The following is a 57671-nucleotide window of genomic DNA, read 5'->3' on the forward strand; positions in this document are numbered from 1 at the left end:
GGGATCGGATTGACAAGATAAGGGCAATGAACCTACACCAACTACGTTTCGTGCGCGAAGCGGTCCGCCAGAATTTCAATTTGACCGACGCCGCCAAGGCGTTGTTCACGTCGCAACCCGGGGTATCGAAAGCCATCATCGAGCTGGAGGAAGAGCTTGGCGTCGACATCTTCACCCGCCATGGCAAGCGCATCCGCGGCCTGACGGAGCCCGGCCGCCTCGTCCTGCAGTCGGTCGAGCTGGTCATGCAGGAGATCGACAGCCTCAAGCGCATCGGCAAGGAATACGCAGCCCAGGACAGCGGCAGCTTCACCATCGCCACCACGCACACGCAGGCACGCTACATGCTGCCGAAGGTGGTGCAGGCGTTCATGCAGCGCTATCCGAAGGTCAGGTTGTCTTTGTTGCAAGGCAATCCGCGCCAGATCGCCGAGATGGTCAAGAACGACCAGGCCGACCTCGCCATCGCGACGGAATCCATCGCGGCCGTCGACGGCCTGATCACGTTGCCGTGCTACCAGTGGGAACACGTCCTCGTCGTGCCGCCCGACCATCCGCTGACGAAATCGAAGGCGATTTCGCTGGAAGAGATCGCCGGCTACCCGCTGATCACGTACGATGCCGCGTTCGCCGGCCGCAGCAAGATCGACCACGCGTTCGAACTGCGCAACCTCAAGCCGGACGTGCTGCTGGAAGCCATCGACGCCGACGTCATCAAGACCTATGTGGAACTGGGCATGGGCATCGGCATCATCGCCGGCATGGCCTTCGACCAGGAGCGCGACCGCAACCTGCGCGCGATTCCCGTCGGCCATTTGTTTGGCATGAACATCTCGCGCGTGGCCGTCAAGCAAGGCGCCTACCTGCGCAGCTACATCTACACTTTCATCGAACTGCTGGCGCCCACGCTCAACCGCAAGATGGTCGAATCGGCCATGCGCGGCACCAGCGACAATTACGAGCTTTGATATGAATCGCAAGAATGATCCGGTCGCGCGCTACTACGCGAGCAGCACGCAGGCCGCCGACGCGGCGCTTTCCCGGGCGGAACGCGCCAATGACCTGTCCCAGGTGCGCGAACGCATCGCGCAACTGGTGCGCGGGCAGACCGTGCTGGAACTGGCCTGCGGCACCGGCTACTGGACCGAAGTGATCGCCACGACGGCGGACCGGGTGCTGGCCACCGACATCCTCGATGAGATGCTGGAGCGGGCGCAGCGCCGCCGCTTCCCGGAGGGCAAGGTCGCGTTCCGGCGCGTCGACGGCCTCGACCTGCCGGACGACCTGGGCACGTTTTCCTGCGTCTTCATCGGCTTCTGGTGGTCGCACCTCAAGCGCGACGAGCAGGATGCGCTGCTGGCCCGGCTGCGCGCGCGCCTCGGCCACGATGTCACGCTGGTCCTGCTGGACGATGTTTATGTCGAGGGCAGCAGCACGACCATTGCGCGCACGGATGCGCAGGGCAATACGTATGAAATCGTCGCGGCGCCGGACGGCGAGCGGTTCGAGCTGCCGAAGAGTTATCCGGCCGACAGCGCGCTGCGCAAGCGGCTCGGCGGCGCGGTGCGCGAGATCCGGATCGAGCGGCTGACCTATTACTGGATGCTGACCTGCCGGCTCAAATGACGTTTGCTGTTTGTAAACGCAACGCGTGGGCTCAGGGAGCCCACCCTACGGTTCGATTCTGCGTAGGGTGGGCACCCCGTACCCACGCGGATGGCCGCGCGCTTGGCCGTAGGGGGGGCACGCTGTGCCCACGCGGATGGCGGCGTGCTTAGAACGTGTGGCGCATGCCCACGGTGAACACCGACGGATCGGCACCCAGCGACGTCGCGGCCGGTGCGAGGCTGTTCGAACCCGAGTTCAGGCCGAACGTGGCCAGGCCGTTGTTGTTCAGGCTGGCGTACGACGCGTACAGGTTCGTACGCTTCGACAGCGAGTAGCTGTAGGCCAGTGCCCAGGCATTGCCCTTGGCGCCGTTTTCCAGCTTGTTCTGCTGCACGTTCACATAGACCTTGCTCGGGCCGAACGGATAGCCGGCGCCCAGGTTGTACTGCTTGAACTTGTTGTTCGCGCCGTCCGGATCGGCCGACAGGTAGTTGGCCTTGATCTCCAGGCCGCCGACTTCCGCGAACTTGTACGCGACGCCGGCACCGTATTCCTTGTCGTCGCCCGACGACACGCGCTTGTACGTCTGGTAGGCGGCGCCCAGGTACAGGTCGCCCAGCTTGTATTCGGCGCCGATACCCTTCAGGTCGCCCGACGGGCCGGTGCCCTTTTCGCCGGCCGAGTAGGCGGCCAGCAGGTCGAAGCCGTTGAACGAGGCGCTCTTGTAGTTGACCGAGTTGGCCAGGCGGCGGGTCACGCGGCCCGAACCGAAGCCCGACAGGTTGCTGCCATAGAAGCCCTGGCCGAATTCGTCGGTCGCGCCGGCGACGGCGGCGATCGGCGAGTATTCGCGGCCCAGCGTCACGGTGCCGAACGCGCCTTCCAGGCCGACGACGGCGCGGCGCTGGAACAGGCCGGCCGAGTCTTGCGCGCCGGTGTCGACCGCGACGCCCGCTTCCAGGTTGAAGATGGCCTTGAGGCCGTTGCCCAGGTCTTCCGTGCCGCGGAAGCCGAAACGGCTGCCCGACAGGTCGCCCGACTGGACGCGGGTCTGGCGGCCTTCCGGACCGCCGGAATCGGCGGATTCGACGGCGGCGTCGACGACGCCGTACAGCGTCACGTTGGTCTGGGCTTTTGCGAACAGCGGGGCAGCGGCGATCAGGGTAGCAACCGAGGCGGCGGCCAGGCGTTTGACTTGCATTCAGGTTTCTCCAATAAGATGTCGTTCGACTCAAGCGATGTCGTTATCACTTGCTTGATCGGCACGAATCTTATCGAAGCGATATGTCGATTTGATGACACAGTGAAATGTTGTAGCGTTACCACACTTGCGATGTCATCAATATGTGACGGCGTCGTTACACGAGATGGTCGTGCAGCGGCAGCACGATGTCGATGCGCGTCCCTTGCGGTTCGTCGGCGCCGATCGTGATCTCGCCCTTCATGGCCCAGACCCGCTCGCGCATGCCGATCAGGCCGAGGGATTCCGCCTTCTCCATGTCTTCCGGGCGGATGCCGCGGCCATCGTCGCGGATCGTGATGAGCAGGTCGCTGTTCAGCCGGAACAGGTTCATCATGACGCGCGTCGCTTCCGCATGCCGTGCGATGTTCGTCAGCGCCTCCTGCACGATGCGGAAGATGGCGGTGCTGGCCGCGTCGTCCAGGCGCAGCTCGGACTCGTCCGCCAGCAGGGTGGTGGGAATGGCGTAGCGTTCGACGAAATCGTCGCGCAGGCCCTGCAGGGCGAAATACAGGCCGCCTTCGTCGAGCGCGCGCGGGCGCAGGTTGGTGGCGATGCGGCGCAGCGAGGTGATGGCGGTGAGCAGGTTGTCTTCCATGCCGTGCATCAGGCGCAGGCTGTCGCCCGGCGTGCCGTCGGCCTGTTGCAGCAGGGTGAGGTCCATGCGCAGCGACGCGAGGAGCTGGCCGAGGTCGTCGTGCAGTTCGCGCGCGATGTGGGTGCGTTCTTCTTCGCGGATGGTCTGCAGGGCGGCGGACAGCTGGCGCAGCTGGTCGTTCGAGCGGCTCAGCTTTTCCTGCACGCGGCGGCGTTCGCTGACGTCGCGCATGACCACCGTATAAAACGGCGCGCCGGCGTTGGCGCGCGAGATCGAGCCCTCGATCGGAAACCGCTCGCCGTCGCCGCGCACGCCCGTGACGGTGTAATCGGTGGCGCGGCGGCCGGCGCGGCCGCTGCCGGGACGGAAATAATCGACGGGTTCGGTGGAGGAGCCCGCCGCCTCGGCGGGGCCTTCGATGTAGTGGCCCAGCGAGCTGCCCACCATCTGCTCGACGCTGGTGCCGAACAGCGCGGCCGCGGCCGGGTTGGCCATGACGATGGTGTTCGACTGGTCGGCGGAAATGATGGCTTCGCTGACGTGGTTGACGATCTGACGGCTGGCCGGCACGGTGTCGGGCTCCCCATGAGCGCGCCTTCCCAGCCAGCAGCCGGCCGCGAGCCCGGTCAGGAACCAGGCCGCGGACCTGCCGGAAACGCGGGGGCGGCGCGGTCGTTTCATTCGAGAATGCTGGATAGAAAACGACCCGCTGGGCGGGTCCGGCATCTACCTTACCCGCCATGCAAACGTCCGGCTTGATGCCCGACAATCGGGCCGGCGTGCCTACATCTGCTTGAAGAGGTGCAGGAAGCTGCGGCTGACTTCGAGCTTGTCGGAGCGGCCCTTGATCAGCACGAGGTGGCGGCCGCGGATGTCGCGCGTGACGCCTTCGATGGCGTTGACGTTGACGAGCGTGGCGCGGTGGATCTGCCAGAACAGCGCCGGATCGAGCTCGTCGGCCAGGTCGCGCACGGGCTTGCGGATCAGGGCCTCGAATTTCTCGGTCTGGACGCAGGTATATTTTTCGTCCGAACGGAAGAACAGGATGTCCTCGACGGGAATCATGCGCAGGTCCTGGCCGATGCTGGCCTGGATCCATTGCAGGTATTTCGGTTTCGGCGCCGCGATCTTTTCGGCCAGCTGGGACAGCATCGCCGTGACCGTATCGCTGACGTGGACGGACGCGCTGGCGGCCTGCGCCGGCGTCGCCAGGCGTTCCTTGAGGCGCTCCACGGTGATCTTGAGGCGCTCCGGCTCGGGCGGTTTCAGCACGTAGTCGACGGCGCCGCGCTCGAACGCTTCGACGGCGTACTGGTCGTACGCGGTGACGAACACGACCTGGCTGGCGTCGCCGATGTCGCGCGCCGCTTCCATGCCCGTCTTGCCCGGCATGCGGATGTCGAGGAAGGTCAGGTCGGGATGCAGCTCGTCGACCAGTTGCACGGCCTCGTCGCCATTCTTCGCCTCGCCGACGATCTGCAGGTCGGGCCACACCTGGGACAATCGGGTGCGCAGCAGGTCGCGCATCAGTCTTTCGTCATCGGCAATGATTGCGGTAGGCATGGTCGGGTCGGGACAGTGTCGGAGTGGCGGAGTGTCGATTATTCAACGAATTGTCGGTACAAGCAATACCCGGAATGATTACTTGGGTGCAAGCTGGTACGGCACTTCGATGGTCGCGATCACGCCGCTCGGGCTGTTGGCCGCGATGTGCAGCTGGCCGCCGTCGCCATGCAGCAGTTTCAGGCGTTCGCGGATGTTCGACAGGCCCAGGCCGGTCCCCTTGCTGGGCACGACGCCGAAGCCCACGCCGTCGTCGGCGACCGTCACGCGCAGCCTGCTGTCGACCACTTCCGCCGAGACCGCCAGGTGCCCGCCCTCGGGCTTGCATTCGAGGCCGTGCTTGATCGCGTTCTCGACCATCGATTGCAGCATCATCGGCGGAAACGCGGCGCTGCGCAGGCCCTCCGGCACGTGCAGCTCCACCGTCAGGCGCTCTTCCATGCGCATCTTGAGCAGGTCGAGGTAGGACTTGACCATGTCGACTTCGCGCCCCAGGTTCGTCACGAGGTTGTTGTCGCGCATCTGCGGCAGCACGGCGCGCAGGTACTGGATCAGGGTGCGCTGCATGGCGGACGCGCGCGGCGGATTGGTTTCGATCAAGTGCTCGACGGACGCCAGCGTATTGAACAGGAAGTGCGGCTCGACTTGCGCCTGCATGGCCTGCATCTTGGCCTCGGACAGCTGGCGCTGCATCGACTCGCGCTCGGCGGCGGCCGTCGCGGACTGCATCTCGGCCTCCGCGCGCTTCTTGCCGCCCACGAGCGCCTTGGTGCCGAACAGGGCGAGGATGAGGAGCCAGACGAAGCTCGTGAACCAGGTCGACGCCTGCTTGTGGTAGCTGCGTGCCTTGGCCTCGGCCGCGTCGTCGACGGCCGCCTCGATGGCATTCGACAATTCCTCGCCGATTTGCGGCGGCAGGTCGATGTGGACTTCCTCGCCGTTCGCGCCGCGCACGGTCTTCGCGACCGGGTGGCCGGCCTTGCCGGCGGCCGGCGCGGGCGGGGCGGGGGCGCCGGCGGCGCGGGTACGGCGGGTTCCGCCGGCGCTACGCTGTCGGCCGCCCGGTCTGCCGCATCGGCCGCTTTTTCCGCGGCGGCAGCTGCTTCATCGGCCCTGGCCTGCGCGTCCTCGCTCTTGCCGTCGGCCGCGGCACGGGCGGCGGCCGCCGCCTTCGCCGCCGCTTCCGCCTTGGCGGCCTCGACTTCGGGATTGATCGTGATCGTGCCGCGCCGGCTGTTCTTGCCGGGATTGATGTGGATGCCGCTGTCGTCGATCGTCACGGTCGGCTCGGGCGCGCGCTGCTTGTGGTTCGTGAGCGCGATCTCTTCGTCGCTGCCGGAGAACAATTCATCCTGGAGAATCTTGCCTGAAACCAGCATCAGCGCGGCGAACAGGAAAAATTTCCACCACGAGAGTTGCGTCACCCACGTGGCGACCGCATCGAAGACACGGTACAGCACCGACAGGGTGTTCGAGAAGGCTTGCTGAGTAGAACGCCGTGTTTGCATGAAGCTGATCTTTATCAAAAGGTGCGCCGAGTGTAACCGCTGGCACAGTGGGCGACCACTGTTGGGATGTTGCAACTTTAGTTGTTGGACGCGCGCGATACCACCTGTTTGCGACAGCCTGCACGTTTCGGGTCCTGGAATGCACAGGTTCATGACGCCGTGATGACGTATAGAAAAACTGTTAATTGACAATTTTGCGCGGTATGATGCACGACGTCCTGGCTGCGCCAGCCCATCCGTCATTTGCGACATGAAAGGGGTTTGCCGATGTCTGCCGTTCTTCAGCGTTACCGTCTCGTTACCCGCAGCGATTTCGACGGCCTCGTCTGCGCCGTCCTCCTCAAGCACCTGGACCTGATCAACGAGATCCTGTTCGTCCACCCGAAAGACATGCAGGATGGCAAAATTGCCATCAGCGCGCGCGACATCACGACGAACCTGCCTTACGTTGCCGGGGCACACCTGGCGTTCGACCATCACCTGTCGGAAACGATCCGCAACACGGGCCAGCGCGACAACCACGTGATCGATCCGAAGGCGCCGTCGGCCGCACGCGTCGTCTACGACCACTATGGCGCCACGCGCGCCTTCCCGGCGGCCTGGCGCGACATGATGGACGCCGTCGACAAGGGCGACGCGGCCCGTTTCACGCGCGAGGAAGTGCTCGATCCGACGGGCTGGAACCTGCTGAATTTCCTGATGGACGCGCGCACGGGGCTGGGCCGCTTCCACGACTTCCGCATCTCGAACTACCAGCTGATGATGGACTTGATCGATTACTGCCGCAACCACGGCATCGACCAGATCATGCAGCTGCCCGACGTGCAGGAGCGTACCCGGCTGTATTTCGAGCACAGCGAACAGTGCAAGGCGCAGATCCGCCGCTGCGCCCGCGTCCACGGCAACCTCGTCGTCCTCGACCTGCGCGAAGAGCCCGTGATCTATGCGGGCAACCGGTTCATCATCTATGCGCTGTTCCCGGAAACGAATATCTCGATCCACGTGCTGTGGGGCCTCAAGAACCAGAACACCGTGTTCGCGACGGGCAAGTCGATTCTCAACCGCACGTCGAAGACGAATATCGGCGCCCTGATGCTGGAATACGGCGGCGGCGGGCACGAGAATGCGGGCACGTGCCAGGTGTCGAACGACATGGCGGAGGACGTGCTCGGCGCGTTGATCAAGCGGATCACCAGCGAAGGATAAGGCTGCGGACCCACCTGGTGGGCGAAGGTCGCCCACCCTACGGCCGCCCACGCGGACTGGTCGCAGTCGTCGGGTGGGCATTCGAGGCCGCGGGCCTCAATTGAAATGTGCCCACGCGGACGTCATGCCGGCAGCTGCTCTTCCAGCATCCGCTGCGCCGCTTCCGCCGCCAGCGGGCCGCTGAACCAGACGCCCTGGAACTGGTCGCAGCCATGCGATTCCAGGAATTCCAGCTGGGGCCGTGTTTCCACGGCCTCGGCCACCACGGACATGTTCAGGTTGTGCCCGATGTCGATCAGGCTCTTGGCCACGGCCTGGCCGCCGTCCATCAGCGCGTGGATCGTGGCCGACGCCAGCTTGACCTGGCTGGCCGCCAGCTGCTGCAGGTAGCCGAGGTCGCAGAGGCCGGCACCGAAGCCGTCGACGGACAGGTCCACGCCCAGCGTATGCAATTGGTCGGCCAACTCCCGCCCCAGGGTGGGATTGCGGATCAGCCCGTCGATGCGCAGGTCGAGCTGCAGGCTGTGCGGCGGCAGCCGGTGGCGTGTCAGGCGGTCGGCCAGGCAGGCGAGGAAGCCGGGCTGGCAGTACTCGCGGTGCGAGACGTTGACGGTGACGGGCACGTCCTCGAACCCCGCCGCGCGCAGCTGGGCGGCGAAGGCGCAGGCATGGTCGAGCACGCGCTGGCCGATGGGGACGATCACGCCGCTCTCCTCGGCTTCGGCGAGGAAGCGGGCAGGGGGCAGCACGCCCTGGTCGGGATGGCGCCAGCGCAGCAGCGCCTCGAAGCCCGCGACCCGGTTGCCGTTCACGGTCACGCGCGGCTGGTACAGCAGGAACAGCTCGTCGTTGTCGAGCGCGTCGCGCAGGGCCAGTTCGATGCGGTGCTTGGCCTCCGTGGTCGATTTCATGTCGGCCGAGAAGAAATGGACATCGTTGTGGCCGCTGCCCTTGCCGTGGTACATGGCGAGGTCGGCCGCGCGCACGAGCTCCGCCGCGGTGTTGCCGTCGTGCGGGTACAGCGACACGCCGACGCTGGCGCCCACGGGGATTTCGCGGTTGTTGAACGCGACGGGAATCGCGAAGCTCTGGCGCAGGCGGTCGACCATGCGCAGCGTGAAGCGCAGCGACGGCTGGTTGGCGAGGATCAGCACGAACTCGTCGCCGGACATGCGCGCCACCGTGTCGCTGTCGCGCACGGAGGCCTGCAGGCGGCGCGCCACGACCTTGAGCACGACGTCGCCCGCCTCGTGGCCGAACGTGTCGTTGATGGCCTTGAAGCTGTCGAGGTCGATCAGCACGGTGGCCACCAGTGACTTGTGGCGCTGGGCCAGGTGCAGCGCCTGTTCGAGCCGGTCCCACAGCAGGTTGCGGTTGGCCAGGCCCGTCAGCGCGTCGTGGTTGACCTCGTGTTCCAGGTGCGCCGTGCGCAGCATGGTGGCGGTGACGTCCGTGATGACGCCGATGTAGTGGGTGACGACGCTGTGGTCGTCCTGCACGGGCGTGATGCTCAGGTCGTTCCAGAACACTTCGCCGTTCTTGCGCAGGTTGCGCAGCACGACCTTCGCGCCCACGCGCGCCGCGATCGCCTCGCGCAGCTGGGCGCGTTCGCCGAGGTCCATGCCGGGCGCGGCCATGAAGCGCGGGTCCGTGCCCATGATCTCCGCCGCCGGGTAGCCCGTGATGCGCTCGAAGGCCGGGTTCACGTATTCGATGACGCTCTGGCCGCCGTCCAGCCGGGTGATCACGATGCCGTTGCTGGCCGCGTGCAGGGCGCGTTCGCGCAGGCGCAACTGCTGTTCGCGCGCGCGCCGTTCGGTGATGTCCACGCCCATGCCGAGCAGGTATTCGCCGCCGTCGCAGCGCACCCGCGCGCCGCACAGCACCATGGGAACGTCGCGGCCGCTCCTGGAGACGTAGTCGACCTCCAGCCTGGCTTCTTCACCGGTCGCGAAGATCCTGTCGATGGCCGCGGACACGGTCGGGCGTTCTCCCAGGTCGATCAGGTCCAGCGCGCGCGTGGCGCCCAGCTCGTCGGGGGACAGTTCGGTGACCCGCTCGAGGTTATGGTTCCAGAGCACGAAGCGGCCGTCGCGGTTGATCGCGTAAAACGTGCCGGGGAACATGTCGACGATGGCGGACAGCGGCGTGCGCGCCACCCGGTCCGCTTCCGTCCCGCCCCGTTCGCGGCCGGTGGCCACGGCGACGGCGCAGCCTTGCGGCTTGCCGGTGCCGTCGAACTGGGGCGCGAGGGTCAGCGTGCCTTCCAGCACGCGGCCGTTCGCGCAGTGGAGGTCGACGTGCAGTTCGGCCCCTTCGGCGTGGCCCGCGACGGCGCTCCAGCCCGCGCTCCAGACGTCGCGCCCGGCCGGTGTGAACAAGGTCGTGATGGGGCGGCCGAGGACCTGGTCGGCCGGGACGCCGAACAGCGCGAGACAGGCATCGTTCCAGGCCTGGATGGTGCCGGTCCCGTCGGTGAGGAAGACGCAGCGGCTGGGCGGTTCGGCATCTGACATGCGGCGCTCCCGGTTTCGCGAATGATCTGCATTGGACCATGCGAACGGGACTTCCGTTCCGTGTCAGCCCGTCAGGCCGCCGCTTCCTGGCGCGGCGGCAGTGCCACCTGGTTGTCCACGCTGAACTGGTAATCCTTGAACACGTGTTCGGCGGACAGGATCTGGTAGGTGCCGTCGGACAGCTTGTGCGTCGTGTCCTTCAGGCGGTACGTCGTCGCGCCGCACGTCCAGCAATTGAAGTTGCGCATGTGGGTGCACAGGCAGGTCTTGTCGAACACCTGCACGTTCTTCTGCCCCGGATTGGCCTGCACTTCGCGGTTGTACGAATTGATGTAGGCGCAATTGCCCGTTGCGTCCAGCAGGTAGCCATACGATTCGCAGCCGGGGCGGATGCCCGAGCCGATCGCCGGCGTCTGCTTGAGCATGCGCATCGGATAGCCCGTCGGCGAGACGCCGTTGACGATGATGTCGTCCTCGCTGGCGCGGAAGTATTCCTGCTTGACCGTGTCCGGCAGGCCGCATTCGCGGGTGACCGTGAAGCGCGTCGCGACCTGCACGCCGCCCGCGCCTTTTTCCAGGAACGACACGGCGTCGCTGCCGGTGAAGATGCCGCCGGCCGCGATCAGGGGAATGTCGAGCTGCTCGGCCTTCAGGTAGGCATGGATCTCGTCCATGATCGTGTGCAGGTCGTAGTCCTTCCAGTCTTCCATGCCGAAGCCGAGGTGGCCGCCGGCCAGCGGGCCTTCGACGATGATGTAGTCCGGGTTGCGGTTCAGGCGCGAGACCTTGCGGAGGAACAGTTGCAGCGCGCGGACGGACGAGACGATGATGCCCAGCTTGGCGTCGCGGAAGCGCGGATGGTCCTTGATGAGTTCGAACGAGCCCAGGTGCAGGCCGGCCGACATCGTGATGCCGTCGATGCCTGCGTCGAGCGCCGCCGACAGACGCGTGCGCAGCGTTTCCTTCGGCGCATTCATCGTCAGCTTTTCCATGCAGTTCACGAAGATCAGGCCATCGCCTTTCTTCGCCGCCATCGTCGCGCCCACGTGCAGGCGGGTCGCTTCGGCCAGCCGTTCGAGGTCGAACTGGACGACCGACTTGTCCATATTGTTGATGTTGAACTTGTAGAGCTTGGTCTTTTCCTTGACGAAGCTGGTGTCGAACTTGCGGTCCGACACGTCCGGCACCATCGCATCGGAAATGTGGCCGATACCGCCCAGCCGCGCAGCTTCCAGCGCCAATTCCGACGTGGAAATGTCCACGCCCATTCCGCCGATCATGATGGGCACGTATTCCTTGCTGCCCAAACGCAGGCGGAAATCATCAACACGTTTCATTGCTATCCTTAAACTACCGGGGGCCTCGACCCTGGACGATCTTGTTATCTTTGTTTATATGGCAACGCCGCGGACGGCGTGTTCGCGCACCCCGCATTCTACCCCACGCGGGGTCGCCCGAGAGCACCATTTGCCGCACGGTCGTGCGGCCCCGCGGAGGCGGCGGTCAGTCGCGGAAGTTGTTGAATTCCAGCGGCAGGTCCTTGACGTCCTTGCGCAGCAGGGCGATGGCTTCCTGCAGCGTGTCGCGGTCCTTGCCCGTCACGCGCACGGTCTCGCCCTGGATCGACGCCTGCACCTTCATCTTGCTTTCCTTGATGAGCTTGGTGATCTTCTTCGCGTCTTCCGTCTCGATGCCGTTGCGCACCTTGAGCACCTGCTTGACCTTGTCGCCGCCGATCTTCTCGATCTTGCCTTCGTCGAGGAAGCGCACGTCGACCTTACGCTTCGTCATCTTATTCAACAGCACGTCGCGCACCTGGCCGAGCTGGAAGTCGGAATCGCCGAACACGGTGATCTCGCGCTCCTTCTGCTCGACCTTGGCCGAGCTGCCCTTGAAGTCGAAGCGGGTGCCGATTTCCTTGTTGGATTGCTCGATGGCGTTCTTGACTTCGACCATGTCTGCTTCGCAGACCACATCAAACGATGGCATTGTGTTTTTTCCTTTGTCTTGCACAGTGATGAATGGCGTTATTGTAACCAACAACGCGCGCGCCACTATAATGCGCCAAACACTTCCTGCCTCAGCCATGCCAGCCGACCTGCCTTTATCGTTCGACGTCCCCCTCGACGCCTTCAACACCTTCCGCATTCCCGCGCGGGCCAGGCGCTACCTGCGCGTGACGGATCCGGCCCAGCTGGCGCTCGTCGCGGCCGACCCCGCGCTGGCCGCCCTGCCGCGCCTCGTGCTCGGCGGCGGCAGCAACCTGCTGATCGCGCACGACGAGGTCGACGCCCTCGTGCTGCACATGGCGCTGGCCGGCAAGGAGATCGTCGGGGAGACGGCGGACGCCGTCCTCGTGCGCGCCAGCGCCGGCGAAAACTGGCATGGCTTCGTGGAATGGACGCTGGAGCAGGGTCTCGGCGGCCTGGAGAACATGGCGCTGATCCCGGGGACGGTCGGCGCCTCGCCGATCCAGAACATCGGCGCGTACGGGGCCGAAGTCAAGGACAGTTTCCACGCCGTCACCGTGTTCGATTTCGCCGCCGGCACGACGCGGACGATGGACGCGGCCGCCTGCCGCTTCGGCTACCGCGACAGCGTGTTCAAGCATGCGGAAGGCAGCGCGCTCGTCGTGCTGGACGTGACCTTCGCGCTCCCGCGCGCGTGGACGCCCAACGTGCGCTACGCGGAACTGGCGCAGGCGGTGCAGGGCGTCGACGCGCCGACGCCGCGCCAGGTGGCCGACGCCGTCATCGCGATCCGCCGGCGCAAGCTGCCCGATCCGGCCGAGATCGGCAACGCCGGCAGTTTCTTCAAGAACCCGGTCGTCGCGCGCGACCATTGCGCGCGCCTGCTGGCCACGTGGCCGGACCTCGTGCACCACGCCCAGCCGGACGGCAGCGAAAAACTGGCGGCCGGCTGGCTGATCGACCGCTGCGGCTGGAAGGGCAGGAACCTCGGCCGCGCGGGCGTCTATCCGAAACAGGCGCTCGTGCTCGTCAACAACGGCGGCGCGACCGGGGCCGAGCTCATGGCGCTCGCACGCGCCATCCAGGACGACGTCGAGGCCCGCTTCGGCGTGCGGCTGGAGCCGGAGCCCGTGCTGGTCTGAAGCGCCCGGGGCCCGCCTCCGGCGCCTATCTGGCCCCGATCGCCCGGTTGATGGCGGCAACGATCTGCTTCAGGCTCGATTCGTCGTAACCACGAAACACCTCGACGATCTTGCCGTCCCGGCCGATGATCGCCATGTGCGGGATGCCGTTCACGCCGAACGCCTGCCGCGCCTTGCCTTCGGGGTCGTAGGACATGCCGATCTCCAGCGTGCGCATGGCGCGCGCGAGCTCGCGGAAGGTATCCTCGTTCTCCGTGTTGACGGCCACGACCTGGAGCCGGCCCTTGGCTGCCTTCTGGATGTTGTACAGGATCGGCAATTCCTTGAGGCAGTAAGGGCACCAGCTGGCCCAGAACGAAACGACGACGGCCTTGCCCTCGTAATCCTTCAGGTGCACCGGCGCACCCTTGAGCGTTATGCCGAGGTCGTCGGGCGCCACGTCGCCGGCGGCGGGCATCGCGGCCGTCGCGAGTGCCGATACGGAGAACAGCAGGGCGGCGCAGGCGCGCGCAAGAAGGGAGAGAGGGCGCATTTGTTTTTCTTTGTGATCAGGAAACTTGAGTGTAATGCGCGGATGGGCCGGCGGTCCACGGCGTTGTCGAGGTCCGCAACGAAAAAAAGCCGCCGGCCCTCGCGGGCCGGCGGCTTTGTCGGGCCAATGCCGTGTTACTGGCCGCGCTTCTTGCGCGCGTTCGCCGCGATGCGCATGCGCAGCGCGTTCAGCTTGATGAAGCCGCCCGCATCCGCCTGGTTGTAGGCGCCGCCGTCTTCGTCGAAGGTGGCGATGGTCTGGTCGAACAGCGAATCGGTCTTCGAATCGCGCGCGACGACGATCACGTTGCCCTTGTACAGCTTGACGCGCACCCAGCCGTTCACGCTCTTCTGCGTGTGGTCGATCAGCGTCTGCAGCGCGACGCGTTCCGGTGCCCACCAGTAGCCGTTATAGATCAGCGATGCGTAGCGTGGCATCAGGTCGTCCTTCAGGTGCGCCACTTCGCGGTCCAGCGTGATCGATTCGATGGCGCGGTGCGCGCGCAGCATGATCGTGCCGCCCGGGGTTTCGTAGCAGCCGCGCGACTTCATGCCGACGTAGCGGTTTTCCACCAGGTCCAGGCGGCCGATGCCGTGCTTGCCGCCGAGGCGGTTCAGCTCGGTCAGCACGGCGGCCGGGGTCATCGGCTTGCCGTTCAGGGCGACGATGTCGCCGTGCTCGAACTCGATGTCCAGGTACTCGGCCTGGTCCGGCGCCGCTTCCGGCGACACGGTCCAGCGCCACATCGATTCCTCGGCTTCCGCACTCGGATTTTCCAGGTGGCGGCCTTCGAACGAGATGTGCAGCAGGTTGGCGTCCATCGAGTACGGCGCACCGCCGTTCTTGTGCTTCATGTCGATGTCGATGCCGGCGTCTTCCGCGTACTTCAGCAGTTTTTCGCGCGACAGCAGGTCCCACTCGCGCCACGGGGCGATGATCTTGACGTCCGGTTTCAGCGCATAGGCGCCCAGCTCGAAGCGGACCTGGTCGTTGCCCTTGCCGGTCGCGCCGTGCGACACGGCGTCGGCGCCGGTTTCGTTCGCGATTTCAATGAGGCGCTTGGCGATCAGCGGACGCGCGATCGACGTGCCCAGCAGGTATTCGCCTTCGTACACGGTGTTGGCGCGGAACATCGGGAACACGAAGTCGCGCACGAATTCTTCGCGCACGTCGTCGATGTAGATGTTTTCCGGCTTGATGCCGAACTTCAGCGCCTTGGCGCGCGCCGGTTCCAGCTCTTCACCCTGGCCCAGGTCGGCGGTGAAGGTGACGATTTCGCATTGGTAGTTATCCTGCAGCCATTTGAGGATGACGGAGGTATCGAGGCCGCCCGAGTAGGCGAGGACTACTTTTTTAATGTCGCTCATGGAAGTTCCAGTGGTGTCAGATGTGGAGGGGGATGATGGTCAGCCGGCCCTCAGCGGGCCGACGATCAGGCTCAAGGGTGGTGTCAGTGTTTGTCTTCGATGCGGCCCAGCAGCAGGTATTCGATCAGCGCCTTCTGCACGTGCAAGCGGTTCTCGGCCTCGTCCCAGACGACGGACTGCGGACCGTCGATGACGCCGGCCGCCACTTCCTCGCCGCGGTGCGCGGGCAGGCAGTGCATGAACAGGGCGTCGCCGCTGGCGCGCGCCATCTTCGCTTCGTCGACGATGAAGCCGTCGAACGCTTTCAGGCGCTCGGCGTTTTCCTTTTCGTAGCCCATGCTCGTCCACACGTCCGTGTTCACGAGGTGCGCGCCGGCGCAGGCGTCGGATGGGTTCTCGAAGAAGGTGTAGTTGTTCGTGGCGACCAGTGCCGGATCGATGTCGTAGCCCTTCGGCGTCGACACGTTCAGGTGGAAGCCGAATACCTCGGCCGCCTGCAGCCAGGAATACAGCATGTTGTTGGCGTCGCCGATCCAGGCCACGGTCTTGCCGACGATGGAGCCGCGGTGTTCGTAGTACGTGAAGATGTCGGCCAGCACCTGGCAAGGATGGTGTTCGTTGGTCAGGCCGTTGATCACCGGCACGCGCGAGTGCGCAGCGAAGCGCTCGATGATGTCCTGGCCGAACGTGCGCACCATGATGATGTCGCACATGCGCGACATGACCTGGCCGGCGTCCTCGACGGGCTCGCCGCGTCCCAGCTGGCTGTCGCGCGTGTTCAAGTAGATGGCGGCGCCGCCCAGCTGGTGCATGCCGGCCTCGAACGACAGGCGCGTGCGCGTGGAATTCTTTTCGAACACCATGACCAGCGTGCGGTCGACGAGCGGGTGGTAGATCTCGTAGTTCTTGAACTTGCGCTTGATGACGGTCGCGCGCTCGATCAGGTACTCGAATTCGTCGCGGGTGAAGTCGGAGAACTGCAGGAAGTGCTTGATGTTGGTGGGAGTCGTGCCAGCCATTTTTGTGCCTGAGATACGATAATCTCTTGGATTATAAGCGTTTTTGCTTGCTTTCCGGGAAATTGCATTCGGCGCCAAGCGGAAAAGTTGTCAGTACAACGTCTGCGCCGACTCGTGCAACAGCTGCGCGTACAGCTCGTGGCGCAGCTTCGCGATCTTGCCGTCCGCGACGGCTTGCAGCACCGCGCACTGCGGTTCGGCCAGGTGGCGGCAGTTGTAGTATTTGCAGCCGCCGAGGTAGGGCTTGAACTCGACGAACGCGCGTTCCAGCATGCCTTCCGTCAGGTGGTACAGGCCGAACTCCTGGAAGCCTGGCGAGTCGATCAGCGTGCCGCCGGCCGGCAACTTGTACAGGCGCGTGAAGGTCGTCGTGTGCTTGCCGGTGTCCAGCGCTTCCGAGATTTCGCGTACGGCGATGTCGGCGTCCGGCACCAGCAGGTTCACGATCGACGACTTGCCCATGCCCGACTGCCCGATCAGGATCGACGACTGGCCCTGCAGCAGCGGTGTGAGCGTCGCGACGGTGTCTTCGGGATGCGTCTTGGCCGACACCTCGTGCAGCGGATAGCCGAGGTTCGTGTACAGGCTCGCGCGTTCGCGCGCGCGGGCGAGGTTCGGCTCGAGGTCGACCTTGTTCAGGATGAGGTGGGCGTCCACGCCCGCCGCCTCGCAGGCGACGAGGGCGCGCGAGATGAGGTCGTCGGCAAAGCCGGGCTCCGTCGCGATGACGATGAACAGCCGGGTGATGTTCGCCGCCAGCAGCTTGGATTTGTACTGGTCGGAGCGGTACAGCAAGGTGGTGCGCTCGGCGATCTTTTCGATGACGGCCTGGTCGGCCGACGTGCGCTTCAGGTGCACGATGTCGCCCACCGCGATGTTGGTCTTCTTGCCGCGCGTGACGCACTGGAGGAATTCGCCGTCGACGTCCGCCAGATAATGCCGGCCGTGGGCGGCGACGATCGTGCCCGTCAACTCATTTGCCTTGTTCGGTTTGGTCATGCGCCGGCCCGTTCCGCGTACAGTGCGTCGGCCCTGGCCGCGCAGATGAAATCGTTGTCGGACAGGCGGTTGCCGGCCGAATGCGTCGTCCACGCCGCGGTGCAGCGGCGGTAGCCGACGGTCAGAATCGGGTGATGGTCTTCGCGGTGGATCATGAAGGCGAGGGCGTTCACGAATTCCATCGTCTCGTGAAAGTCGCGGAACACGAATTCGCGCGCGAGGCACGTGCCGCTTACGTTCGACTCTACGCGCCAGTCCGGCACCTCAAGCAGCAAGGACCGGATCGTCGCATCGTCCAGGGCGGCGGCATCGTGCACGCAGTGGCGGTCAGCGAGCTTCATGCGGCCCCCGCCAGGCGCAGTTGGCGGATGCGCACGGAGGCCGGCGGATGCGAATCGTAGAACGCGGAGTGGATCGGGTCCGGCGTCAGCGTGGACGCATTGTCCTCGTACATCTTGACGAGGGCGGAGACGAGGTCGCGCGCATCGCTGTGGCTCGCGGCGAAGGCGTCCGCTTCGAACTCGTGCTTGCGCGACGTGATCGACGTGAGCGGCGAGAACGGGAAGGTGAACACCGGGAGCACGAGCGCGAACAGCAGCAGCGCCATCGCGTCGTTCGACTGGCCCAGCAGCGGCATCACGCCCAGGCCCGTGTAGAACCACACCTGCGTCTTCAGCCAGCCCAGCAGGGCGAGGAAGGCGAGCGACAGCGCGAACAGCACGGCGATGCGCTTGACGATGTGCTTGAGCTTGAAGTGGCCCAGTTCGTGCGCCAGCACGGCTTCGATCTCGGCCGGGGCCAGGCGCGCCAGCAGCGTGTCGAAGAAGACGATGCGTTTATTCGCGCCGAAGCCGGAAAAATAGGCGTTGCCGTGGGCGGAGCGCTTGCTGCCGTCCATCACGAACAGGCCCTTCGCGGCGAAGCCGACGCGCGTCATCAGGCCCTCGATGCGGTCCTTCAGCTTGTCGTCCGTGAGCGGCGTGAACTTGTTGAACAGCGGCGCGATGACGGTCGGGTACAGCACCATCATCAACAGCTGGAAGCCGCTCCACACGAGCCAGGCGTACAGCCACCACAGCGCGCCCGTCCTGTCCATCAGGGTCAGGACGACCCACAGCAGCGGCAGGCCGATGGCGGCGCCGACCAGCGCGCCCTTGACGGCGTCGGCGATCCACAGCCCGAGCGTCATCTTGTTGAAGCCGAAGCGCTCCTCCAGCACGAACTGGCGGTAGTACGAGAACGGCAGGTCGAGCGCACCGGAGACCACGGCGAACGCGACGATCAAGAGGATCTGGTACACCATGCCGGGACCGGCCACATGCAGCAGCGCCGTCGACAGGGCCTGCAGCCCGCCCAGCAACGTAAAACCGGTCAGCACGAGCGTGTTCCACAGGGCGGAGGCGAGACCGAAGCGGGTCTTGGCGATCGTGTAGTCGGCCGCTTTCTGGTGCGCGGAGAGGGGAATCCTTTCGGCGAATTCGGCCGGCACCTGGCTGCGGTGCCGCAGCACGTGACGGATGTGCCGGCGGGCCAGCCAATAACGCAGGCCGAGGGTCAGCAGGAGAAAGACGACGAACAAAACCGAAAACGCGGATGAAAGCATGCGGTGCCTGTGAGAAAATCCTATTTTTCGGGGCCAGAGCACGAATTTTGATCAGCGGGGTCGGAGCACGGTTTTCACGGTTGTGCTCTGACCTCGCCAAATTAAACTCTGACCCCGCTGATTAAAAGCTTTTAAGCGAAGAGAGAATTATGTCACAAGCCACCCCTACCGAAGTATCCACCCCACGCCCGAACGAATTCAACCTGGTCTGGATCGACATGGAAATGACCGGCCTCGATCCCGACAACGACCGCATCATCGAAGTGGCCGCCGTCGTCACGGACGCCAACCTGAACGTGCTGGCCGAAGGTCCCGTGATCGCCGTGCACCAGAGCGACGCGACGCTGGACAAGATGGACAACTGGAACAAGGGCACGCACGGCCGCTCGGGCCTGATCGACCGCGTCAAGGCGTCGACGATCACCGAAGCCCAGGCCGAGGAGCAATTGATCGCCTTCTTGAGGCAGTGGGTGCCGGCGAACAAGTCGCCGATGTGCGGCAATTCGATCTGCCAGGACCGCCGTTTCATGGCGCGCGGCATGCCGAAGCTGGAAGCCTTCTTCCACTACCGCAACCTGGACGTCTCGACGCTCAAGGAATTGTGCCGCCGTTGGAAGCCGGAACTGGCCTCGGGCTTCAAGAAGGCGCAGAAGCACACGGCGCTGGCCGACATCATCGAGTCCATCGAGGAACTGCGCTACTACCGCGAGCATTTCATCAAGCTGTGATGCGCAAACTGTAAAGCGGCTTGGTGGGCTCGGACACGAAGTTGCAATCGTGCATGGGCCCCGCCGCAAGGTATGCGAGAATTGTCCATGGCTGACATTCTGCGTACCACCGCCGGCCTCGGCGGAGAGAGCGAAGTCCGGCGTCTCCTGCGGGAGCACGACTGGACCACGTCGCCGCTCGGCCCGCCGGAAGGCTGGCCGCCCGAACTGGCCACCGCCGTGTCGATGGCCGTCAGCTCCGCGTTCCCGATGTTCGTCGCCTGGGGACCCGACCTGCGCTTCCTGTACAACGACGCCTACGTCCCCATCCTCGGCGACAAGCACCCGGCCGCGTTCGACGCGCCGTTCCAGCAGGCGTGGTCCGAGATCTGGCCCGACCTCGTGCCGATCGTCGACCGCGCGCTGTCCAACAAATCCGCGTATTTCGAAGACCTGCCGCTCACGATGGAGCGCAAGGGCTTTCGCGAGCAGACCTGGTTCACGTTTTCGTACTCGCCGCTGCACGACGGCAACGGCCGCGTGGCCGGCCTGTATTGCACCGTCATCGAGACGACCGGCCGCGTGCAGGCCGAGCGCCGCGCCGCGTTCGAACTGGCGGTGGCGGACGCGCTGCGCCCGCTGGCCAGTGCCGACGACGCCATCCGCACGGGCTGCACCCTGCTGGGCCTGGAGCTGGGCATGGCGCGCGTGCTGTACGGCGAGGTCGACGACAACCTGGGCACCCTGTCCGTGGCGCGCGACTGGCACCGTCCCGGCCTCGCGGCCGTGGCCGGCCACACGTTCGCCATCGACGCGTTCGGCCCGGAACTCGGGCGTGCCGGACGCACCGGCGAGACCGTGCTGCTGACCGACGTCCGCACCGACCCGCGCGCGGCCACGCGCCAGGGCACGTATCTCGCGCTGGACATCCACGCCTGCCTGGCCGTGCCGCTGCGCCGGGACGGGCGCCTGCAGGCCTTCCTCGTGCTCGGCCTGGACCGGCCGCATGCCTGGACCGACGCCGAGGTCGCGCTGGCGCGCGGCACGGCCGAGCGCATCCGGGCGGCCGTCGACCTGGCGCGCGCGCAGACGACGCTGCGCGAAGAGCGCGACCGCAGCCGCACGATCCTCGACACCATCGCGGAAGGCTTCCTGCTGCTCGACCGCAGCTGGACCGTCCTGCAGATGAATCCGGCCGGCCTGCGCATCGCCCGCATGGACGCCGGCGACATCATCGGGCGCAACCATTGGGACGTCTGGCCGGAAGCGATCGACAGCGAGGCCGGGCGCATGTACCGCCGCGTGATGCGCGACCGCGTGGCCGGCACGGCGGAGTACCGCCAGCGCACGGCGGACGGCGTCGAGATCTGGTGCGAGGTGCGCGCCTATCCGACGGCCGACGGCGGGCTCGTCTCGTTCTTCCGCGACGTCACCGAGCGCAAGGCGGCCGAGGACAAGCTGCGCGCGGCCGACAGCCGCAAGGACGAGTTCCTCGCGATGCTGGCGCACGAACTGCGCAATCCGCTGGCGCCGATCAGCGCCGCCGCCGACCTGCTGCGCATCGGCCGGCTGGACGAGAACCGGGTGCGCCAGAGCAGCGCCATCATCGGCCGCCAGGTGCGCCACATGACGAGCCTCGTGGACGACCTGCTCGACGTCTCGCGCGTCACGCGCGGGCTCGTGACGCTGGCGCGCGCGCCGGTTGCCGCCCGCACCATCGTCGACGAGGCAATCGAGCAGGTGCGTCCCATGTTCGAGACGCGCCGCCAGCACCTCGCCGTCGACATCGCCGAGCCGGATGCCATGGTGCTGGGCGACAAGGCGCGCCTCGTGCAGGTGCTGGCCAACCTGCTCAACAACGCGGCCAAGTACACGCCGGAAGGCCGGCGCATCAAGGTGGCGGCGGTCGTCGCCCGCGCCCGCGGCCGGCTGCTGCTGACGGTGCGCGACGAGGGCATCGGCATGGAGCCGGAACTGACGGGGCATGTGTTCGACCTGTTCACGCAGGCGCAGCGTTCGGTCGATCGCGCCCAGGGCGGCCTGGGCCTCGGCCTGGCCCTCGTCAAGAATCTCGTCGAGCTGCACGGCGGCACCGTCGCGTGCACGAGTGCCGGCCTGGGGCAGGGCAGTACCTTCGAGGTGGCGCTGCCGTTGATGGAATCCGCGCCGCGCGCCGCGCCGGCCGCCGCCGTGTCCGGTGCGCCCGGTGCGCAAGCGGGGACGGGAGACGCGCGGCGTCCGCTGCGCCTGCTCGTCGTCGACGACAACGTCGACGCCGCGGCCACGCTGGGCATGCTGCTGGAAGCGTGCGGCTACCTGGTCGACGTCGAACACGAGTCGCACCGCGCGCTCGAGCGGGCGCGCCAGCAGCGGCCGGATGTGGCGCTGCTCGACATCGGCCTGCCGGACATGGACGGCAACGAACTCGCGCGCCGCCTGCGCGCCGACGCCCAGACGGGCGCCATCGTGCTGGTGGCCGTCACGGGCTACGGCCAGGAACAGGACCGCCGCGCGGCGTTCGAGGCCGGCTTCGACCATCACCTCGTGAAGCCCGTCGACATGGACGAGCTGGCGGCGCTGCTGGCGGGGATCGAGGCGGAGCAAGCGTAGCCGCCGGCTCCGCGCAGGTCGCCGTCGCCCCGCGCCTTGGCCGTCGCCCCCGCGCAGGCGGGGGCCCAAGTTCGTGGCGACGCGCACAATCTTGGGTTCCCGCCTCCGCGGGAACGACGATCGGTTTTTTAACGCATCCGGGTGTTAACGCATCTGGGTATAGTTGACGGGAATCCAGCGATACCCCTTACCCTGCGTGGCCAGGTGCCCGAGCCCCGGGAACTGCAGGTGCGCCCCGCCGATCAGCCAGCCATTCTTCGCGGCCTCGTCGAACACTTTCTTGCGCGACGCATAGGCCGCCTTCTCGTCGCTGTCGAACGCGATGGTCACCTGCGGGTTATCGAACTGGACGGCCGCCAGGTGGATCAGGTCGCCGATCAGCACGAGCTTCTGGCCGTGGCTTTCCACCGCGTAGGCCGTGTGGCCCGGGGTGTGGCCGTGCTCTGCCATGGCGGACACGCCCGGGACCAGTTCGCCGTCCGCCTCGATGGCCTTGAACTTGCCGGCCTTGATGTACGGGTTGATCGACGCCATCGCGCCCTTGAAGAAGTCTTTCTTGTCGGCCGGGGCCTTGTTCATGTTGGCTTCGCTCAGCCAGTAGTCGGCGTCGGGCTTGCCTGCGCGCACGGTCGCGTTCGGGAACACGCGCTGGCCGTTGCTGACGAGGCCGCCGACGTGGTCGCCGTGCATGTGGGTGATGTAGATCTCGTCGATCTGCTCCGGCTTGTAGCCGGCCGCCTTGAGGTTGTTGACGAACTTGCCGACGGTCGGGCCGAACAGGGTGCCGGCGCCCGTGTCGACGAGCACCAGCTTGCTGCCGGTGTTGATCAGGAAGGCGTTGTCGGAGGTTTCGACCGGCAACTTGAGGAAGTTCTTCGCCAGCACGGCGCGCGTCACCTCGGGCTTCTCGCGCATGTACTGGTCCATCGGCAGGTCGAAGGTGCCGTCGCTGATCGGGGTGATTTCGATGTCGCCCACCATCACGCGGTAGAAACCGGGGGCCGGGGTCTTGACCATCGGTGCGGCGGCCTGGGCGGTAAAGGCGGCCGCGGCGAGGGCGGCGGCGAGCAGGGTGTGCTTGAGCGGCTTGATCATGTTCTTATCCTCGATAAACGCGCGAACGCGGGTTGCTTATCGTACATGATTGTTCAGTAACTCGCTCGGCCCTGCCTGCCCTCCGCGCTCCCGGTTTGCCTTTGCTCAGTCCGCTGTTTCGTTCTGCGCGCCGCCGCGGCGCGTCAGCGGCAGCGTGCGCAGGACGCTGCGGTTGTGCTCTTCCTCGTGCAGCGTGGCCGTCGCCTTGATCAGGTCGCTGCGGCTGACGACGCCCAGCAGTTGCGCGTGGCTGGCCTGCGCCACGACCGGCAGGCGCTCGATGCCGTGCACGGCGAGGCGGGTGGCGACGGCGCGGCACGTCTCGCCGGGCAGCGCGACGAGCGGCGGATTGACGCCGAACAGGTCGCCGACGAGCATCGACGGCGCGTGGTCGTTCAGCGTGTCGCGTTCGACCATGCCGACGACGAGGCCGCCGCGGGTGACCGGATAACCGCGGTGCTTCTGGGCCGCGCCGAAATGCGTGGCCAGCACGTCGCCGATGGTGGCGTTGGCGTCGATGTGGTGGACTTCCGTGCTCATTACCTCGGCCACGCTGTGGCGTTCGAGCGGGTCGATGCCGTATTCGCGGTAGATGTGGTGGCCGCGGCGGGCGATCTTTTCGGTCAGGATCGAGCGGCCCATCGTCAGCACCGTGAAGCCGTAGGCGACGGCGGACGCGGCCAGCAGCGGCAGCACGGCGTTGGCGTCGTGCGTGAGTTCGAACGCGAACACGACGGCCATCACGGGCGCGCGCATCATGCCGCCCAGGGTCGCGGCCATGAACACGAGCGGCCACAGCGCGGGATCGGCGCCCGGCAGGTAGGGGCCGAGCACGGCGCCGAGGCCGGCGCCCAGCATCAGCAGCGGGGCCAGCACGCCGCCGGACGTGCCGGAGCCGAGCGCGATCAGCCAGATGACGAGTTTCACGGCCAGCAGGCCGACGATGACGCTCGCTGCCAGGTGATTGTGCAGCAGGTCGCCGATGACGTCATAGCCGACGCCCAGCGCGCGCGGCTGGAAGTAGCCGCCGATGCCGACGACGAGGCCGCCCAGCGCCGGCCACCACATCCAGTGGATCGGGAGGCGGTGGAAGCCGTCCTCGACGCGGTACAGCGCCGTCGACATCAGCCAGGCCAGCGCGCCGCACGCGAGGCCGGCCACCAGGCAGGAGCCGAGGGCGACGGGACTCACGGCCGCGGTCTGCAGCGGGAACAGCGCGCCGGCGCCGATCACGAGCGGACGCAGGAAGCCGGCCACGGCGCACGCCGTCGCCACCGGCAGCAGGCTGCGCGGACGCAGTTCGAACAGCAGCAGTTCGACGGCCATCAGCACGGCCGCCACCGGCGTGCCGAACACGGCCGTCATGCCGGCCACGGCGCCCGCCACGAGCAGCGACTTGCGCTCGCCGCCCGTCAGGTGGAAGTGCTGGGCGATCAGCGAGCCGATCGCGCCGCCCGTCATGATGATCGGGCCCTCGGCGCCGAACGGGCCGCCGCTGCCGATCGCGATGCCGGACGACAGCGGCTTCAGCACGGCGACCTTGGGCGACATGGCGCTGCGCTTGAACAGGATCGCCTCGATCGCTTCGGGAATGCCGTGGCCGCGGATCGCCTCGCTGCCGTAGCGGGCGATCAGGCCGATGATGAGGCCGCCGATCACGGGAACGGCGATCACCCACAGGCCCAGCGTATTGTTGGCCGGCGACATGTCGTCAAACGAGAACTTACCGTAGAAGAACAGGTCGGTGAAAAAGCGGATCAGTCCCAGCAGGACGTGCGCCGCGCCCGTGCTGAGTGCGCCGATGAGGGCGGCGAGGACGGTCATGCGCAACAGGTTGGCATCGCCTGAAAAATCGCGCCGCGGGGGGGAAGGATGCGTGGCAGGTTTCATATTGTTATACAAGATTAGGAACGGTAAAGACGCCTTGCAGGGCGCGCAGTTCGGCGCGGTGGACGGCGGCGAGCTGCGTCAACAGTGCTTCGCCTTTCGGCAACAGGTGCACTTCGACGCGGCGCCGGTCCGCGGCGTTCGTGCGGCGTTCGACGAGCGCGCCCGCTTCACAGCGCGTCACCAGGGCGACCACGCCGTGCTGCTTGGCCTGCAGGCGCTCGGCCAGCTCGCCGACGGTGGCCCATTCGCGTCCTGAAAACCCCTTGATGTGCAGGAGGAGCAGGTATTGCAGCGGCGTGATGCCGGCCGCCTGCACGGCATTTTCGGAGAAGCGCTCGTAGCGCCGCATCTGGTGGCGGAATTCCGACAATGCGGCGAAATCCGTCTTGGACAGCGGGGGTAACTCGTCTTTCACAGGGGATATGCGATTGGGGCGTTGGCTTTGGGAATCAAATAATATATCATAACGTGATACTTTTTGGCAGCGCCGTGCGCTGCGTTTTTTTTGTAAACGACGGGAATGATGCTGGATAAGAGTCTGGAATGGATGCGGTCGTTCGTACCGCAACCGAATACGGTGCCGCGCGGCGAACGCATGCGCGCGGTGGCAGGGGCCCTCGTGGGGCTGTTCGTGACGGCGATCCTCAGCGACATGCTGACGGCGCACTCCGGCATCGGGCCGCTGGCCCTGGTCGCGCCGATGGGGGCGTCGGCCGTGCTGTTGTTTTGCGTGCCGGCCAGTCCGCTGGCCCAGCCGTGGTCGGTGATCGGGGGGAATACGATTTCGGCGCTGGTCGGCATCATCTGCGCCAGGGCCGTCGCCAATCCGGCGCTGGCGGCGCCGCTGGCCGGCGCCTGCGCGATCTTCGTGATGTTCGTGCTGCGCTGCCTGCACCCGCCCAGCGGCGCCGTGGCGCTGACGGCCGTCCTCGGCGGACCGGCCATCCACGCCGCCGGCTTCCAGTTCGCGTTCCTGCCCGTGTGCCTGAACTCGACCTTGATCGTGCTGGCCGCGCTCGTGTTCAACAACCTGACCGGACGGCGCTATCCGCACAACCAGAAGTCCATGCTGCGCACCGCGCAACAGGCGGCGCACGCGACGCGCGACCAGGCACCGATGGCGCGCCTGGGCTTCACGGCCGAAGACCTCGACGCCGTGCTGGCGCGCTACGGCCAGGTGCTGGACGTCAGCCGCGACGACCTGGAAGAGATCCTGCTGCAAACGGAACAACGCGCCTACGCGCGCCGCTTCGGCACCGTGAATTGCGGCGCGATCATGTCGAAGGACGTCGTGACGGCCACGCCCAACATGCCGCTCGACGAAGCCTGGCGCCTGCTGCGCCATCACAACCTGCACGCGCTGCCGGTGCTGGACGAAGCGCGCCGCGTGGCCGGCATCATCGGCCAGAGCGATTTCCTGCATCACGCCGGCCTGGACGATTACCAGACCCTGGGCGAGCGCCTGCGCGGCCTGTTCGCCCACGTGCTGGGCGTGCGGCCGGAGCGGGCCGCGACGGTGGGTGAATTGATGTCGACGAAGGTCGCCGTGGTCGAGGCGGCCGAACCGATTGCCACGCTCGTGCCGCTGATGAGCAACGTGGGCTTCCACCACATCCCCGTGGTGGACGAGCGCGCCGTGTTCCTGGGCGTGATCAGCCAGTCGGACCTGCTGGCCGCGCTGTTCGAAAGCCGCCTGGCCGAAGCGGCCTGACAGCCGAACCGGGGTCAGAGCCCGATTTTGGGAAATTGCACGGCCAAGCGAAATACCCGGCGGGATTTCAGGAGTTGTTCATAAGCCATTAACCCAAACCGGGCTCTGACCCCGAATTGTCGAGTTGTTGGAGTATGCAACTGGGCCATTGCCAAAATCAGGGCTCTGCCCCCGGTTTCAGGCCTCGTTGGCGCCGCAGCACTTCTTGTATTTCTTGCCGCTGCCGCAAGGGCAGTCGTCGTTGCGGCCGACCTTGGGCTCGTCGCGGCGCACCGTGTCGACGGCGGCCTTGCGGCGCGGCAGCCAGAAGCGGTGGATGCCCGGCAGGTTGGCCTCGATGTCCAGCGCCAGCTTGTGCGCCTTCTTCGGGTCCTCGACTTCCGCCAGCTCGCTTTCCTCGATCTCGTCCGCGCCCAGCAGGTAGATCGGGCGCATCAGTGGGGCCGCTTCCGAATCCCAGATCTCGTTCCACGAGCCAGGCCGCAGTTCCATGCCTTCCCAGAAACCCCAGCACCAGGCCTCGGCGTCGATCAGCGTCTCGCCGCCGATGTCGTGCTCGACGTACAGCGGCTCGAATTCCTTGGGCGCGACCTCGAACGTGACGAGCACTTCGTTCATGAAGCGCATGATCAGGTTGACGATGCGCTCTTCTTCCTTTGGATTCTTCCACTTGACGACGGCGTCTTCCTCGCCCCACACGCGCGGCAGCCATTCGGCCGGCATGATGGTTTCCGGGCCGATCGCGATGGCGGTCAGGTAGCCGTGCAGCGTGTCCATCGTCATCGCGTCGTCGGGACAGCGGTCGGACAGCAGGAAGTTGTCGAGATCGTCGAATTCTTTTTCGGAGAGGGGCTGGTCGAGTTGCATTGTTTCTGTTTCCTTGCGTTGAAGCCGCCAGTGTAACGCCTCCCGCACCCCGGCCGGCGAAAAAAAGCGCGTGCCGGCCGGCCGCCTTACAATGGCGGGATGGATAATCAGTCTGACAACCCCCGCAGTCATCCGTTTTCCCGGCTCGATCCGTTGATGGTGCTGGACGCCGTCGACAGCGTCGGCCTGCGCGGCGACGGCCGCCTGCTCGCGCTGAACAGCTACGAGAACCGCGTGTACCGCGTCGGCCGCGAAGAGGGCCCGCCCGTCGTCGTCAAGTTCTACCGGCCCGGCCGCTGGAGCGACGCCGCCATCCTCGAGGAACATGCGTTCGTGCAGGAACTGGCGGACCAGGAAGTGCCGGTCGTGCCGGCGGACGTCCTCGACGGGCGCACCCTGCACGAGCACGGCGGCTTCCGCTTTGCCGTCTTCCCCAGCCGCGGCGGCCGCGCGCCGGAATTGTTCGATCCGGCGACGCTGGAATGGATCGGCCGCTTCATCGGCCGCATCCACGCGCTCGGCGCGGCGCGGCCGTTCGCGGAGCGCCCGCGGCTGGACCTCGACACGTTCGGCCGCGAACCGCGCGCCTGGCTCATTGGCCACGGCTTCATTCCGCCCGAGCTGCTGACCGCGTACACGAGCGTCCTCGACCAGGCGCTGGACGGCGTCGCGCGCTGCTACGACCGGGCCGGCGCGCTCCCGCTGCTGCGCCTGCACGGCGACTGCCACGCGGGCAACGTGCTGTGGACGGACGACGGTCCGCACTTCGTCGACTTCGACGACAGCCGCATGGGACCCGCCGTGCAGGACCTGTGGATGCTGCTGTCGGGCGAGCGCCAGGAGATGGTGCACCAGCTGGCCGACGTGCTGGCCGGCTACGAGGATTTCTGCGAATTCGACCCGCGCCAGCTGTACCTCGTGGAAGCGCTGCGCACGCTGCGGCTGATCCATTATTCGGCATGGCTGGCGATGCGCTGGGACGATCCGGCCTTCCCGGCGGCCTTTCCCTGGTTTAATACCCAGCGCTACTGGCAAGACCGCATCCTCGAGCTGCGCGAGCAGGTGGCGCTGATGGACGAGCCGCCCTTGTGGCCCGTCTAAAGCCGGAATTGCGGACGTTTTACGATTCAGCTCGGCGTGACACGATACGCAGCCATGCCGCATAATCGAAGCGCGGGCTCGTCCGGGCCCGCATGCCATCCAGCGAGCCATTCATGACCGACCGCGCCCACCCGACCGATCCATCCGCCAAGCACGACGACGCCGATTTCACGATCGACCTGATGCCCGCCGCCCAGGATCACGCGGCGCCGCAGGTCGAGCCGCAGCGCGAGCACCTGGAGCAGCGCGCGATCAAGGAAGGCATCGCGCGCGTCGAGGCGGAGGCGAAGGCGGCGGTGGCGGCCGAGAACCGCGCCCATGCCGAGGCGCGGGCGCGCAGCCTGGCCGAGGAGCGGGCCGCCATCGACGCCGAAGCGGCCGCCGCCGCGCTCGCGAACGCGCAGGCGTCGGAAGAAGCGATCGAAGCGAACCGCGACCGCATCGAAACCCTGCGCGCCGCCGCCAAGGCCGCCGCCGAGCGCCTGGAAGCGGTCCGCCAGGAGACGGCCGGGCTGCGCGCCCGCGTCGAATCCGACACCCAGATCCGCCTCGCGTCCGAAGCGCGCGTGCGCGCCGAGGAAGACGCCCGCAAGCGCGCGGCGGAGCAGGCGCGCATCGACGCCGAGATCGCCGCCCGCGCCCAGCGCGACGCCGACGACCTGGCCATCCAGTCCGAGCAGGCGCGCCTGCAGGCGGCCGAGCGCGTGGCCGCCGTGCACGCGGCGCGCGAGGAGGTGCACCACAGCGCCAGCGCCGACGCCCGCGTGGCGATCCTCGCGCGCGAACGCGAACGGGCCGAGCGTGCCGCGCGCCAGACGGCTGAGAAGCTGGCGCAGGCGGAAAGCGAGGCGCTGGAACTGGCGCAGCAGCGCGAACGGGCGGACCAGGTCGCGCTGGCGTCCGCGTTCGCGCGCGCGTCCGCGGAAGCGCGCGCGCTCGAGGAAGCGCGGGCCCTCGCGCACATCGAGCAGGAACGCGAAGCCATTGCGCTGGCCCAGGTGGAATCGGAGCGCACGGCCGCGCAATCGCTGCGCATGCGCCTGCAGACGGAAAAGGAATTGCGCGACGCGGCCATCCACCGCGAGCGAATGGAGCAGATGTCGCTCGATGCCGCCGCCGCGCGGCGCGAAGCGGAAACCCGCATCCTGGCCGCGACGGAAGCCCGCATCGAGGCCGACCGCAAGCTGCGCGACGTGGCGATGGCGCGCGCGGCGGCGGAAGAGGCCGAAGCGGAACAGAGCCGCGCCCGCCTGGACGCGGAGCGCGAGGCGGCCGAACAGGCGGACCTGCGCGCGGAGGCCGACCGCATGGCGCAGGAAGCGGCGCAGCACGATGCCGAGGCCCAGCAGCGCGAGCGCCAACTGGCCGAGGAACGCGCGGCCCTGAGCGCGACCGCCGCCGCCGCGCGCGCCGCGCAGAACGCGGCACTCGAGGCCGAACTGGCCGCGCAGGCCGCACAGGCCGGACACGAGCAGGAAGCCGCGCGCCTGGCGGAGCAGCGCGCCGCGCAGGCGCAGGAGCTGGCGCAGGCCGAACAGGCGCGGGTGCTGGCCGAGCAGGATGCGCTGGCGCGCCAGCAGGCACGCATCGAGGCCGAGCGCGCCCTGGCCGCCGCCGCCGAGGCGCGCGCCGCCGCCGAACAGGATCAGGCCGCGCAACTGGCCGAACGGCTCGAAGCGCAGGAGCGCGAGCTCGCCGCGCTGCAGGCCGAAACGGCGGCGCGCCTCGCGGCCGCGGAGGAGCAGCATGTCGCGCGGCTGCAGGCCCAGCGCGACGTGCTCGCCGGCCAGCACGCCGACATCGAAGCACGCCGCGCCGCCTTCGAGCAGGAGCATGCCGCGCTACTGCAGGCCCACCGCGACGCGCTGGCCGAACAGCAGGCCGGATTCGACGCGCGCCGCGCCGCTGCCGAACAGGAACACGCGGCGCTGCTGCAGGCCCACCGCGAAGCACTCGCCCAGCAGCAAGCCGGATTCGACGCGCGCCGTGCCGCCGCCGAACAGGAACACGCGGCGCTGCTGGCCGCGCAGGCGGAGCACGAACAGCGCGCCGCCGCCGAGCGCCAGGCCGCCATCGATGCGCAGCGCGCCATCGCCGAACACGCGGCGCGCCAGGCCGGAGACGAACAGGCGATCGCCGACGCCCAGCGCGTCCAGGCGGCGCGCGCGGCGGAACTGGCCCAGGCCCAGGCCGACCGCGCCGCCCACGAACGGCGCCAGCAGCAACTGACGGACGAATTGCTGGCGGCCGAACGCGCCGCCGCGGACGCCGCGCACGACGCCTTGCTGCTGCTGGAGCAGAAGCTGTCGTCGCAACAGCAGCAGACGGCCGCCGACGTGCGCGCCAACGAAGCGGCCGCGGCGCGCATGGCGTCCGAACGGGCCGCGGTTGCCGCCGCCGAGGCCCGCGCCGCCGCCGAAGCGGAACGCGCGCAGCTGGCCCGCATGCGCGAAGCGGCCGAGCAGGCCGCGTCCCAGGCCGCGCTCGACAAGCGCGACGCCCAGCGCGCGCTGCTGGCCAACGCCCAGCTGGCGGCCGAGATGCAGCGCAAGACGGCGCTCGCCACGCAGGAAATGCTGGACGCGAAGAAGCGTCTGGTGGAACTGGAATCCGCGCGCCAGGAAGACCAGGTGGCGGAACTGGCCGCGCTGCGCGAACAGATCGAGGCGCGCCAGGCCGAGGCCAAGCAGCGCGCCGAATCGGAAGACATGGCGCGCGAGGTGCTGGGCCGGTTCGCGCAGCAGCCGTCGAAGGTGCAGGCGGCGATGCGGCTGGCGGACGCGGTGGCCAGGCAGCGGGCCGACCGCGATCACGAGTAAATAACCGCTACTTCAACACGTCGGTCGAAGCAACACGTCGCCCCCGCGCAGGCGGGGGCCCAAGTTCTCGGCTCAGCCCAAAATCGGGTCCCTGCCTGCGCAGGGGCGACGGTTCATGCGGCACCGGTTTACGCCTTCGCGTTCTTCTCCAGATACGCCCCATGCCCCGGCATCTTCGCGACGGTCTGCGCGATGAGGTCGCGCATGCCGGCGAAGTGGCCATGCAGCTGGCGCATGTCGACGTCGTCCACGAACGGATCGTAGCGTGCCGGCACGACGCCCAGGCCCATCAGCATCGAGACGAACGAGGGGGCGCCGAAGCTGTCGCGGTCGAAGATCGTGACGCGGCCCGTCTCGCGGAACAGTTCGATCTGGTGCGCGAGTGAATCGGGAATGGTCATGTTTGCGCAGTAGCGCCAGAATTCGGTGTCGTCACGCTTCGTCAGCTTGTAGTGCATGATGATGAAGTCGCGGATCGACTCGTAGCGGCTGCCGATCAGGCGGTTGAATTCGGCCGCCAGCTCGGGACGGAAATCGCGGTCCGGCCACAGTTCGATCAGGGTGCCGACGGCCGTTTCGATCAGGCTGATGCTGGTCGATTCCAGCGGTTCGACGAAGCCGGCCGACAGCCCGATCGCCACGACGTTCTTGACCCACGATTTCTTGCGCTTGCCGGTGGTGAAGCGCAGCTGGCGCGGCTCGTCCAGCGCCGCGCCGTCGAGGCCATCGAGCAGGTCCTGGCGCGCCTTCTCGTCGGTCGTGAACGCGTTGCTGTACACGTGGCCGTTGCCGGTGCGGTGCTGCAGCGGGATGCGCCAGATCCAGCCCGCGCCCTTGGCCGTCGAGCGGGTGTAGGGCGTGAGCGGTTCCACGCGCGCGCACGGGACGGCGAGGGCGCTGTTGCAGGGCAGGTGCTCGCTCCAGTCCTCGTAGCCGGCTTTCAAGGTGCCTTCGATCAGCAGGCCGCGGAAGCCCGAGCAGTCGATGAACAGGTCGCCGTCGATGGCGCGGCCGTCGGCCAGGCGCACGGCCGTGACGAAACCCGTCTCCGGATGCTGGTCGACGCCGGTGATCGTGCCTTCGACGCGCGTGGCGCCGCGCGCCGTCGCGTAGTCGCGCAGGTAGTTGGCGTACAGGCTCGCGTCGAACTGGAAGCCGAACGAAAAGGCGTCCGTGACGCCCGGCTGCGTGTCCGCCGGCATCGCGAATTTGTTCTCGCGCGCCATGACCGAGGCCATCGACCAGTTTTCCATGGCGGGCATGTGGTCGAAGGTGCGCGCGAGGCGCAGCCAGTGGTGGTGCGGCGCGACCCCGTTGAGGGGCGGACCGAAGTCGCCGAAACCGTGGAAGAAGCGGTTGCCGACGTGCCCCCAGTCCTTGAACTCGATGCCGAGCTTGAAGGTGGCCTGGGTCTTCTTGATGAAATCGGCGTGGTCCAGCTGGAGGGCGGCGTTGTAGAAGCGGATCGTCGGCAGCGTCGCTTCGCCGACGCCGATCGTGCCGATGTCCGGCGATTCCACCAGCACGATCTCGCAGCGCTTGCCGAGCCGCTGGGCCAGCGGGGCCGCGGTCATCCAGCCGGCGGTGCCGCCGCCCACGATGACGACTTTGCGGATGGGGTGTTGTTGCATAGTCTGTCTCCTGTCTTATTTACAGGAGTGTAGGACACGGCGGACGGAGCGGCAACAGAAATGTTTGCGTATAACATTTCTGTTGCGGCAGTTTACATATTGCTGGGCGCCACCGGATTGGCACCGCCGATGACGGCCTTGTCGACGAAGTATTCGGTCTCGCCGAAGCACGAGGTCGGTACGCCGATGTGCTGCTCGTACGTCAGTTGTACACGCTGCCCCATGGCGGCCTGCAACTGGCGCACGACGTTCTCGTCGCGCACGGTAAAGTTGAAACGCTCGGGAATCGCACCCGGCATGCTCGACAGCAGGATCTCGCCTTCCCACGTCTTGCACAGCCAGCCCTTGCGCGACAGCTTTTGCAGGTAGCCGGCCCGTTCGCCTTCCGAATACGACCAGTGCAGCACGACCCACGTGTACAGGGCGAACAGGGCCGCTGCGGCAATGACGACGGAGGCGAGGATGGCGATGGCGCGGCGCGGCAGGGTCTTGGGCATGGTGGGCAGGCGGTGGTTGAATAATGGACGCAACGAAGCGCGCCCATTCTGACACGAGCGCGTGGATTGTCAATTAGTCCAGTCTTAGGGCCAGGCTCAGGCGTTCACCCCGAACGAGCGGGCGAGGGGGCCGAGGCCGCCGTTGTAACCCTGGCCGACGGCGCGGAATTTCCACTCGTTGCCGTAACGGTACAGTTCGCCGAAGATCATCGCCGTCTCCGTCGAGCTGTCTTCCGACAGGTCGTAGCGGGCGATCTCGCGCTCGCCGTCCGCGTTCAGGCAGCGGATGAAGGCGCGCGCGACCTGGCCGAAGTTCTGGTGGCGCTGGTCGGCCTCGTGGATGGTGACGGCGAACGCGATCTTTTCGATCTCCGGCGGCACCCGCGTGAGGTCGACGAGGATGCGCTCGTCGTCGCCTTCGCCCTGGCCGGTGCGGTTGTCGCCCGTGTGCTTGACGGCACCGTCGCTGGACTGGAGGTTGTTGTAGAAGATGAAGTCGGTATCGCCGCGCACCTTGCCGTCGCCGCGCAGCAGGAAGGCGCTGCCGTCGAGGTCGAAGGTGGCGCCGTCCGTCGCGCGCGGGTCCCAGCCAAGGCCGATGATGACCTTCTTGAGGTTCGGATCTTCCTTGGACAGGTTGACGTTGCCGCCTTTCTGCAAACTGATCGCCATCTTGTTTCCTTTCTGTTGATATTGATATGACCTGGGGTGTTCAGGTCGCCGACTCCAGCGCTTCGCGCTTCTTGTAGCGGATCGACGACCACAGCGACACCAGGATGAAGGCCACGCCGGACAGGCCGGTGAACCATTCGGGAATCTCGTACTCGACGCTGGCGAACATGATCAGGGCCAGGATGCCGATCGCGTAGTGCGCGCCGTGCTCGAGGAACACGAATTCTTCCAGTGTGCCCTTGTGCACGAGGAACACGGTCAGCGACCGCACGAACATCGCGCCGATGGCGAGGCCGAGCATGATCACGACGACGTCGTTCGTGATCGCGAACGCGCCGATCACGCCGTCGAAGCTGAATGACGCGTCCAGCACTTCCAGGTAGATGAACCCGCCGATGCTGCCCTGCGAGATCAGCTTGCCGACGGCCGGATCGGACTCTTCTTCCTCCAGCAGCCCGCTGAACCAGTTGACGCCCACATACACGAGCACGCCGACGACGCCCGCGATCAGCACGGACAGTTTGCGCTCCTGCGGCACGAGGCTCATGCAACCGAACGCGGCCAGCAGGGTGACCAGGATAGCGAAGCCTTCCGAGCCGTATTTGCCGACTTTTTCTTCGATCCAGCCCAGCCAGTGGAGTTCCTTTTCCTCGTCGAACAGGAAGTTGAGGAAGACCAGCAGCAGGAAGGCGCCGCCGAACGCGGCCACTTCGGCGTGGCGCGACGTCAGGTGGCGGGCGTACTCGGCCGGGCTGTTGACCGCCATATGCCAGACGTCGATGAGGCCCAGGCCCGTCGCTACCGATACGATCAGCAGGGGGAACAGCAGGCGCATGCCGAACACGGCGACGACGATGCCGACCGTGAGGAACAGCTTTTGCCAGAACGCGTTCCAGTTGCGCAGGACGGAGGCGTTGACGACCGCGTTGTCGAACGACAGCGAGATCTCGAGCACGCCCAGCACCGCTGCGATCCACAGGCCCTGGAGCAGGCCGGCGGTGCCGCCGTGGGAAAAGCCCCACCAGCCGGCCAGCGCGAGCAGGACGGCGGCGACCACGAACGACAACCTGAAATGTTGCATGCACGACTCCTTTGGAAGCACATTGACTGAAATACCACAGCGCGCATATTAACTCGGTTCCCGCGCTGACGGGCGCATCGGATGTCGTCTTGACAAGCATGGGGCGCCACCGTCGAATTGCTCACGTGACATTGCATCTGCCATAATGCGGCCCGGCGTCACGCCTTCCGTATTTCAGTCTGAATGGATTTCGCATGGATTTTTCTTATCTGGTCACCCCGGTGCTGACCTGGCTGGTGGTCGGTCCGATCAAATTCCTCATCAACAGCGCGCGCCAGCGGCGCTGGGCGTTCAATCTGGTGGGCAATGGCGGATTTCCCAGCAACCATAGCGCCACCGTCACGAGCATGGCGACCCTGATCGCGCTGCGCGAGGGCATCGGCCATCCGGCGTTCGGCGTGGCCGTCACCTTGTGCTTCATCGTGATGATCGACGCCAACAGCCTGCGCCAGCACGTCGGCCGCCAGGCCGCTGCGATCAACCGGCTGGCGGCGGGGGCCGGCGAACACAAGACGCTGCGCGAGCGGATGGGGCATACGCTGGTCGAGATCGGCGGGGGCATCGTCACCGGGATTTTGATGGGCAACCTGGTGTATCACCTGTTCGCTAAATAACAGCGGAAATTGGGTCCCCGCCTGCGCGGGGACGACGTTTCGATTCGGTCTCCGCCTGCGCGGGGACGACGTTTCGATTCGGTCTCCGCCTGCGCGGGGACGACGTTTCGATTCGGTCTCCGCCTGCGCGGGGACGACGGATCTACGTTTATCCGCATCATCAAGCACCGTCGCTCCCGCGCAGGCAGGGGCCCAAGTGAAGTACCGTCGCTCCCGCGCAGGCAGGGGCGCAAGTGAAGTACCGTCGCTCCCGCGCAGGCGGGAGCCCAAGTTGCACGCGCACCACCGTCCACCCGGACGTCCGCCCGTCCGCCTTGTCGCACATTTCATACTCGGCCAAACGCATTTCATCCCGCCTATCCGCAGTTCATCCCATCAAATCCGCGCTTTGCCGAACCGTCAATTGACGGTGATGGCGGCCTCATTGATACTGCCCGCTGGCCTTTGCCATTCTAATTTTTACACAGGTAACGAGTCCATCTCGGGGGAACCAAGAAATGTTGCGCAAAACTATAATCTTCCTTGCTATTGCTACCGCACTCAGTGCGTGCGGCAAACACGACAAGGACCCTGCCAAGGCCGGCGCCGCCAGCGCGCAGGCGGACGGCAAGCAGAAGGATGGCAAGGCCGTCCAGCTGCTCGTCGCGCCCGAGGATATGTTGACCGTTCAAAGCAGCGCGCTCGCGAACGGCCCGGTCATCACGGGCTCGATCCAGCCGGAGCGCAAGGCCGATCTGCGCGCGGAAGTGTCCGCCGTCGTGCTGCAAGTGCTGAAAGAGAATGGCGATCCGGTCAAGCGCGGCGACGTGCTCGTCAAGCTCGACGAGACCTCGATCCGCGACAGCCTGATGTCGGCCCAGGAAGCCCTGCGCGCCGCCAGCCAGGCGTTCGACCAGTCGCAGCGCGCCCTCGACCGTCTCAAGACGCTGCGCCAGTCCGGCATGACGTCGGCCCAGGCGCTGGACGACGCGGAAGTGCGCCGCAACAATGCCCAGAGCGACGTCTCGGCCGCCCGTGCGCGCCTCGTCGCCGCCCAGCAGCAGGTGACCCGCACGGTCGTGCGCGCGCCGTTCGACGGCATCGTGTCGGATCGTAAAGTTTCGCCGGGCGACACGGCCGCCATCGGCAAGGAATTGCTGAAGGTGATCGATCCGACGAGCATGCGCTTCGAGGGCCAGGTATCGTCCGACAAGATCGCGGCCGTCAAGGTCGGCCAGCCCGTCATGTTCCGCGTAAACGGTTATGGCGATCAAAAATTCGCCGGCGTCGTCAAGCGCATCGATCCGAGCGCGGACGACGTCACGCGCCAGGTCGAGGTGCTCGTCGGCTTCGCCAACGACACGCGCCCGCGCGTGGCCGGGCTGTATGCGGAAGGCCATATCGACGCCGAGCTGACCGATGCGCTGATGCTGCCGGAGTCCGCCCTCGTGCGCGACGGCGACAAGACGTATGCATGGAAGGTCAAGGGCAATGCCCTGTCCAGGGCCAACCTGGCGATCGGCCCGCGCGATCCGCGCACCGGCGGCTTCGAGGTCAAGAACGGCCTGGCCGCCGGCGACACCGTGTTGCGCCACCCGAACTCCAGCCTGAAGGATGGCCAGAAGGTCGAGCTGTCCGCCGCCAGGGTGGCCAGCGCCGCCAGCAACCCGGCGCCGGCCAAATAAACCGGGGAATCCGCAATGTTCCTTTCCAATTTCAGTGTCAAGAAGCCGATTGCCACGCTCGTGCTGGTGATCGGCATGATGTGCATGGGCCTGCTCGCGCTCAGCAAGCTGCGCGTGAACCAGAACCCGGACGTCGATATCCCGATCATCGTCGTCAATATCCCGTATCCGGGCGCGTCCCCCGAGACGAGCGAGCGCGAACTGCTCGAGCGCCTCGAGAAGCAGATGCAGGCGATCACCGGCGTTACCGAAGTCAATTCCTATGCGAACGAAAGCAGCGCGACGATCGTGCTGCAGTTCGACTTCAAGCGCAACCTGATCGAAGCGTCGGACGACGTGCGCAACGCCATCGCGTCGGTGCGCTACAAGCTGCCGGTCGAGATGCGGGAACCCATCCTGCAGCGCGTGGACCCGTCGGCCCAGCCGATCATGAACCTGGCGCTGTCGTCCAGCACCCAGACGCACGCCGAGATCTCGCGCCTCGCCGAGGACCAGCTGGCGGACCGCCTGCGTGCCATCGACGGCGTCGCCAACGTGACCGTGAACGGCTCGCTCAAGCGCCAGCTGTCCGTACTGCTGCATGCGCAAAAGCTGCGCGAGTACAACGTGTCGGTCAGCGACGTGACGAATGCGCTGGCGCGCCAGAACACGAACGCGCCGGTGGGCAAGGTGCGCAGCGAGCTGGACGAGAAGGGCATCCGCCTCGTCGGCCGCATCGAGCATCCGGAAGACTTTTCGCAGATCGTCGTCAAGCGCAACGGCGACACGATCGTGCGCCTGAACCAGGTCGCCGACGTGAAGGACGGCTTCGCCGACATCGACAGCTATTCGATGCGCAGCGGCAGGTCCAACGTCGGCATCTCGATCATCCGCTCGCGCGAAGCGTCGACCGTGGGCATCGCGAAGAAGGTGCGCGCGATGGTCGAGGAGATCAACAAGGAACTGCCGAAAGGCACCAGCCTGGAAGTGACGCGCGACGGCGGCGACGATGCCCAGCGCAGCCTGAACAACGTGATCGAATCGCTCGTGTTCGGCGCCATCCTGACCATCTTCGTCGTGTACGCGTTCCTGAATTCCTGGCGTTCCACGCTGATCACGGCGCTGTCGCTGCCGACGTCGGTGCTGGCCGCGTTCATCGCCGTGTGGCTGTGCGGCTTCACGCTGAACTTCATGACGCTGCTCGGCCTGTCGCTGGCGATCGGCGTGCTGATCGACGACGCCATCGTGGTGCGCGAAAACATCGTGCGCCACATGGAGATGGGTTCGGATCGCCGTACCGCCGCGCTCGAGGGCACGGCCGAGATCGGCATGGCCGTCGCCTCGACGACGTTCTCGATCATGGCCGTGTTCATCCCGGTCGCGTTCATGCCGGGCATTTCCGGTGAATGGTTCCGGCCGTTCGCGCTGACCGTCGCGTGCTCGGTAATCGTGTCGCTGGGCATCTCGTTCACGCTCGACCCGATGCTGTCGGCCTACTGGGGCGACCCGCCGGGCCACCACCATGCGCCGAAGCGCGGCATCGAAAAGTACCTGGCGAGATTCAACGTCTGGTTCGACCACCAGGCCGACCGCTACGGCCGCGTGATCGCCTGGGCGCTGCACCACCGCCGCTGGATGGCGCTGATCGCCGTCGCCAGCTTCGTCGGGGCCCTCGGCCTGCACGCCAAGTTCGGCGGTTCGGCCTTCCTGCCGAAGATGGACGCCGGCCAGATCGCGATCGAAGTGCGGACCCCGGCCTCGTCGTCGGTGGGCTATGCCAAGATGAAGATGGAAGAGGCCGCCGCGCTGGCGCGCACGCTGAAGGAAACGAAAGAGACGAACAGCTCGATCAACTCGGCCGGCGGCCGCATCTACGTCGACATCGGCAAGCGCAGCGAACGCCACCGCACGGCGGCCGAGATCGCCGTCGAGCTGCGCGAGAAGATCGCGCGCCTGGTCGGCGCCGAGTACACCGTCACGGACGACCTGAACGGCAACGGCAAGCCCGTGCAGATCGAGTTCACCGGTCCGGATTCGCGCAAGCTGATGGAGCTGACGAATGCGTACATGGACAAGCTGCGCCAGGTGAAGGGCGCCGTCGACGTCACGCTGTCGCAGCAGGACCCGAAGGACGAGCTCCAGATCGAGCTCGACCGCGGCCTGTCCAACATGATGGGCATCTCGGTCGGCGACGCCGCCACCGCGCTGCGCGTCGCGTTCGCCGGCATCGAAGTCGGCGACTGGGTCGACCCGACCGGCGAGACCCGCGACGTGGCCGTGCGCCTGGCGCCGGAAGACCGCGTGGGTGCCGAGAACATCGAACGCCTGCCGATCGCCGTCACCGGCACCAACACGATGGTCCCGCTCGACCAGATCGCGAAGATCACGATGGGCAAGGGTCCGTCGGCGATCGAGCACAAGGACGGCAAGCGCGTGATCACCGTGTCGGCCAACGTCGAGGGCCGCTCGAACGGCGAAGTGACGGACGAGGCCATGAAGCTGGCCAAGTCGATGGACTTCCCGCCGGGCTACGGCCTGTCGCTGGGCGGCGCCGGCAAGGACCAGGCCGAGGTGTTCACGCAGATGACGATCGCGCTGGTGTCCGGCATCGGCCTGATGTACCTGATCCTCGTGATGCAGTTCGGCTCGTTCACCGCGCCGCTCTCCGTGATGCTGTCGCTGCCGCTGTCGCTGATCGGCGTCGTCCTCGCGCTGCTGCTCACGCACGGCACGCTGAACCTGATGAGCTTCATCGGCATCATCATGCTGATGGGTCTGGTGGCGAAGAACGCGATCCTGCTGCTCGACGCCGCCCGCACCCGCGAAGCGGAAGGCATGGACCGCGAGGAAGCGCTGATGGCCGCCGGCCGCGCCCGCCTGCGTCCGATCCTGATGACGACGTTCGCGCTGATCGCCGGCATGTTCCCGGTCGCGCTGGCCCTGGGCGATTCCGGCCAGTTCTACCAGCCGCTCGCGATCGCGATCATCGGCGGCACGATCACGTCGACGATGCTGACCTTGCTGGTCGTCCCGACCTTCTACGACAGCATCGAGATCGCCCGTGACCGCATGGTCGCCAAGTTCCACCGCCGCGCGGCGCGCTTCACCGCGGTGCCGGCCTTCGTGCTGACCTTCATCGAAGCGATCCTCACGCTGGTGGCGGTGCGCCTCGTGTTCCGCGCGATCGTGAAGGCGGGCCGCTTCGCCTTCCGCCGCGGCCGTCCGGCGGCGGCGTGAACGATGTAACGTGATGCATGCCGGCCGCGGCCGGCGTCAAGTCAAAGGGCCTGCGCGTGCAGGCCCTTTTTTCATGCCGGGACGGCATGCGCTGGGGCCGCATCCGCCGCGCCCAGTGCATGCCGTAACGACGGCACACCATGGCGCAAAGGGCCGCGCGCGACCCTTTGCCGATGCGCCATGGCGATCAGCGGCCGTTCGAGTTCGGCGTCGTGCCGGTGCCGGAGGTGCCCGACGTGTCGCTGCCGGTCGTGCCGGAGGTGCCCGACGTGCCCGACGAACCCGTACCGGACGTGCCCGTGCCGGTGGTGCCGGTCGCGCCCGTGCCGGTGGTGCCGGTGCCGGTTGCGCCGGTGCCGGTGTCGCCGGTGGTGCCCGTGGCGCCGGTGCTGCCGCCCATGGTGCCGGTGGCCGTGCCGGTCGTGTCACCCGTCGTGCCGGTGGCCGTGGTGCCGGTCGTGCCGCTGGTGCCCGAGCTGCTGCTCGGCGCGGTGGCCGAGGTGTCGCCGGTACCGGTCGTGCTGGTGGGTTCCGTTTTCTTGCAGGCGGCAAGGCTTGCCATCAGCGCCGCGGCGAACAGAATTTTCGATGCGTTGTTAAGAGCTTTCATTTGTTTTACTCCTCGTTCACGTCTATCGTGTACCGCCGTCTCCAGGTGAGGCGCTGGAGGGTCGGCGGCGGCTTTGGGTTCCCGATGGACCGGCAGGCCCAAACGCGAACCATCGGGGAACCGACGCAATACGCGGCCCCGGTGGAGTACGAATCCGACAGTCAGGATTAGACTGGCATCGCGCCGGCCGGTTCGTCGGATTGCCCTCCTTTTATAAGAGCCGGATCATCATCGTCCGGCCCTCAGTCCCCCGGCGAAGCTGCCGGATGGTCGTGGCGGCGCGTCGGCGTGGTCGCCGGCGGCCTGTTCGAGCAGCACGGGAATGCAATCGCACAATTCCCGCGCCAGGTAACCCAGTTTGCCGAAGCGTTCGGCGAGGCGTTCGCCCGCGCGCGCATGCAGCGCGACACCCCAGGCGGCCGCCTGCGCGAGCCCGGCGCCGCGCGCCGCGAGGCCGGCGATGACGCCGGCCAGCACGTCGCCCGAGCCGGACGTGGCGAGCCCGACGTTGCCGCCTTCGTGCTGCCAGCGCTCGCCGCCGGGCGCCGCGATGACGGTGCGCGCGCCCTTCAGCGCGACCACCGCGTTCCAGCGCAGCGCGGCGTCGAGCGCATGGCGGTCCGGGGCGGCGCCGATCTCGTCCTTGGCGATGCCCGTCAGGTGGGCCATTTCGCCCGCATGCGGAGTCACGAGGACGGGCACGTCGAAGCGGAACGGCGGCTGGCCCGCGGGCGGATGCAGGACCGCGCCCATCGCCTCCGCATCCAGCAGCACCTTGGTGTCGGTCCCGTCCAGGCGCGGCAGCAGCGCGTGGACGAGGCGGGCCGTCGCGGCCTCGTCCCGCATGCCGGGGCCGATCAGGACGGCGCCGATCTTGTCGGCCAGCGGATCGAGCGCGGCCACGGCCTCGACGGTGAAGCCGCCGGCGTCGTTCTCGGCCAGGCCCAGCACGCGCGATTCCGGGATCGCCAGCGCGACCAGCTGCGCCACGCTGCGCCCCGTGGCGATGGTCAGCTTGCCGGCGCCGGCGCGCAGGGCGGCGGTGGCGGCCAGGATCACGGCGCCCGGCATCTCGCGCGAACCGCCGAGGATCAGCACGTGGCCGCGGTCTTCCTTGTCGCCGTCGTTCGAGGGCACGGGCAGCGGCCAGCTGCGCAGCAGGCTGGGATCGACGTCGCGCGGGCGGGCGTGGGGTTGCAGCGTCATGGAAGGAACCTCAGGCCTTGGCGGCGGTGGGCTGGTCTTTGGCGACCGTGACGGGCGTGCCGCTGTCTTCGAGCGGCGCGACGAAGTTGACCAGGCGTACCGTCAGTTTGCCGCGCTTGCCCAGCGTGGGGTCGAAGGCGTACGAGGTGACGGAGCAGTTCGGCACGTCGCCGGAGCGGTCCTGCGCGAGGATCGTCGCCTCGTCCATCCGCTCCAGCAGGTAGCGGAAGCAGTTGACGATGACCTGGTGCGCGACGATCAGCACGCGCTCGCGCGAGTACTCGCGCGTCATCGTGTCGAGCACGCTGCGCAGGCGCAGGATGACGTCGCACCAGCTCTCGCCGCCGGGCGGGCGGAAATAGAACTTGCCGACGTGGTGGCGTTGCTCATGGAGCTCGGGATATTTCTCGGCAATGCCGCGCACGGTCAGGCGGTCGAGGATGCCGAACTCCTTTTCGCGCAGGCGCTCGTCGGCATGCACGGCCAGCAGGTCGTCGCGGTCGAGCCGCTGCATCAGGATGTTGGCGGTCTCGGCCGCGCGCACGTACGGCGAATGCAGCACGACGTTCGGCTGGGCCTCGCGCGGCAGCGCGGCGAACCAGGTCGAGAGTGCCTGCGACTGGCGCACGCCCAGCTCGGACAGGGGCACGTCGACGTCGCGTTCGGCGATGTCGATGAGGAGGCCCGAGGCCGCCTCCGCGGCATCGCGCGCGACATTGCCGGCGCTTTGTCCGTGCCTGACGAGCCAGATTTCCTGTGGCCATTTCTGATCCATCATCCGACCGTTTGTGATTTTGACATGACGCGATCATAGACGGATTCGGCGGGATTTCCGCGCACGATTCCCAGCGAAAATGTGTGCCGAACCGACGTGTAGGCGATGTCTTACGGCAGCGCGGGAAGCGCGCGAATGTGGCCGGCGGCATGGCGAGCCCGGCCGGGCTGGCGCCGCCGGGCGGCGGGCTTCACACCACTTGTTCTTCGCTGTCCAGGTTGACCTCGGCGTCGCTGTCGAACACCTTCATGTCGGTCTGGCCGAGCACGCGGCTGGCGAAGGTGCCGGCCGTGATGGCACCGCTGACGTTGAGCGCGGTGCGTCCCATGTCGATCAGCGGTTCGATGGAAATCAGGAGGCCGGCCAGCGCGACGGGCAGGTTCAGCGCCGACAGGACGATGAGGGCGGCGAACGTGGCGCCGCCGCCCACGCCGGCCACGCCGACGGAGCCGATCGTCACGACGCCGATGAGCGGCAGCAGGAACGCGGCGGTGAACGGATCGATGCCGACGGTCGGCGCGATCATCACGGCGAGCATCGCCGGATAGATGCCCGCGCAGCCGTTCTGGCCCATCATCGAGCCGAACGACGCGGCGAAGTTGGCGATGCCTTCCGGCGTGCCGAGGCGCGCGGTCTGCGTCTGCACGCTCATCGGAATCGACCCGGCCGACGTGCGCGACGTGAACGCGAACGCCAGCACGGGGAAGATCTTTTTCACGTAGCGGCCCGGGTTCAGGCCCACGGCCGCGATGATCACGAGGTGCACGCCGAACATCAGGATCAGCGCGCTGTACGAGGCCATCACGAAGCCGATCAGGTTCAGGATGTCCTGCAGGCTGGAGCTGGCGACGACCTGCGTGATGAGCGCGAACACGCCGAACGGGGTGAGGCGCAGCACGAGCGTCACCATGCGCATCACGATCACGTGGGCGACGTGGACGAATTCGCTGAACTTGTCGAAGACCTCCGGCTTCTTGCCGGCGATGCCGGTGGCCGAGACGCCGATGAAGATCGAGAACAGCACGACGGCGATCGTCGACGTCTTGCGCGCGCCCGTCATGTCGAGGAAGGGGTTTTCCGGAATGAACGACAGGATCATGGTCGGCAGCGACACGTCCTGGGCGGTCGACAGTTTGCCTTCCAGATAGTGTCCGCGCGCGATCTCGGCCGCGCTCGACGTCAGGCCGACGGCGGTCAAGCCGTACAGCTTGGCCATCAGGATGCCGATCGCCGCGGCGATGGCCGTCGTGGCCATCAGCGTGCCGATCGTCAGCGCGCTGATCTTGCCGAGCGAGGAGGCGTCGCGCAGCTTGAGGATCGCCTGGATGATCGAGACCATGATCAGCGGCATGATGATCATCTGCAGCAGTTTGACGTAGCCGGTGCCGACGATGTCGAGGTAGGCATTCGTCTGCCCGATGACAGGCGAAACGTTGCCGTAGAACGCCTGGAAGGCGGCGCCGAGCACGATCCCCAGGCCGAGGCCGGTGAACACGCGCTTCGTGAAGGACAGGTGGCGTTGCTGCATCGCGTACAGCAGGCCGCAGAACGCGAGGGCGATGGCCAGGTTCAGGATCAAGGGGAGACTCATGGTGTCCTCGTGTTGCGTTGCCCGCCCGCGTTTTGTGCGCACAGGAAATATAAGAAACGCATTCTATAGCCAATCATGCGGGTCTGCATGAGGGGCGCCGTCCCTTCAACGCGCGTCGCGTTGCAAAGTGTTAAATGTTGTTGACACTGCAAGCCGAGTTTGCAACACTCAACCGTTGTCCTTTCGCCATCTCCAGGAGATTCCATGGCCGTCCTGCGCCGCATGCTGTGCCTCGTGTTGTTGTGCTGCTGGTCGGGCGCGTGGGCGCAGACCACGGTCTCCGGTTTTTCGCCCGACGGGCAGGTGCGCCGCGTGCGCCAGGCGGTGGCGCGCTTCACGCAGCCGATGGTGGCGTTCGGCGACCTGCGCGCGGACACGCCGTTCGACGTCGACTGCCCCGTGCCGGGCAGCGCCCGCTGGGTCGATGCGCAGACGTGGAGCTACGATTTCGACCGCGACCTGCCGGGCGCGACGCGTTGCCGCTTCACGCTCAAGACGAATGTGCACGACCTGGCCGGCCAGCCGCTTGCGGGACGGCGCGAGTTCAGCGTCGCCACCGGCGGCCCCGCCGTGCTGGAAACCCTGCCGCGCGAAGGGGACGAGAACATCGACGAGCAGCAGGCCTTCATGCTGACGCTGTCCGCCCCGGCAACGGACGAGAGCATCCTGAAACAGGCCTGGTGCCGCGCCGACGGCGTCAGCGAAAAGATCGCCGTGACGCTGCTGCGCGGCGACCGGCGCGCACAGGCGTTGCAGAACGGCCGCTGGTTCGCGCGCCAGGTCGTGGCCGAGGACAAGGGCGACGAGGACCTCGGGGCCTACACCGATGCCCGCCTGCGCGCCGACGAGAAGGCCGGGCGCCTGGCCCGCATCGTCGTGCTGCAATGCCGCCGCACGCTGCCCGCGAGCGCGGAAGTGGCCCTCGTCTGGGGCGCCGGCGTGGCCGCGCCGAACGGGATCGCGACGGACAAGGACCAGACGCTCGCGTTCAAGACCCGCGCCGATTTCACGGCCCGCTTCAACTGCGAGAAAGTCAACGCGCGCTCCCAGTGCATCCCGTTCCAGCCGATGCGCGTGAATTTCAGCGCACCGGTCCACGCGGCCGACGCGGCGCGGATCTACCTGGAAGGACCGGGCGGCAAACGCTGGCCGGCGCGCCTGGCGAAGGAAGGCGACCAGGTGCCGGACGTCGTCAGCCAGGTCAGCCTGCCGGGGCCGTTCCCGGAACAGGCCCGCCTCACGCTGCACCTGCCCGCCGGCCTGCGCGACGATGCCGGCCGCCCGCTCGTCGACGCGGGCCGCTTTCCGCTCGCGGTGCGTACCGGCGAGCAGCCGCCGCTCGTCAAGTTCGCGGCGCCGTTCGGCATCATCGAGGCCCACGGCGACCGGCTGCTGCCCGTCACGGTGCGCAACGTCGAGGCCCGATTGGCCGGCCGCATGCACACGGACGGCACGGCCATGCGCCTGGATGCCGGCCGCACGGCCGACGTGCTCGCGTGGCTGCGCAAGGTCGCCGGTCCGCACGGCGGCCTGCATCCGAGCCAGCCGGACGGCGACCAGATGAAGGTGTCGATTTTCAAAGGCGTCGAGCCGGCCGCGCTGCAGCGCTTCACCCTGCCGAAGCCGCACGGCCGCCGCGCGTTCGAGGTGATCGGCATCCCGCTGCGCCAGCCCGGCTTCTACGCCGTCGAACTGGCCAGTCCGCGCCTGGGCACCGCGCTGAACGGCAAGCGGCGCACGGCCTATGTGCGCAGCGCGGCCCTCGTCACCAACATGGCGGCGCACTTCAAGCTGGGCGCGCAATCGTCGCTCGTGTGGGTGACGTCGCTCGACAAGGGCCGGCCGGTGGCCGGCGCGCGCGTGGAAGTGCGCGACTGCGCCGCGCGGCTGCTGTGGAGCGGGACCAGCGACGCATCCGGCATCGCGCGCATCCGCCAGGCGCTGCCCCGTGCCCGCTGCAAGGAAAGCGACGTCTACGTGGTGACGGCCGCGCGCGGCGACGACTTCACGTTCACCTTGTCCGACTGGCAGCAGGGCATCGAAGCGTGGCGCTTCAACCTGCCCACCGGCAGCCGCGACGACGACAGCCGGGTCGTCGCCACGGTGTTCGACCGGACCTTGCTGCGCGCCGGCGAGACCGTCCACATGAAGCATTACCTGCGCCGCCGCACGCAGCAGGGTTTTGCCTTCGTGCGCGCGCGGGACCGCGCGCCGGCGACAGTGGGCGACTGGCGCGCCCAGGAACTCGGGACGGACAAGACGGCGCTGCCCGCGCGCGGCTTCCTCGTCCACCAGGGCAGCGGCGAGAAGGTCGAATTCGCGCTGCACTGGGCGGCGAACGGCAGCGCCGAGGGCGAGTGGGCGATACCCATCGAGGCGAAGCTCGGCGCGTACGATGTGCTGATCGGCGGCCAGGTCGCGGGCGAGTTCCGGGTCGAGCAGTTCCGCGTGCCGACGATGAAGGCCCAGCTGGCGGGGCCCAGGCAGCCCGCGGTGGCGCCGCAGAGCGTCGCGCTCGACGCGCAGGTGAGTTATCTCGCGGGCGGCCCGGCCGGCCTCGCGCCCGTAAAACTGCGCAGCGTCGTGCAGGACACCGGCGTGCAGTTCGCCGACTACGACGAGTTCACGCTGGGTGCGGGCGACGTGCGCGAAGGCGTCGTCGACCAGGGCGGGGGTGGCGAGGACGACGAGGACGAATCGGAAGGCGCGCCGGGCCAGGACGTGGCGCGCACGCAGTCCTTGCTGCTGGACCGCGCAGGCGGCGCGCGCATCGTCGTCGACAAGCTGCCGGCGATCGAACGGCCGAAAAGCCTGCTGGCCGAACTGTCGTACCAGGACGCCAACGGCGAGACGCTGACCGTGTCCACGCGCGTGCCGCTGTGGCCGTCGGCCTGGGTGGTCGGCATCAAGCCGGAAGGCTGGCTGCTGCGCCGCGACGCGCTGAAATTCCAGGCCGTCGTGCTGGACGTCGCCGGCAAACCGGTGGCGAACGTGCCCGTGACGGTCGACCTGCTCAAGCGTGCGACCTATTCGCACCGGCACCGCCTCGTCGGCGGCTTCTATGCGTATGAACACAGCAGCGAAATCAAGCGCGTGGGCGAGGCGTGCAGCGGCACGACGGACGCGCGCGGCATCCTCGTGTGCGACACGCGCGCCACGACCGACGGCGACTTGATCCTGCGCGCCCGCGCGCTCGATCCGCAGCAGCGCGTGGCGGCGACCCATCGCGAAATCTACGTGGCGGGCGATGACGAGCAGTGGTTCGCGAACGCCGACCACGACCGCATCGACCTGCTGCCGGCGCAAAAGCGCTACGAGCCGGGCGAACAGGCGCGCTTCCAGGTGCGCAGCCCGTTCCGCCGCGCGACGGTGCTCGTGACCGTCGAACGCGAAGGCATCCTCGACACGTACGTGCGGCACCTGTCCGGGCGCGACCAGACGATTGCGATTCCCGTGAAGGCCAGCTATGCGCCGAACGTGTTCGTCTCGGCCCTGGTCGTGCGCGGGCGCGTGGCGGGCGTGCAGCCGACGGCGCTCGTCGACCTCGGCAAGCCGGCCTATAAACTGGGCATCGCGCCGATCCGCGTGGGCTGGGGCGGCCACGAACTCAAGGTCGACGTGGCGGCCGACAAGCCCGTCTACAAGGTGCGCGAGCATGCGCAGGTATCGATCCGCGTGCGCCACCCCGACGGCACGCGGCCCGCGGCCGGGACCGAAGTCGCCGTGGCCGCCGTCGACGCCGGCCTGCTGGAGCTGATGCCCAACACGAGCTGGGACCTGCTCGACACGATGATGCACGAACGGAGCCTGCAGGTGGAGACCTCGACGGCGCAGATGCAGGTGGTCGGCAAGCGCCATTTCGGCCGCAAGGCGTTCCCGCACGGCGGCGGCGGCGGACGGAGCGCCGGGCGCGAACTGTTCGAGACGCTGCTGCTGTGGAAGGGCAAGGTCGTCCTCGACGCGAACGGCGAGGCGCGCGTCGACGTGCCGCTGAACGATTCGCTGACGTCGTTCCGCATTGTCGCCGTCGCCAGCAGCGGCGCGGGCCGGTTCGGCACGGGCCGCACGGACATCCGCACGTCGCAGGACCTGATGCTCGTGTCCGGCCTGCCGCCGCAGGTGCGCGAGGGCGACCGCCTGCGCGCCGGCTTCACGGTGCGCAACGCGTCCGACCGGCCGCTGACGGTGGCCCTGTCCGCGAGCGTCGCGGCCGACCGCGGCAAGGGCCAGCCGCTGGCACGCCAGGACGTCGCACTGGCGCCGGGCGAGTCGCGCGAAGCGGGCTGGGACTACACGGTGCCGGCCGGCGCCGCGGCGCTGCAGTGGGACGTGGCCGCATCGAGCAACGACAGCGGCGCGGGCGACCGCATGCGCATCACGCAACAGGTGACCGCCGCCGTCCCGGTGCGCACCTTGCAGGCGACCCTGATCCAGATCGACGGCACGCAGACGCTGCCCGTCGAGCGGCCGGCGGATGCGCTGCCGGGCCGCGGCGGCGTCCGCACCACGTTGCAGGCGCGCCTGGGCGACGAGCTGCCGGGCGTGCGCGACTACATGGCCGCGTATCCGTACACGTGCTTCGAACAGCGCACGTCGCGCGCCGTGGCGCTGCAGGACCGCGCGCTGTGGGACAAGGTCGTCGCGACCCTGCCTGCGCACCTCGACGGCGATGGCCTCGTCAAGTATTTCGCGCCGATGGAGCAGGGCAGCGACGTGCTCACGGCCTATGTGCTGTCCTTGACGAACGAGGCGGGCTATCCGATCCCCGACGAGCTGCGCGGCCGCATGGAAGCGGGCCTCGCGGGCTTCGTGGAAGGGAAGATCGTGCGCGGGAACGGCCGCGCGACGGGCGAACTGGCCGTGCGCAAGCTGGCCGCGCTGGAAGCCCTGTCGCGCGGCGCGGGCGTGCGGCCGGCCATGCTGGAGTCGATCGAGATCCAGCCGAACCTGTGGCCGACGTCCGCCGTCATCGACTGGTATCTCGTCCTCAAGCGCACGCCGGCGCTGCCGCAGCACGACGCGCGCCTGGCCCAGGCCGGCCAGATCCTGCGCGCGCGCCTGAACCTGCAGGGCACGACGATGGGCTTTTCGACGGAGCGCACGGATGACTGGTGGTGGCTCATGACGTCGGCCGACGTCAACGCCAACCGCCTGCTGCTGGCGACGCAGGGCGACCCGGCGTGGAAGGCCGATGCCGGCCGCCTCGCGCGCGGCACGCTGGGCCGCCAGCAGCACGGGCATTGGGACACCACGCCGGCCAACGCGTGGGGTGTCGTCGCGCTGAAGCATTTTGCGCAAGCCTACGAGCGCGCGCCCGTGACGGGCAATGCGAACCTCGTGCTGGCCGGCGCCGGCGCGAAGGGCGTCAGCTGGACCGGTCCGACCCCGGCCACCGTGCTGCAGGGCTGGCCGGAGGGCCGCGCCACCCTCACGCTGCGCCAGCTCGGCGGCGGCAAGCCGTGGGCGACGGTCCAGAGCCTGGCGGCCGTGCCGCTTTCGGCGCCGCTGGCGTCCGGCTACCGCATCGCGCGCACCGTCACGCCGGTGGAGCAGAAGGTCAAGGGCGCGTGGTCGCGCGGCGACGTCTACCGCGTCCACCTCGACATCGACGCGCAATCCGACATGACGTGGGTCGTCGTCGACGATCCGATGCCGGCCGGCGCCAGCGTGCTCGGTTCAGGCCTCGGACGCGATTCGCAGATCGCCACGGCCGGCGAACGCCGCACCGGCTGGACCTGGCCCGCGTTCGAGGAGCGCATGCACACCGGCTACCGCGCGTACTACGAGTGGGTGCCGAAGGGCCGCTTCACCGTCGAGTACACGGTACGCCTGAACAACGGGGGCCGCTTCGCGCTGCCGCCCACGCGGGTCGAGGCCATGTATGCGCCGGAGATGTTCGGCGAGGTGCCGAATGCGGGCGTCGTGGTGCAGTGAGGCCGCGATGAAAGCGCGCCTCGCGTGGATACTGTTGCCGCTGTTGCTGGCCGCGCCGCCGGCGCTCGCCGCCGTGCCGACGCCGCAGGATGTGAAAGCCGCGTGGCGCTCGTCCGACACGACCCTGCTGGACCGGCATGGCGAGATCATCGACACGGTGCGCGTCGACATGAAAGGCCGCCGGCTGGCCTGGGTGGCGCTGGACGACATCTCGCCCACGCTCGGCCGCGCCGTGCTGCAGGCCGAGGACCAGCGCTTCATGGAGCACGGCGGCATCGACTTCCAGGCCATCGGCAAGGCCGCGTGGGACAATCTGTTCGGCGTGCAGCGCACGCGCGGCGCCTCGACGATCACGATGCAGCTCGCCGGCCTGCTCGACCCGAAACTGGCGCCGCGCTCGGCGGGCCGCACGTGGGCGAGCAAATGGGACCAGGCGCTCGCGGCGCGGGATCTGGAGGCGGGCTGGAACAAGCGCCAGATCCTCGAGGCCTACCTGAACCTGGCCAGTTACCGCGGCGAGCTGCAGGGCATCGGCGCCGCGGCGCGCGGGCTGTTCGGCAAGGCGCCGTCCGGGCTGGATGCGGGCGAGGCCGCGATCCTGGCGAGCCTGTTGCGCGCGCCGGCGGCACCGCCGCGGACGGTCGCGCGGCGCGCGTGCGCGCTCGCGCGCGAGCTCGATCCGCGCACGGATTGCGCGGCCATCGAATGGGAAGTCGATGCCGCGTTCGCGCGCACGGCGGCGCCGCTGCCGTCGGCAGCCGGCACGACGCCGCAGCTGGTGCGCCGCCTCGGCGCGGGGCCGGGGAGCGTCGTGCGCAGCACCCTCGACGCCGGCCTGCAGCGCTACGTGGCCGCCACGCTGCACCGCCGGCTGGCCGAGCTGGCCGGACGCAATGTGGGCGACGGCGCCGTGGTCGTCATCGACAATGCCAGCGGCGAGGTGAGGGCGTACGTCGCGAACGACGGCGCGAGCGAAGTCGACGGCGTGACGGCGCTGCGCCAGGCCGGGTCCACGTTGAAGCCGTTCCTGTACGAGCTGGCGCTGGAGCGGGGCCAGCTCACGGCCGCCTCGCTGCTGGACGACACGCCCGTCGACATCCCGACGGTCGGCGGCCTGTACGTGCCGCAGAACTACGACCACCAGTACCGCGACGCCGCCAGCGTGCGAACGAGCCTCGCGGGCTCGCTGAACGTGCCCGCCGTGCGCACGCTGATGCTGGCGGGGCTGGAACGCTTTCATGAGCGCCTGCGCCAGCTCGGTATCACGAGCCTGACCGAAGCGCCCGAGTTCTACGGCTGGTCGCTGGCGCTCGGTTCGGGCGACGTCAGCCTGCTGGAACTGACCGGCGCCTACCGCACGCTGGCCAACGGCGGCATGCAGGACGATGTGACGTTCGTGCCGCGCGCAGGAGCGGCGAGGCAAGCGGCGAAACGGCGCGTGCTGGATGCGCGCGCCAGCTTCATCGTCGCCGACATCCTGTCCGACCGCGCCGCCCGCAGCACGACGTTCGGCCTCTCCAACGAACTCGCGACGGGCTTCTGGAGCGCGGTCAAGACGGGCACCAGCAAGGACATGCGCGACAACTGGTGCGTGGGCTTTTCGGACCGCTACACGGTCGGCGTGTGGGTCGGGAACTTCGATGGCGGCTCGATGTGGGACGTGTCCGGCGTGTCCGGCGCGGCGCCCGTGTGGCGCGATGTGATGGATTACCTGCACCGCGACCGCCCGAGCCGGCCACCGGCCGCGCCGCCCGGCGTCGTGCGCCAGACGGTGCGGTTCGCGCCGGCCGTGGAACCCGAGCGCAGCGAATGGTTCGTGCGCGGCACGGAGACGCCGTTGGTCGAGGTGCTGGCGCCGGCCCGGCGCGCGCCGCGGATCGTGTATCCGGCATCGGACAGCATCATCGCACTCGATCCGGACATCCCGCCGTCGCTGCAGCGCATGCGGTTTCGTGCCTACGGCGGCGCGGGACTGCGCTGGAAACTGGATGATGCGGACGTCGGCCCGGCCGAGCAGGCGGCCACGTGGGCGCCGCTGCCGGGCGAGCACGAACTGAAACTGGTGGGGAGCGATGGCCGGGCGGTCGCCGCCGCCCGGTTCGAAGTGCGCGGCGCGGCGCCCGGTCAGCTCGCCTCGACCTTTTCCACCAGCAGCGGCGGATCGGCGGACAGGTCGAGCGGCAACGGCGTGAACAGGGGCGAGTCGGAACGGTAGGGCACGCGGCCGGACGGCACGTGGCGCGCGGCCGGATCGAGGTGCAGGTCCTGGTCGTCGAAGAACAGGTGGGCGCGGAACGCCTTGACCACCTTCGACTTGGGCACGCCGCCGAGGAAGAAGATCTCGTTCACGTACACGCCCCAATGGCGCAGGGTATTGATGACCCGCATCTCGGCCGGCGCGCTGCGCGCCGTGACGATGGCGATGCGCACCGGCGACACGTCCGCGCCGAACGGCAGCCGTTCCTGCAGGCGCGCCAGCCTGCGCAGCAGGACCGCGTACGGGCCATCCTTCATCGGCTCGTTCTGCTTTTCGTCCTCGATCGTGTGGAAGCGGTCCAGGCCCTCGGTCTTGTACACGAGTTCACTGGAGTCGTCGAACAGCACGGCGTCGCCGTCGAAGGCGATGCGGACCTGGTCGTCGGGCGGCGCTTCGGCCGCGTGCGGCGGCGGCTTCAGGATCGCGGCCGCGCAGGCCTGGGCGTCGATCACGCGCTGGGCGTCTTCGACATTGGTCGTCAGGAACAGGTCGACGGCGAACGCGTCGAGGTAATCGACGACGGACTGGCCGCCGGTGAACGCGTGGCGCGAGATCGGCAACCCGCGCGAGCGGATATTGTTGAAGACGCGCACGCCCGTCTCCGGGCTGTTGCGCGACATGACGACGACTTCGACGAGCGGCTTCGTCTCGGACTGGGCGTAGCGGTTCAGGCCGAGCAGGGCGCGCACGAGGGCCATGCCGGTGCCGTCGCGCAGCGGTTCGTTCTCGCGCTCGAGCATGTAGGCGCGGTATTCCTCCAGCGCGCTCTGGGGATTCTTGACGTAGCGGGCCTTGTAGAGGGCGTCGGCTTCCGCCAGGTCGAAGAGGGCGGTGGCGGAGATGCCGACCACGAGGGTATCGGAAAGGTCGAGGGGCATGATGATCGGATTCCTTGGTTGCGGGCCTGCACGTCGGCAGGACTATTCCTACGGAAATTATGGTGCCCGACACCGAGGATTACTTGAGTTCAAGCAACAAATCAGTGGTGCGGCGAGCCGGCGGTCGCGAACCGGGAACTGTTCCGGCTCGATAACCTGTGCAGGCCACCGGTCCAGCGCCGCGCCGAGCCGGCACTGTATGCCGAGGCGGACGCATTCCACGCGATCATCCAGATGGGCACCCGCTACCTGCAGGCGCTGATCGACAAGGCCAGGCGCGAAAGACGGGCCGACCCAGTCGCGGAGGCATACGTGAATTATCGCGGCGTCCGGAACAGTATGTATTACCGCAAGATCAGGGCGGCGGCGGACAGGTTGACACGCGATCCGGACGATATTGCCGCATTAGAGGCGATGGCTACCTGAATCGCCCACCGTGTCCGGTACCGGAGGATGCCGTTCTTTCGCTGCCAAAGATTCCTTTCGATTTTACAAATGTAATAAACTGTGCCCGGGCAGGGGCGCGCAGGATGGATTTGCGTTCCGTACGACACGCGCGCACCGGTCCGCATTTGATCACCGAGCGCTCACTTACGTATGTTGTCCGACGAATCCGCAACAAGCCAGCTTGTTTCCACCGAACCCTCGCTCGCGGCGGGACAGGAGTCTCGACCGCCCGCCGCTGTGGCCGCATTCGCGCCTCGCTGCGTGTCGATCGATCTCGAAGTCGGCGTCCGGGACCGGAAAATTCATTCCCTCGCGGCGGTGCGCGGCGACAGCGGCGCGGCCTACGTCCATCGCCAGGGCGACTTGCGGGCGGCCTTGTGCCGGCTGGACGAATTCGCATCGGCGGCCTCGTTTTTGCTCGGCCATAATTTCGTCGCCTTCGACCGGGTCCATCTGGCCGCCGCCAAGCCGGATCTGCGCCTGCTGGAGTTGCCGGCCATCGATACGCTGTCCATCAATCCGCTCGCTTTTCCGCGCAATCCATATCATCACCTGGTCAAGCATTACCAGGACGGCAAGCTGCAACGGGGCAGCCTGAACGATCCAGAACTGGACGCACGCCTCACGCTGGACGTTTTCCGCGACCAGTTGAACGCGCTCAAAAGCATGGCCCGGGCATCTCCCCACTTGCTCGCCGCCTGGCACTGGCTGACCACACTGGACGGTACGGTCTCCGGCCTGAATGCCTTTTTCACGACGATCCGGCGCAGCCCGCGCCCTTCGGACGAGGAGGCGGTAGTTGCCATCGACGCGTGCCTTGCCGGCGAGGGCTGCATGACGTATGCCGCCGAGCTGCGGCGGCGTGCACGCGACCACGGATGGGCGTTGTCGTATGCGCTGTCCTGGCTATCGGTATCCGGAGGCAACTCCGTGATGCCGCCTTGGGTCAGGCATCAATTTCCCGAAGCGGAACGGATCGTCCAGCGGCTGCGCGACGTGGCCTGCGGCGATCCCGGTTGCGCCTGGTGCGCCGTACGGCACGACGCCTGCAAGGAATTGAAGCGTTGGTTCGGGTTTTCCGCTTTTCGCCCCGAACCCAAGGATGCGGACGGGCGGCCATTGCAGCAAAAGATCGTGGAGGCGGCGCTGGCCGGCAAGCATGTGCTCGGCATCCTGCCCACTGGTACCGGGAAATCGTTGTGCTACCAGATCCCGGCGCTCTCGCGTTATGACAAGACGGGCGCGCTGACCGTCGTGATTTCGCCGCTCGTCGCGCTGATGGCCGACCAGGTGGCGGGCCTCGAAGCGCGCGGCATCGGCGCAAGCGCCGCCATCAATGGCCTGCTGTCCCTGCCTGAGCGGGCCGACGTGCTGGACAGGGTGCGGCTCGGCGATGTCGGCATCTTGATCATCGCCCCTGAACAATTGCGCAGTAAAACCGTCCGCGCCGTTCTCGCGCAACGCGACATCGGCATGTGGGTGCTCGACGAAGCACACTGCCTCTCCAAATGGGGCCACGCGTTCCGTCCCGATTATCGCTACGTCGGACGCTTCATCCGCGAATCAGCGAGGGATCGCCTGGCGCCCGTGCTGTGCCTGACGGCCACGGCCAAGCCGGAAGTCGTGGCCGACATGGTCGGGTATTTCCGCGACAAGGTCGGCATCGAACTGGAAGTGCTCGACGGCGGCGCCACGCGCGACAACCTGGATTTCCAGGTCATGCCGACCACGCCGGCGGAGAAATTCGCACACGTGCACCAACTGTTGTGCAGCGAATTGCCGTCGGGCGCCGAGGGCGGCGCCATCGTGTATTGTGCCTCGCGCAAGCAGACGGAAGAGATCGCGCGGTTCCTGCGTGAGAATGGCGTGGTGGCCGCTCATTTCCACGCGGGCTTGCCGCCGGAGACCAAGAAAGACACGCAAAAGCGTTTCGTCGACGGCGAGTTGCAGGTGATCGTGGCGACCAATGCGTTCGGGATGGGCATCGACAAGCCGGACGTCCGGCTGGTCGTCCACGCCGATATGCCCGGTTCGCTCGAAAACTATTTACAGGAGGCCGGACGCGCGGGACGCGACCGCGCTCACGCGCGCTGCGTGCTGATGTACACGGCCGAGGATGTCGAACGCCAGTTCGGCATGTCGGCGCGCTCGCGGCTGTCGCAGCGCGAAATCCAATCGGTACTGAAAGCCCTGCGCGCGCTGGAAAGGAAGAAGCAGGGCGCGGGTGAACTCGTCGTCACCGCCGGCGAGATCCTGTCGGAGGAAGCCGACGGCGTATTCGAGCGCGACGCGGCGACCGATGACACTCGCGTGCGCACGGCCATCTCCTGGCTGGAAGAAGCCGCACTCCTGCAGCGCGACGAAAACCGTGTCCAGGTTTTCCCGTCGTCGCTACTGGTCGGCTCGTTGCAGGAAGCGGAAGAGCGGCTCAGCAGGCAGCCGTTGTTTGATGATTACCGGCGTCAATTGCTGGCAGTAGTCAGGACCTTGATCGCGGCCGATCCGGACGACGGCATCTCCACCGACGAACTGATGGGTATATCGGGTTTATCCGCTGAAAAAATCCGCGCCGCATTGTACGATCTTGAACGCCTGGGCATCGCCAGCAACGACACGGTCCTCACGGCGTTTGTCCATGCCGGTACCGTTCGCGCATCGGCCAGGAGGCTGGAAGAGGCGGCCGCGCTGGAAGACGCGCTGGTGTCCTGCTTGCGCACGGCTGCGCCCGACCTTCAGAAAAACGAGAGCTCGACACTGCAACTTCGTCACGTGACACAAGCGCTCAAGGACGCCGGTCACGCGACGGCGCTGCCGGAACGGATACTTCGGATCCTTAACAGTCTCGCCGCGGATTGCCGTGGCGAGGACGGTGGCCTCGGCAGCGTCCGCCTGCGCCGCCTGGATGCCGAGAACGTCGTCGTCACGCT

At 67.4% G+C, this 57671-nt stretch carries 43 protein-coding genes (1 of these 43 only partly in view); 17 read left to right on the forward strand and 26 right to left on the reverse strand.

Translation table 11 applies throughout. The features are described 5' to 3' along the window. The first annotated feature begins 26 nt into the window (after nucleotides 1-26). Together ACEN9Q_RS04980 and ACEN9Q_RS04985 are read left to right on the forward strand one after the other, a co-directional pair. Complete coding sequence (locus ACEN9Q_RS04980) at nucleotides 27-968, forward strand: CysB family HTH-type transcriptional regulator (protein WP_056447441.1); 942 nt, start codon at nucleotides 27-29, stop codon at nucleotides 966-968. A 1-nt stretch (nucleotide 969) separates the two neighbouring features. Continuing rightward, nucleotides 970-1626: a class I SAM-dependent methyltransferase gene (locus ACEN9Q_RS04985; protein ID WP_495627566.1), complete on the forward strand. Its 657-nt coding sequence runs from the start codon at nucleotides 970-972 to the stop codon at nucleotides 1624-1626. Between the two features lie 148 nt (nucleotides 1627-1774). Here ACEN9Q_RS04985 and ACEN9Q_RS04990 read toward each other — a convergent pair whose 3' ends face one another. The 4 genes from ACEN9Q_RS04990 to ACEN9Q_RS05005 form a co-directional block, all read right to left on the reverse strand. After that, on the reverse strand, nucleotides 1775-2809 hold the full coding sequence (locus ACEN9Q_RS04990) for a porin (protein WP_056447445.1): 1035 nt from the start codon (nucleotides 2807-2809) through the stop codon (nucleotides 1775-1777). 157 nt (nucleotides 2810-2966) lie between these two features. Then, entirely contained in the window at nucleotides 2967-4127 is a 1161-nt protein-coding gene (locus ACEN9Q_RS04995) for a PAS domain-containing sensor histidine kinase (RefSeq protein ID WP_082548249.1), read from the reverse strand. 102 nt (nucleotides 4128-4229) lie between these two features. After that, nucleotides 4230-5009 carry a LytR/AlgR family response regulator transcription factor gene (locus tag ACEN9Q_RS05000; protein ID WP_056447447.1) on the reverse strand — a complete coding sequence of 260 codons (780 nt, stop codon included), beginning with the start codon at nucleotides 5007-5009 and terminating at the stop codon, nucleotides 4230-4232. Nucleotides 5010-5087: 78 nt separating this feature from the next. Then, nucleotides 5088-5963: a sensor histidine kinase gene (locus tag ACEN9Q_RS05005; protein WP_495627567.1), complete on the reverse strand. Its 876-nt coding sequence runs from the start codon at nucleotides 5961-5963 to the stop codon at nucleotides 5088-5090. Here ACEN9Q_RS05005 and ACEN9Q_RS05010 point away from each other — a divergent pair. Further along, nucleotides 5934-6497 carry a hypothetical protein gene (locus tag ACEN9Q_RS05010; RefSeq protein ID WP_495627568.1) on the forward strand — a complete coding sequence of 188 codons (564 nt, stop codon included), beginning with the start codon at nucleotides 5934-5936 and terminating at the stop codon, nucleotides 6495-6497. The genes ACEN9Q_RS05005 and ACEN9Q_RS05010 overlap by 30 nt on opposite strands. 287 nt (nucleotides 6498-6784) lie before the next feature. Beyond that, nucleotides 6785-7723, forward strand: coding sequence for an exopolyphosphatase (locus tag ACEN9Q_RS05015; protein WP_495627569.1), 939 nt, complete (start codon nucleotides 6785-6787; stop codon nucleotides 7721-7723). A gap of 122 nt (nucleotides 7724-7845) precedes the next feature. Here the strand turns inward: ACEN9Q_RS05015 and ACEN9Q_RS05020 are convergent, their stop codons facing one another. The 3 genes from ACEN9Q_RS05020 to ACEN9Q_RS05030 all read right to left on the reverse strand — a co-directional run bounded on the left by ACEN9Q_RS05020 (nucleotide 7846) and on the right by ACEN9Q_RS05030 (nucleotide 12228). Continuing rightward, on the reverse strand, nucleotides 7846-10239 hold the full coding sequence (locus ACEN9Q_RS05020) for a putative bifunctional diguanylate cyclase/phosphodiesterase (protein ID WP_495627570.1): 2394 nt from the start codon (nucleotides 10237-10239) through the stop codon (nucleotides 7846-7848). Between the two features lie 71 nt (nucleotides 10240-10310). Continuing rightward, nucleotides 10311-11576, reverse strand: coding sequence for a nitronate monooxygenase (locus tag ACEN9Q_RS05025; protein WP_056447453.1), 1266 nt, complete (start codon nucleotides 11574-11576; stop codon nucleotides 10311-10313). A 166-nt stretch (nucleotides 11577-11742) separates the two neighbouring features. Continuing rightward, nucleotides 11743-12228, reverse strand: coding sequence for a YajQ family cyclic di-GMP-binding protein (locus tag ACEN9Q_RS05030; RefSeq protein WP_056447454.1), 486 nt, complete (start codon nucleotides 12226-12228; stop codon nucleotides 11743-11745). 97 nt (nucleotides 12229-12325) lie between these two features. Here ACEN9Q_RS05030 and murB point away from each other — a divergent pair, with 97 nt between their 5' ends. After that, nucleotides 12326-13351: a UDP-N-acetylmuramate dehydrogenase gene (murB, locus tag ACEN9Q_RS05035; protein WP_495627571.1), complete on the forward strand. Its 1026-nt coding sequence runs from the start codon at nucleotides 12326-12328 to the stop codon at nucleotides 13349-13351. Nucleotides 13352-13376: 25 nt separating this feature from the next. On the opposite strand, the gene ACEN9Q_RS05040 is transcribed toward murB, so the two are convergent. From ACEN9Q_RS05040 to ACEN9Q_RS05065, 6 genes are all read right to left on the reverse strand, one after another. After that, a complete protein-coding gene (locus ACEN9Q_RS05040) occupies nucleotides 13377-13883 on the reverse strand; it encodes a TlpA family protein disulfide reductase (protein ID WP_495627572.1) in 507 nt (168 codons plus the stop codon). 134 nt (nucleotides 13884-14017) lie between these two features. Beyond that, on the reverse strand, nucleotides 14018-15250 hold the full coding sequence (locus ACEN9Q_RS05045; protein ID WP_056447459.1) for an argininosuccinate synthase: 1233 nt from the start codon (nucleotides 15248-15250) through the stop codon (nucleotides 14018-14020). 83 nt (nucleotides 15251-15333) lie between these two features. Then, entirely contained in the window at nucleotides 15334-16269 is a 936-nt protein-coding gene (argF, locus tag ACEN9Q_RS05050) for an ornithine carbamoyltransferase (protein ID WP_495627573.1), read from the reverse strand. A gap of 90 nt (nucleotides 16270-16359) precedes the next feature. After that, entirely contained in the window at nucleotides 16360-17268 is a 909-nt protein-coding gene (gene rsgA / locus ACEN9Q_RS05055) for a ribosome small subunit-dependent GTPase A (RefSeq protein ID WP_056447462.1), read from the reverse strand. Continuing rightward, on the reverse strand, nucleotides 17265-17609 hold the full coding sequence (locus tag ACEN9Q_RS05060; protein WP_495627574.1) for a 4a-hydroxytetrahydrobiopterin dehydratase: 345 nt from the start codon (nucleotides 17607-17609) through the stop codon (nucleotides 17265-17267). The genes rsgA and ACEN9Q_RS05060 overlap by 4 nt, the downstream gene beginning before the upstream one ends. Next, nucleotides 17606-18871 (reverse strand): M48 family metallopeptidase, encoded by a 1266-nt coding sequence (locus ACEN9Q_RS05065; protein ID WP_495627575.1) that lies wholly within the window; start codon nucleotides 18869-18871, stop codon nucleotides 17606-17608. Before ACEN9Q_RS05065 ends, ACEN9Q_RS05060 begins: the two co-directional genes overlap by 4 nt. A gap of 149 nt (nucleotides 18872-19020) precedes the next feature. Here ACEN9Q_RS05065 and orn point away from each other — a divergent pair, with 149 nt between their 5' ends. Together orn and ACEN9Q_RS05075 are read left to right on the forward strand one after the other, a co-directional pair. Then, nucleotides 19021-19599 (forward strand): oligoribonuclease, encoded by a 579-nt coding sequence (orn, locus tag ACEN9Q_RS05070; RefSeq protein WP_056447469.1) that lies wholly within the window; start codon nucleotides 19021-19023, stop codon nucleotides 19597-19599. An 87-nt stretch (nucleotides 19600-19686) separates the two neighbouring features. Then, the gene (locus tag ACEN9Q_RS05075; protein WP_495627576.1) at nucleotides 19687-22188 is read left to right on the forward strand and encodes a hybrid sensor histidine kinase/response regulator; all 2502 of its coding nucleotides are present in this window, start codon (nucleotides 19687-19689) and stop codon (nucleotides 22186-22188) included. Nucleotides 22189-22332: 144 nt separating this feature from the next. Here the strand turns inward: ACEN9Q_RS05075 and ACEN9Q_RS05080 are convergent, their stop codons facing one another. From ACEN9Q_RS05080 to ACEN9Q_RS05090, 3 genes are all read right to left on the reverse strand, one after another. Beyond that, the gene (locus ACEN9Q_RS05080; protein ID WP_495627577.1) at nucleotides 22333-23283 is read right to left on the reverse strand and encodes an MBL fold metallo-hydrolase; all 951 of its coding nucleotides are present in this window, start codon (nucleotides 23281-23283) and stop codon (nucleotides 22333-22335) included. A gap of 105 nt (nucleotides 23284-23388) precedes the next feature. Then, nucleotides 23389-25173: a chloride channel protein gene (locus tag ACEN9Q_RS05085; protein ID WP_495627578.1), complete on the reverse strand. Its 1785-nt coding sequence runs from the start codon at nucleotides 25171-25173 to the stop codon at nucleotides 23389-23391. Between the two features lie 4 nt (nucleotides 25174-25177). Continuing rightward, a complete protein-coding gene (locus ACEN9Q_RS05090) occupies nucleotides 25178-25522 on the reverse strand; it encodes a MarR family winged helix-turn-helix transcriptional regulator (RefSeq protein WP_082548264.1) in 345 nt (114 codons plus the stop codon). Between the two features lie 174 nt (nucleotides 25523-25696). Here ACEN9Q_RS05090 and ACEN9Q_RS05095 point away from each other — a divergent pair, with 174 nt between their 5' ends. Then, on the forward strand, nucleotides 25697-26884 hold the full coding sequence (locus tag ACEN9Q_RS05095) for an HPP family protein (protein WP_495627579.1): 1188 nt from the start codon (nucleotides 25697-25699) through the stop codon (nucleotides 26882-26884). Nucleotides 26885-27061: 177 nt separating this feature from the next. On the opposite strand, the gene ACEN9Q_RS05100 is transcribed toward ACEN9Q_RS05095, so the two are convergent. Then, the gene (locus tag ACEN9Q_RS05100; protein WP_056447481.1) at nucleotides 27062-27751 is read right to left on the reverse strand and encodes a UPF0149 family protein; all 690 of its coding nucleotides are present in this window, start codon (nucleotides 27749-27751) and stop codon (nucleotides 27062-27064) included. A gap of 99 nt (nucleotides 27752-27850) precedes the next feature. Here ACEN9Q_RS05100 and ACEN9Q_RS05105 point away from each other — a divergent pair, with 99 nt between their 5' ends. After that, complete coding sequence (locus ACEN9Q_RS05105) at nucleotides 27851-28852, forward strand: serine/threonine protein kinase (protein ID WP_495627580.1); 1002 nt, start codon at nucleotides 27851-27853, stop codon at nucleotides 28850-28852. 113 nt (nucleotides 28853-28965) lie between these two features. Beyond that, nucleotides 28966-31671 carry a coiled-coil domain-containing protein gene (locus ACEN9Q_RS05110; RefSeq protein ID WP_495627581.1) on the forward strand — a complete coding sequence of 902 codons (2706 nt, stop codon included), beginning with the start codon at nucleotides 28966-28968 and terminating at the stop codon, nucleotides 31669-31671. Between the two features lie 128 nt (nucleotides 31672-31799). Here the strand turns inward: ACEN9Q_RS05110 and ACEN9Q_RS05115 are convergent, their stop codons facing one another. The 4 genes from ACEN9Q_RS05115 to ACEN9Q_RS05130 form a co-directional block, all read right to left on the reverse strand. After that, nucleotides 31800-33302 (reverse strand): tryptophan halogenase family protein, encoded by a 1503-nt coding sequence (locus ACEN9Q_RS05115; protein WP_495627582.1) that lies wholly within the window; start codon nucleotides 33300-33302, stop codon nucleotides 31800-31802. A 92-nt stretch (nucleotides 33303-33394) separates the two neighbouring features. Next, nucleotides 33395-33799, reverse strand: a complete 405-nt coding sequence (locus ACEN9Q_RS05120; RefSeq protein WP_056447487.1) for a DUF8785 domain-containing protein — start codon at nucleotides 33797-33799, stop codon at nucleotides 33395-33397. A gap of 96 nt (nucleotides 33800-33895) precedes the next feature. Beyond that, nucleotides 33896-34471 (reverse strand): TerD family protein, encoded by a 576-nt coding sequence (locus ACEN9Q_RS05125; protein ID WP_056447489.1) that lies wholly within the window; start codon nucleotides 34469-34471, stop codon nucleotides 33896-33898. Between the two features lie 40 nt (nucleotides 34472-34511). Then, nucleotides 34512-35552 (reverse strand): DUF475 domain-containing protein, encoded by a 1041-nt coding sequence (locus tag ACEN9Q_RS05130; RefSeq protein WP_056447491.1) that lies wholly within the window; start codon nucleotides 35550-35552, stop codon nucleotides 34512-34514. Nucleotides 35553-35746: 194 nt separating this feature from the next. Here ACEN9Q_RS05130 and ACEN9Q_RS05135 point away from each other — a divergent pair, with 194 nt between their 5' ends. The 3 genes from ACEN9Q_RS05135 (at nucleotide 35747) to ACEN9Q_RS05145 (ending at nucleotide 41046) form a co-directional block, all read left to right on the forward strand. Beyond that, the gene (locus ACEN9Q_RS05135; RefSeq protein WP_056447492.1) at nucleotides 35747-36166 is read left to right on the forward strand and encodes a divergent PAP2 family protein; all 420 of its coding nucleotides are present in this window, start codon (nucleotides 35747-35749) and stop codon (nucleotides 36164-36166) included. 497 nt (nucleotides 36167-36663) lie between these two features. Further along, complete coding sequence (locus tag ACEN9Q_RS05140) at nucleotides 36664-37830, forward strand: efflux RND transporter periplasmic adaptor subunit (RefSeq protein ID WP_056447494.1); 1167 nt, start codon at nucleotides 36664-36666, stop codon at nucleotides 37828-37830. Between the two features lie 15 nt (nucleotides 37831-37845). Next, the gene (locus ACEN9Q_RS05145) at nucleotides 37846-41046 is read left to right on the forward strand and encodes an efflux RND transporter permease subunit (RefSeq protein ID WP_495627583.1); all 3201 of its coding nucleotides are present in this window, start codon (nucleotides 37846-37848) and stop codon (nucleotides 41044-41046) included. 187 nt (nucleotides 41047-41233) lie between these two features. Here ACEN9Q_RS05145 and ACEN9Q_RS05150 read toward each other — a convergent pair whose 3' ends face one another. The 4 genes from ACEN9Q_RS05150 to ACEN9Q_RS05165 all read right to left on the reverse strand — a co-directional run bounded on the left by ACEN9Q_RS05150 (nucleotide 41234) and on the right by ACEN9Q_RS05165 (nucleotide 45228). Further along, nucleotides 41234-41656, reverse strand: coding sequence for a hypothetical protein (locus tag ACEN9Q_RS05150; RefSeq protein WP_495627584.1), 423 nt, complete (start codon nucleotides 41654-41656; stop codon nucleotides 41234-41236). A 228-nt stretch (nucleotides 41657-41884) separates the two neighbouring features. Continuing rightward, nucleotides 41885-42862, reverse strand: coding sequence for an NAD(P)H-hydrate dehydratase (locus ACEN9Q_RS05155; protein ID WP_495627585.1), 978 nt, complete (start codon nucleotides 42860-42862; stop codon nucleotides 41885-41887). A 10-nt stretch (nucleotides 42863-42872) separates the two neighbouring features. Next, nucleotides 42873-43637, reverse strand: coding sequence for a histidine phosphatase family protein (locus ACEN9Q_RS05160; RefSeq protein WP_056447648.1), 765 nt, complete (start codon nucleotides 43635-43637; stop codon nucleotides 42873-42875). A 190-nt stretch (nucleotides 43638-43827) separates the two neighbouring features. Further along, complete coding sequence (locus tag ACEN9Q_RS05165) at nucleotides 43828-45228, reverse strand: L-cystine transporter (RefSeq protein WP_495627586.1); 1401 nt, start codon at nucleotides 45226-45228, stop codon at nucleotides 43828-43830. Between the two features lie 204 nt (nucleotides 45229-45432). Between ACEN9Q_RS05165 and ACEN9Q_RS05170 the strand changes: the two genes are divergently transcribed. Together ACEN9Q_RS05170 and pbpC are read left to right on the forward strand one after the other, a co-directional pair. Then, complete coding sequence (locus ACEN9Q_RS05170) at nucleotides 45433-51162, forward strand: alpha-2-macroglobulin family protein (protein ID WP_495627587.1); 5730 nt, start codon at nucleotides 45433-45435, stop codon at nucleotides 51160-51162. 7 nt (nucleotides 51163-51169) lie between these two features. Then, complete coding sequence (pbpC, locus tag ACEN9Q_RS05175; RefSeq protein ID WP_495627588.1) at nucleotides 51170-53377, forward strand: penicillin-binding protein 1C; 2208 nt, start codon at nucleotides 51170-51172, stop codon at nucleotides 53375-53377. On the opposite strand, the gene ACEN9Q_RS05180 is transcribed toward pbpC, so the two are convergent. Next, complete coding sequence (locus tag ACEN9Q_RS05180; protein ID WP_495627589.1) at nucleotides 53287-54297, reverse strand: 5'-nucleotidase; 1011 nt, start codon at nucleotides 54295-54297, stop codon at nucleotides 53287-53289. The genes pbpC and ACEN9Q_RS05180 overlap by 91 nt on opposite strands. Nucleotides 54298-54531: 234 nt before the next feature. On the opposite strand from ACEN9Q_RS05180, the gene ACEN9Q_RS05185 reads away from it, so the two are divergent. Beyond that, the gene (locus ACEN9Q_RS05185) at nucleotides 54532-54723 is read left to right on the forward strand and encodes a hypothetical protein (RefSeq protein WP_495627590.1); all 192 of its coding nucleotides are present in this window, start codon (nucleotides 54532-54534) and stop codon (nucleotides 54721-54723) included. Between the two features lie 171 nt (nucleotides 54724-54894). Continuing rightward, nucleotides 54895-57671 carry the 5' portion of a RecQ family ATP-dependent DNA helicase gene (locus ACEN9Q_RS05190; protein ID WP_495627591.1) on the forward strand. It continues 2419 nt past the right edge of the window, so only the first 2777 of its 5196 coding nucleotides appear in the window; its start codon is at nucleotides 54895-54897; its stop codon lies off the right edge, out of view.

This window comes from Massilia sp. Masssp93 (genome assembly GCF_059491295.1).

What these genes read in the sequence shown, in the direction of transcription:
- ACEN9Q_RS04980 (WP_056447441.1), top strand. Translation starts at nt 27, where the DNA reads ATGAACCTACACCAACTACGTTTCGTGCGCGAAGCGGTCCGCCAGAAT.
- ACEN9Q_RS04985 (WP_495627566.1), top strand. Translation starts at nt 970, where the DNA reads ATGAATCGCAAGAATGATCCGGTCGCGCGCTACTACGCGAGCAGCACG.
- ACEN9Q_RS04990 (WP_056447445.1), bottom strand. Translation starts at nt 2,809, where the DNA reads ATGCAAGTCAAACGCCTGGCCGCCGCCTCGGTTGCTACCCTGATCGCC.
- ACEN9Q_RS04995 (WP_082548249.1), bottom strand. Translation starts at nt 4,127, where the DNA reads ATGAAACGACCGCGCCGCCCCCGCGTTTCCGGCAGGTCCGCGGCCTGG.
- ACEN9Q_RS05000 (WP_056447447.1), bottom strand. Translation starts at nt 5,009, where the DNA reads ATGCCTACCGCAATCATTGCCGATGACGAAAGACTGATGCGCGACCTG.
- ACEN9Q_RS05015 (WP_495627569.1), top strand. Translation starts at nt 6,785, where the DNA reads ATGTCTGCCGTTCTTCAGCGTTACCGTCTCGTTACCCGCAGCGATTTC.
- ACEN9Q_RS05020 (WP_495627570.1), bottom strand. Translation starts at nt 10,239, where the DNA reads ATGTCAGATGCCGAACCGCCCAGCCGCTGCGTCTTCCTCACCGACGGG.
- ACEN9Q_RS05025 (WP_056447453.1), bottom strand. Translation starts at nt 11,576, where the DNA reads ATGAAACGTGTTGATGATTTCCGCCTGCGTTTGGGCAGCAAGGAATAC.
- ACEN9Q_RS05030 (WP_056447454.1), bottom strand. Translation starts at nt 12,228, where the DNA reads ATGCCATCGTTTGATGTGGTCTGCGAAGCAGACATGGTCGAAGTCAAG.
- murB (WP_495627571.1), top strand. Translation starts at nt 12,326, where the DNA reads ATGCCAGCCGACCTGCCTTTATCGTTCGACGTCCCCCTCGACGCCTTC.
- ACEN9Q_RS05040 (WP_495627572.1), bottom strand. Translation starts at nt 13,883, where the DNA reads ATGCGCCCTCTCTCCCTTCTTGCGCGCGCCTGCGCCGCCCTGCTGTTC.
- ACEN9Q_RS05045 (WP_056447459.1), bottom strand. Translation starts at nt 15,250, where the DNA reads ATGAGCGACATTAAAAAAGTAGTCCTCGCCTACTCGGGCGGCCTCGAT.
- argF (WP_495627573.1), bottom strand. Translation starts at nt 16,269, where the DNA reads ATGGCTGGCACGACTCCCACCAACATCAAGCACTTCCTGCAGTTCTCC.
- rsgA (WP_056447462.1), bottom strand. Translation starts at nt 17,268, where the DNA reads ATGACCAAACCGAACAAGGCAAATGAGTTGACGGGCACGATCGTCGCC.
- ACEN9Q_RS05060 (WP_495627574.1), bottom strand. Translation starts at nt 17,609, where the DNA reads ATGAAGCTCGCTGACCGCCACTGCGTGCACGATGCCGCCGCCCTGGAC.
- ACEN9Q_RS05065 (WP_495627575.1), bottom strand. Translation starts at nt 18,871, where the DNA reads ATGCTTTCATCCGCGTTTTCGGTTTTGTTCGTCGTCTTTCTCCTGCTG.
- orn (WP_056447469.1), top strand. Translation starts at nt 19,021, where the DNA reads ATGTCACAAGCCACCCCTACCGAAGTATCCACCCCACGCCCGAACGAA.
- ACEN9Q_RS05075 (WP_495627576.1), top strand. Translation starts at nt 19,687, where the DNA reads ATGGCTGACATTCTGCGTACCACCGCCGGCCTCGGCGGAGAGAGCGAA.
- ACEN9Q_RS05080 (WP_495627577.1), bottom strand. Translation starts at nt 23,283, where the DNA reads ATGATCAAGCCGCTCAAGCACACCCTGCTCGCCGCCGCCCTCGCCGCG.
- ACEN9Q_RS05085 (WP_495627578.1), bottom strand. Translation starts at nt 25,173, where the DNA reads ATGAAACCTGCCACGCATCCTTCCCCCCCGCGGCGCGATTTTTCAGGC.
- ACEN9Q_RS05090 (WP_082548264.1), bottom strand. Translation starts at nt 25,522, where the DNA reads ATGCGGCGCTACGAGCGCTTCTCCGAAAATGCCGTGCAGGCGGCCGGC.
- ACEN9Q_RS05095 (WP_495627579.1), top strand. Translation starts at nt 25,697, where the DNA reads ATGCTGGATAAGAGTCTGGAATGGATGCGGTCGTTCGTACCGCAACCG.
- ACEN9Q_RS05100 (WP_056447481.1), bottom strand. Translation starts at nt 27,751, where the DNA reads ATGCAACTCGACCAGCCCCTCTCCGAAAAAGAATTCGACGATCTCGAC.
- ACEN9Q_RS05105 (WP_495627580.1), top strand. Translation starts at nt 27,851, where the DNA reads ATGGATAATCAGTCTGACAACCCCCGCAGTCATCCGTTTTCCCGGCTC.
- ACEN9Q_RS05110 (WP_495627581.1), top strand. Translation starts at nt 28,966, where the DNA reads ATGACCGACCGCGCCCACCCGACCGATCCATCCGCCAAGCACGACGAC.
- ACEN9Q_RS05115 (WP_495627582.1), bottom strand. Translation starts at nt 33,302, where the DNA reads ATGCAACAACACCCCATCCGCAAAGTCGTCATCGTGGGCGGCGGCACC.
- ACEN9Q_RS05120 (WP_056447487.1), bottom strand. Translation starts at nt 33,799, where the DNA reads ATGCCCAAGACCCTGCCGCGCCGCGCCATCGCCATCCTCGCCTCCGTC.
- ACEN9Q_RS05125 (WP_056447489.1), bottom strand. Translation starts at nt 34,471, where the DNA reads ATGGCGATCAGTTTGCAGAAAGGCGGCAACGTCAACCTGTCCAAGGAA.
- ACEN9Q_RS05130 (WP_056447491.1), bottom strand. Translation starts at nt 35,552, where the DNA reads ATGCAACATTTCAGGTTGTCGTTCGTGGTCGCCGCCGTCCTGCTCGCG.
- ACEN9Q_RS05135 (WP_056447492.1), top strand. Translation starts at nt 35,747, where the DNA reads ATGGATTTTTCTTATCTGGTCACCCCGGTGCTGACCTGGCTGGTGGTC.
- ACEN9Q_RS05140 (WP_056447494.1), top strand. Translation starts at nt 36,664, where the DNA reads ATGTTGCGCAAAACTATAATCTTCCTTGCTATTGCTACCGCACTCAGT.
- ACEN9Q_RS05145 (WP_495627583.1), top strand. Translation starts at nt 37,846, where the DNA reads ATGTTCCTTTCCAATTTCAGTGTCAAGAAGCCGATTGCCACGCTCGTG.
- ACEN9Q_RS05150 (WP_495627584.1), bottom strand. Translation starts at nt 41,656, where the DNA reads ATGAAAGCTCTTAACAACGCATCGAAAATTCTGTTCGCCGCGGCGCTG.
- ACEN9Q_RS05155 (WP_495627585.1), bottom strand. Translation starts at nt 42,862, where the DNA reads ATGACGCTGCAACCCCACGCCCGCCCGCGCGACGTCGATCCCAGCCTG.
- ACEN9Q_RS05160 (WP_056447648.1), bottom strand. Translation starts at nt 43,637, where the DNA reads ATGGATCAGAAATGGCCACAGGAAATCTGGCTCGTCAGGCACGGACAA.
- ACEN9Q_RS05165 (WP_495627586.1), bottom strand. Translation starts at nt 45,228, where the DNA reads ATGAGTCTCCCCTTGATCCTGAACCTGGCCATCGCCCTCGCGTTCTGC.
- ACEN9Q_RS05170 (WP_495627587.1), top strand. Translation starts at nt 45,433, where the DNA reads ATGGCCGTCCTGCGCCGCATGCTGTGCCTCGTGTTGTTGTGCTGCTGG.
- pbpC (WP_495627588.1), top strand. Translation starts at nt 51,170, where the DNA reads ATGAAAGCGCGCCTCGCGTGGATACTGTTGCCGCTGTTGCTGGCCGCG.
- ACEN9Q_RS05180 (WP_495627589.1), bottom strand. Translation starts at nt 54,297, where the DNA reads ATGCCCCTCGACCTTTCCGATACCCTCGTGGTCGGCATCTCCGCCACC.
- ACEN9Q_RS05185 (WP_495627590.1), top strand. Translation starts at nt 54,532, where the DNA reads ATGGGCACCCGCTACCTGCAGGCGCTGATCGACAAGGCCAGGCGCGAA.